Raw genomic sequence first — 57671 nt, forward strand, 5'->3', positions numbered from 1 at the left:
GTGACATCCTTAACTATACGCGCAATAACGCTATCTCATATTATTATGTTCAAAGGAAGTTAGGGGCATGGATTTTTCAGGCAGAGTATTTTTTCTTCTATCGCAACGATGCATTGTGAATAATTAGGTGTAAATATGACTATCACTATTACCAGTTCTGTAGGTATAAATGGTGCCAATAGGAGAAATGACGTCGCTATCATCCAAGCACTGATTAATGCCTTTGACGCCTGGAAAACTGAGATTAAACCATTAACGGTAGACGGGAAAATTGGAAACAAATCCATTCACGCCATAAAAGAATTTCAAAAACAAGCAATTGGAATAAGACACCCCGATGGCAGGGTAGATCCCAATGGAAAGACTTTTCGATATTTAACCATGTATTTAAGCAATGATGAGCTATCTCTCCTGGAAACCTCACTGTTTAAGGGAAAAGAAGCAACTCTCATAGTTTCTACTAAAAAAATACAGTCATTCTCTGGCCTAAGTGGTCAAACTGTCACCTACAAAAGCACCCTTCCGAAGGATCAGCAACTTGTATCAAATTATGCTATTTCTGTTATAAAGATAGCGCTTAAAGAAGCAGGAATGTCCCACGCAGTTATTACCTCAACCCTTCGAACGCCGAGTGAGCAGGCGAAACTAATGTATAAAAATGCAAAGCTCAATCTGAAGAAACAGTATGCTTTATACGGTCGAAATGGTGACAAAGTCCTAGATATATATGATAGTAACAAGGAAAAATCAGAGAGTGATATTATTAGCTTAATGGAGGACGAGATAGTAAATCTTGAGAAGGCCGGAAAAAGGGTGTCAAAGCATTGTGTTTCCGAGAGCTCATACAAAACCTTAAACGTCTTCGATATTGGCTACAATTCAACAAAGTCCGCGAGCAAAAATTTCAATAAAGAAAAATTTCACAACGCATTAAGTCAACTCAATAAAGATGGGTACATAAGCCAGTTAATTGATGAGACAAACAAATCAAATAAGTGCTGGCATATAGAAATCATCCCAAATAATAAGGCACTCCCTATATATGACAAGGGATCTATCTTAAACCCCATAAAATACATAAATGGACTTTGCTAATTGGAGCCTGAAGTGAAAAAAATCATATTCTCCTCATTTTTACTTATTGCAACCGCTAGTTGTAGTGCTGAAGAAGCTCAGTGTGGCTATAAAGCGACATTTGTTAAGGAGGCGGCCGTAACAGATAGCAGTGTGGCGCTTTCACACTGGAGCACAGAACGAGACAGAAAAAGTGATGAATATATAAAAAAGCTTTATCTTGTGTATAAAAATGGCGATATCGCCGTTATAGAACACAAATACTGTGACATGTATAACTTTGAGGTCAGTTATTCTTTCTCCGGTCAGAATCCAGCCCCCACAAGCCAGTCCATTGGGCAAATCATCGAAAAGCATGCTCAATACGCTCAGCTCACGCCAACCTATTCACCCTCGCTGAGCAGCATAGTGACATCGGAGTTGGAGAAAAACGCTTTTGATGGTCAAAAGCCTCTTTCACTTGGGTTGCCTCAAGAGCCACTCACCTTCGACGACTTTGTCGAATACAGCGTTTCCTTTTTGCCGAATAAAGAAAGCAATATCCTGCAATCAAGCCTGAGCTTTTATATGGGCATTGGCGGAGCTGATTAAGCCCGATTCCTGGGGTATGAAGTGGCGGCTCTGGGGCGCCGTTGGATGGCGCTTTGCTTATCCAACCTACGGTGATTGAGAGTCAGAGACTACGTAGTCTCGTCAGCGGATTGGATAAGCCCAAATAAAGAAAAACGCCCTGCCTATCGTAGAGGTTCAGGGCGTTTTCAGGATCGAGCAATGTCAGGGGCTTAGTAGTTAAATCCCACTTGGCAGTGGGGCGCCAATGGGTTGCATGTCGAGGAGGATATTTTTTGTTTCTTCTTTCCACTGCAGAGGCAACGAGTAGTTGGGGAATCTGAGCGCTAGCACCGCCCCCTCATTGAGTAGAGCGCGCACGTTTTCCGGCATTTCCTGGTCCAGTTCCGCGCAGCCTTCGGTGTTTACTAAACCACTGAAAGCAAGCGATTCAACTTCGCCCAGTGCTTTGTGCGCTTCCAAACGCCAGCTCGAATTTTCTCCGATGTTGAATTGCTCTCCATGAGGCTGACTGAATCCCAATCCGCAGGCCTTTAGAACGATCGGCAGCGCGGGGAGAGGCTGAGCTGTTCGTTTTTGATCACGCAAGAATTTCCCCCACATCAAGCGGGCTTCAGGCGAGTTCAGCGATATGTAGTTATAATCATCCGGCTTGCGTAGGGCCTCCAGCCGTTTGAGGCCTTGTTCCAGCTTATCTATGTCGGTTTCGTATCTGAGTTCCTCTTCCAACAGACTTCTGGCGGGCTGGCGGGCCGCTTCCAGCCCTAGCAGGGCGGCTTTCTCGTAGTGAATCAACGCCTGTTCTCTATCGCGCTCTTCCTGACCCCATCCCATTTCCGCGATGCGAGCCAAATGATAGTGGGCCACCGGCTCATCCTGCGCCGCGCTTTTGCTGAAGGCGGATTGGGCTTCCGCGTAGTTTTTCTCATCAAGCATTAGCACCCCGTAGTTGGTCCATGCCTGCCTGAGGTCTCTGTCCATCCCCTTCTGCAGCCACTCCACCGCCTGCTTTCTCAAGGCGGACGAGTCAAAACCCTCACGCTCTCCCGGCAATAGATGCCTGGACATCTGGTAAGCGCGCACATATTGCCGGGAAGCTTCGAAGTCATATCCTGCGTCCGGCGCCGATTCATGCGCCTTGGCGTAGTAATCGCCAGACTTGAGAATATTGGGAAGCACGCCCGCCACGGCGTACACAGAGGTAGGATCGGGCTCGTTATACGCAGCCGCGAGGTTAATATACGTAGGCATCTTCAACCCCCGCTCCAATGCTTCCTGCAAAAGCGGAATAGCGGCCTTGGGCCGCTTGGCGTCAATCTCCATCACGCCCAGGTTATGGCTGGCTCGCGCAGAGCCTTTCTCCCGAGCCTGTTGATAATAAACACGAGCCTGTTCGCGGTCCTCCTTAACGCCTTTTCCCAAGTCGTAAGCTTTACCAAGCAAAAACAGAGCGTCTGCGTCGCCCTTGGCCGCCGCCTCATGAGCCTGAGAAAAGAATTCTTCATACTGCCCGCTCTTGAACAACTCTTCCGACGTTGCAGCGAGGGCGGAGCGCCCGCCGGCGCCACTAATCAGTAATCCACACAGCAGTCCGGCCAAATAGTGTTTTTTCATATGAGGTTGTAAAAGTATTACTCGTTGAGTGAAGGGAGATCAGGTTGCAGAAAACGGAGAAACGCTGTGATGTTATCCGAGCGCCTTCCCGAAAGAAATATAGCGGTAACAACGCCTAAAGTCCGTCGTGGAGAGAAACAAACAGGCATCACCGGAAGGCGAAAAGTGTATCGCGACATGTGAGAAAAACTGTTGGATGGCGCTTCGCTTATCCAACCTACGGTGACTGGGGGTTCAGAGCATCAATGCTTTACGCCGTAGCTCTCGCCAAGCGGATTGGATAAGTCCGAATGGAGAAAAATGCCGGTTAGTTCTGACTGCCTGTATGCTTCGGCGAAGGCTTCATTACAAAATATGCCCTGGAAGGTATCCAGTTCAGTTCGGAATATAGGAAAGCCGCCAACCTTGGACTCGTCGAAGGCGATGTTTACCAAGTTTTGATTTGCATCGTACGCCGTCAAACGCCGATCCACGCCATCCACTTCTTCCGCTGTTCGCAAAGGGTTGAACAGGTAACCGTGGGATTCATCGAAGTTAACCGGTAAAAACTCCCCTGCTTGGGCCAAAAGGCCGCTCAATGTGTTGTACGCCTTTTCGTTAAAGAAAAGTCGACCGTTTCTGGCTGCTATATCTGGGATAGTTTCAACGCCGCTGTCTGTCGCTTTGAATCGGATACTTAACGGTTTCCAAATAGCGCTGTAAGGCACAGGAAAACGCTTGATATGAAACGGGTATTCACGACCCAGCTTTTTCAGGACTTCGCCCGTGGGAATCTCGAAAGTTAAATAGGATTCCTCATGGATAATACGATATATAGCCACATTTATGCCTTCCATCTAAAATTTCACAGAATTATATGCCTACCATCAAAGTTAATCATTTTTAACATTAAACCAAGCCAGCTTTCTATACATCATCCGACACACACAAGATAATCAAAAGTCGTTGTCAAAATAGATACGAATTTCGAAGTTCAAAATCATCTTATACACGCTTAAAGGATTAGTCACTATGACCGACAAGACAAAAAACGAAACCCCAAACAAGCCAGCTTACGTACCTCGTTTTAAGCCAACCCCTGAAAATATAAAGAAAGTCGCTGATGCATTCGAAAGAGCAAGAAAGGATGCAGAGAAAAATGGACACAAGTGGACCATGATTGTTTACTAAACACAGGGAAGTAATTGATGAGCAAGGCTAAAAAGGTTTGGCTTAGTCCACAGATAAAGAGCCAGTTCCAAGCAATTCCAGAGCTTCAAGACTTAATAAGGGATTTTATCGAGTACAAGAAAGAAAACTTAAAATTCAATGACACAAATAACTATATAAACATTAGATATCTTATCGGGAGGGATGTCCCTTATGACAAAGACCCTCTTAAGCTAGAAGATACATACCACGCACATATTCTAGAAAAAGGCTCTCCCTCGCATCTGAAGGCGACAAGAAGATACAACGTTAACAAACAAGTAGACTGGACAAGCAATTACGCCCTAGTATACTGCACGCTTTGGTCAGAAGATAAACTTCCACATAAAGAAAGAAGCGCATTTGGAATACTGGATTTCTGGCTTGATGCGCATGGCCAGCTCAATACAAATTCTAAATTTAGACTTCAAGAAATGGTTGATGAGTTTGAAAGAGCGGTAAATAAAGGAGAGACAATGCTATGGTAGCTTCAAATAGTGAAGTCAATTGGCGCCAGGGCGCTCCAGAAAAAGGCGGTATTTATTATGTCTCCGCCATCCAGTACCCAGCAGGCACTGTTTACGATGTTCTCTTTTGGCAGGTTGATCCAAGTGGAGATAGTTACTGGGTGCCCTTCGACTCCAAAATCGCCAAGGTAGTCGGCTTCATACCCGTTTCTGAAGTCATAGGCGCCTTCACTGGTGTTCTAGATCCTTCTGATGGTTCTAAAGTTCCAGACGCCATTATCCAATGGCAATATGGCGAGCCAGATCGCACAAAACCTTGTCTTGCCGCCCTTCGCTATATGTACGACGTGATGACCTGGGATGAGGAGTTTGGATGGAGCGTTCCTTTGGAGCACTGCGACGCTTATATTCCCTTGGATGAGTTTTTAACGAAAGTCGCCGATCTCCTGCCTTTTGAAGATAAGAACCAGTAACATACGCACAATGTTGGATGGCGCTTCGCTTATCCAACCTACAGTTATTGCCATACGCCCAGTTGCTTCCCTGGGCGCACGCCACGCATTCTTAACAGAACATCTCTATCACTGACGCCGCCGAATTTTCGTAGGTTGGAAAAGCGCAGCGCCTTCCAACATTCGGAGTAGCTCAAATCCCCCTCCCCTACAAAATCCCATTCTCCACAAAACTAAACTCCTCCATCCCTCCAATAATCACATGGTCCAGCACTCGTACTTCCAATAGGTCGAGGGTGCGTTTCACTTCTCGGGTGAGGCGGATGTCTCTTTGGCTTGGGCGGGCGTTTTGTGAGGGGTGGTTGTGGGCGAAGATGACGGCGGCGGCGTTGAGTGAAAGCGCCTTTTTGGCGATTTCGCGGGTGTGGACGGTGGATTCGTTGTAGGTGCCCCGGAACATCAGATCGAATTCGATAACGCGGTGCTGGTTATCCAGAAACAACACGCCGAAGGCTTCGTGTTGGAGTTCAGCCAGATTCAGTTTCAGGTAGTCGTAGGCGAAGCGGGGGCTGGCGATCACTGCGCCGGGCTCGCGCAGGCGGGCGGCCAGGATGGTCAGTGCTTGTTTGATAATGCGATTGCCCTTCATTTGATTTGCTCCATTGGGGCTGGGAAGTGGTTTGGAGCAAATTTACCTCAAGGCTTTGTTCACATGTGAACACTTTTATAGTTTTCCCATCAAGCAAATATCAATTGGCAGCTCTATGTGTTAGATGGCCTTGATTTTTTTGTAGATATATACTTATCAAGAGACTGAATTATATCTTCTACGCCTCCTTGCTCTTCAAGAGTTTTTATCAAAAGATTTACTATTGGCTTTTCATAACTTTCATCTTCAAATATATCTATAACATCATCAAAACTATAATCCACATCCCTATCTTTATAGTGTTTTCTAATATCCAATAATATATCCGTTAACGGATTAGAAAAATCTCTCTCGTGAGAATGCCGATCTTCTTCTTTATAGTTAAATGTTCTCTCCTTAATCTCAACCAGTTGTCTAGCGATAGGGATCTCTCCAATATCATCCCTATCAAAGTATAGAGAAATAATATCGAAAAAGCTGTTAAACTTGCTTGACGTATTGAAGTCTTCGTCGATCAAAGAAGCAATGTTCATCCCTACATTTTCAGGATCTACTTTAAAATTCATGACATATATATGATCAACAAACTTAGAAGGCACGTAAAGATGCCATGAGGAAAGTTTGTTGCTTTGATAAACTATATCCCTGAGATATTGAAAAGAGGAATCCCATGTTATTAGAAACGGCTCACTATATACACCAGACTCATTTATAAATCTATCTTCTTGGCCAAGCAATACTGCCGTTCTAACATCACTCACTATTGCGTTCATTGTCTTCCTATATCTATTAGATGCCAAGTCAAGTTCATATTCTCTCTTTATTGAAAACAATTCAGGGTATTGAGGATGACTTTCCACCTTCAGGTTGGTCATATCAAGAATTTCCATAAGCCTTCTGCTAGCCTGCGACTCAAACTGGGTCCAACTTAGTCCAGCTATATCGACGCCAACAATGTCATCAATAAAGTCAGCTATAGTTGCAAACTCTCTAAATGCACTATCAGCCAAATGAATATAGAAGTTATAAAATACATTTTTTGACGGGCCCAGCTTTTTAACATACTCAAGCTTTGTAAATCTATCTAGCTTTACAGCGGCCCAAAGATGAGAAACACACTCACCAACGTAGTCTTCAGTAGTAAATATATTTATCTTCCCATTACTATTAGCCACACACTCCATCATATTTTTCGTAGCATTATATGACTTATCCGAATAATCATTAAGAGATCTATACTTAACACATATATATCTCAGCAATATTTGCGTATCAAGACATGCAAATATATCCTTCTCCCCAATATATCTATCAAGCTTATTATTCTGAAACAGACTCGCATACAGAGAAGAAGCAGAGACTTTAGAGAAATAGTCATTCTTTCTTGAGGCATCAATCAAGCTATATATAACTCGATGCTTACTGTCAACACATACACCTTTCTTATCAAAAAATTCCTCTAACTCTTTAAAAAGTCCTTTAATATCTTTTTCATAAGTTGATAGTTTGTGATTAAGCTCATCTGCCTCCGCACCAAACCCAACTTGATAGATCTTTCTTATGAGCATAAAAACATCATCTACAAGCTCAGAACAACCATACTCATTCAATATCACTTCAAACTCTGATATAACTTCATTTTCTTTCACGTTAACAACTGTAAGTATATTATCAAGTCGCTTCCCTTCTTCTTCTGAAGTACAATACTCACCTCTTTCCTTGTTTTTTATAATTCTCTTATTAGTAAGCAAATTTGAAACTTGATTTTCGATTAGCCTCCTTTCCATATCAACGCCAATACCACTAGCAATACCCTTGACTATATCGTCTAATGTTGAGCCAGGGTTGTCTTGAAGAAAAGACAATATATAAAATTGAACAAACCTTTTTTTTACCTCAACAGAATCTTTGCTCAAGGCCAAATAATCAAATATAACCTTCTCTTCTTTAGTAACTCTCGTTGAGTAGCTAACTTTTACATCGTGAAGCTTATACACAAAAGGTTTAAGCCCTTCGAACACAGAGCAATCTTCTGCCATTTTCCAACCATCAATTATACTAAGATTTACCCCATATTTTATTTCAGCTTCAGACTCGAGTTTATTTTGATGCAATTTTGTAACCTTATATGGACAATAAAACTGCATTTCTCTCATATACGAAAAATTATCAATATTTTCAGAAGCCTTACCCAAATCCTTTAATAATTTTGTGTCAAACTGCCTCTCCTGCACTGTTATTTGAACATTCCTTTTTATTTCCTTCTCATTCACTCTTACCACCAAGTCAATCCCACCATCATAAGGCCCATCAACTAAATTCACATCCCATGTAGAATATTTCAGCCTATTATATTCTTTCACCAATTGCTTAAAATTATCTTCGCCTAATGACTTAATTAACTTATATACTTCTTCAGTCATAGCCATTACTCTCTTATATATTTAACTCATCTATTAAGACTACCTTCAGCGCTCTTCAACACCAACTTCCAGTTCTCCATCTGGGTTCCTTCCAGGTTCAGTCTGCTGACCATGTAGTACAGACGCTGTGTGGCCGCGCCGTTGGGGGCGGTGGTGAAGCGTTGTTTTAGCCAGTAGGGGGGGATGGATTGGTAGTAGAGGGTGGCTTTTACGCTGAGGGCGCTGGTGTTGACGCCGGATGGCAGGGTGACTTTGTAGGTGAGTGCGTCCTGGCCTTTGAAGCCGGGGCCCTGGTCCTGGTAGTCCGGGTCGTCGCCGACGCCGTGGGGGTCGGTGGAGGCCATGAATTGCTCCATCACCTGCCCTTCGGGTTTGAACACAGTGGAAACGCGCCAGCCTTTGGGTAGCAGGCGGTTGTCTTTGGGGCTATAGACGCGGTGGACGAAGCTGGTGGTGAATTCGTGTTGCGCGTTCTGGTTCAGCTCTTCGTAGATCTGCACCTGATTCTCACGGGTGATCAGCTGATAGTGCGGCTGATAGGCGTCCGGACTGGGCAGGAACTCGGTTTTCAGGGGGATGCCTTTGCCGTCCACGATCACGCCAACGGAGTTGGTGCGGCCGGAGCCCCACACCACTTTGTCGCCGTCCATCACCAGAAACTCCAGGAAGGCGCGACGGAAGGCCACACCGCTGGGGAAGCGGTGGCCGGTTTTGTTGGTGAGGGTGACGTTGGCGGTGAGTACGCCGTTGCTGACGCCCTCCACTTTCACGTCGATATCCACGGTCTCCTTCTGCGCCTGCAGAATCATATTGTCGATGGCCAGATCCACGCCGTTGTCAGCGCCGGTCATGTAGTCGGTTTTATCCACGCCGAGAATGTCCGGAAACTGGTCAAACATCTCCAGCAGGAACACGTTCAGACCTACATGTTCGTGACGGTTGTAGTCCGGACGCAGGGGGATATCGATGTCTTCCAGCGGCAGGGTGTGCTCTGCGGCTGGATAGTTGGCGTCCTGAATCGTGGCGACCTGGGTGACGAGCTGATCAATATCGATGCTGCCGTCCAGAGTTTCAAATCCGCCGGGCATATGGCAACCCTGACAGCTCTTGAAGTCGGAGTTGGGGTCGTTTTCACCTTGGGCGAAAGCGCTGTTCTGCCATTCCAGGAAGGTAGCCTGCTCGATGGTATGAGAGTAATCCTTAAACGCCGGATTGGTTTCGGCGGCGTCCAGCACCGGGTAGGGATTCTGGGTCATGCCGATATTGGGCAGGTTGATGGTGTGGCAGGTGCCGCACATCTGCGAATCCTTCATGAAGCCATTGTGCACGGGCTTCACGCCCAGCACGTCTTCCATGGGGCGGGTGGACACGTCCTTAAACGGGCCGTAATACTCATCATCCGGCCCGCGTTCAAAGCGCCCGGTGGAATTGTGGAACAGGCCAAACGCCAGTTCTTTCGGGGTCAGGGGCGTCAGCCAGTCGGGATTGGTGGGATTCCAGCTCGACACCTGCTCAGCGGAAGGCTCGTTGATGTGATGACACACCACGCAGCTAATGCCTTCCCGCGCCAGCTCGCCATATTTGTGATAGGCGTAGTCCGCGGGTTTCGGCTCCGCTGCGGAGAGCACCTGAGTGAGATAGAAATAATCCACCTTGAAGTTGGGATCTAGGGCCGGATCAACCGCAGCGTCGATTTCCAACTGACGCTGCCCCATGGCGCCGTGGCAGCTCAGGCAGGTGTTGGTGATGGCGGTTTGCGTATCGGCGACGCTGCCTTTCAAGGGCGTGGGGGTCATCATTCCGTCCGCCGCCACATACGCCATTTCGCTTTCCAACTGCGCATGGAAAATGGGATCGCGTCCGGCCAGCCCCATGGGCGACCAACGCCACTCCCCGTACTCGGAGACATTAAAGCCTTCGCCGTAATTAGGACCGGTCTGCAGAAACATGGTGACGCCATATGGCAATCCGCCCAGGCCGCCATGACAACCCAGGCAGTTACTGGAGGTGATGAACGCTTCCGCGCCATCGGGACCGGGCACCACATGGTCGGCCCACTGCGACGGGAAAGGTCTCACCTTTAGATAGACGCTGCGCGCCAACTCCGGAAACTGCTTCAGGAACGCGCTGTTCGGATTAGGCAGGGCTTCGTTCTTCATCGGCAGCGCGGAGAGCTCCGCCTGCCCCATATGATGGCTGAGGAAGGCCTGCAGACCGGGTACTTCAGAGTCTTCCCAGGGGCGTTGCAATTCAGGAATTTCAAACACCGACTGGGCGTAGGGATCGTCTTTCAACAAAGACAGGGGGTAACTGCTCAGATGATCGGGACTGCGCCAGGACGTATCGACGAAAAAGCGCAGGGGATATTCTTCCGGCAAGAAGCCTTCAACATTGCGCAGCGCGCTGAAGGTGAACATATTTTCCGCCGAACCGTGACAGCGCAGGCAGGGCGCGCCGAAACTGGAGTACGGCGCGTGACTGTAGTTGTCCAATTGGCTGTCCACCGCTTCCGCAATGGTCTGCCCTTCTCCCGCGCCGCTGGGCCCCGCCCAGAACCAGCCATCCTTGGAGCCGGCTTTATCACGGACCATCACCGACCAGGCGGTGAGCAGCTTGCCGAGCATGGCTTCATAGGCGTCGGGGTCGGCCTGATATTTGGGGTCTTTGGCGAGATCCTGATAGAGCACACCGGGCGCGGTGTACATCTCCTTGACGATCATGGCTCCGTCAGGGATATCGCCCTGGCGGCCGCCTTCCAGCCAGCGCATGACCTCCGGCGAGTAGAAGATGCGTACGGCGGGGTGGGTGCCGAAATATTCGTTGCGGATGAAGGGACCGGTGTCGCGCACGCCCTTGTCGTGCTTCCAGCCGAGCTTTTTGTAATCGAATTTCAGTAGCCAGGTGTAGAGGACTTTTTCATAGTCCCGCAGAGGCATGCTGGTGGGTAACGGGAGATCGGCGGGTTGACCGTCGGACTGACTGGCGGATTGCGACCTGGGCGGGGAGCTGGCTCCCGACTCCGGCGTACGACAGCTGGTGAGCAGCAACGACAGGCAAACAGAAACGCCGCCGACGAGGGTCAGAACATCCTTACGCATAGCAACCTCCTCGCTATGTGAGCGCAACGCGACGGTCAACGCCGACGTCACGGCTCCTTTGCACCCATGGCAAACACTTTTTATCCCGACAACGCGCCGTTGCGGGGCCAGTCGCGCTTCATCCGATGCATCCCCCCTCCAGGATGTCGGCGACCTGACATTACAAAAGTTTTAGACCAAGTTTGAGATTACGCAAGGCGGGAGATAACGGGGAAAAGGTGGGGAGGCCCCGCCGCGCAGAGCGATGAAAATGCGCGGCGAACGGCCTGGGGAGGCGTTTACTCGTAGTCGACGGCGGACGGATTTCTTTCGAAATAGCGTTTGTAGAAATTTATGTAGTTGTTGTTGACTTTCATGGCGGTGATTTCGTCATAGCCCAGTTCCGTCGCTTCGTCGTCCCACAGTCCTTCACCGTCGAAGCCGTTGGCGAGCACGTAGTCGTCGCTCACTTCCGCCAGTTTACCCATCAGGAACATGGGGTCCTGGGGATTTTCGTCTTCCAGAATCAGGTAATCATAGCGTTGTCCGAGGGTGGACAAGGTCGTGCGCCAGTTGCTCAGGTCGCATTGGATGTCGAACTCCACCTTCTCGTAGAGCCCCTCTTCCTTCAGCATTTGCGTTTGCAGGATGTTGATTGCGCCCATGTAGACGTCGGTGATGTCGCCCATGCGAATCACCATCAAACCGTCGAGATTGAAGTCATACACGTACTGCAACAGCACCAGCTCATCGGAGTAATCCAGCACGAACGCCTGCAGGCAGTTTTCGTCCACTTCGTCCCGCTCGATGGAGACCAGGGTTCCGTTTTCTTTGGCTTCTTTGATTTCTTCCAGCATAAGTTTTCTCAATGTTAGCGAGGACAGGCGCGTGAGTTATTTCGAGCGCCCGTCGTAGTGATTCACTTTTAACGCGTCCAGATCCACCCCTTCCAGACAGCGGGCGTTAATCGCCGCCATCTTGGCGCCGGAGGGGTCGGTTCCCTCTCCGAAGGGATGAATGCCGCAGGTAGGGCAAAACCGATGCTGGATAACGTGTGTGTTGAAGGTATAGGTGCTCATGGCGTTCTCCCCGGACGTCAGCGTCAACTGCGACCGCGGCACAAACCACAACAACGACCCTTTACGGGAACAAATGGAACAATTACACGCCAAAACTTCCGTCAGTTGGCCTTCGACTTCAAACGCGATATTGCCGCAATGGCAGCTGCCCTTGTAGTTCATAGTGGCTCCTTGGGTTGTGTTGCGATCAATCTCTATTCAGTTATCCAGCCAGACGTTGCGCAACGCCCGGATGTATACGGAATGAGGCTCGTCTTCGTCCACATAAAGAAGGCCATCCTCCTGCAAAACGCCTTCCTGAACAAGTGTTGCGATGACAGCGTCGGTGCGATCGGGATAGGCGAGATAATCTTTACGCTGACCGGAGCGAAACGGCCAGTCGTCATAGGTGTCGGAAACAAACTGAATGTCGTCGCCGATGTTATTCATCAGATACCAGCACACCATGGTCGCCGAGACGGGATGGCCGACGATTTCATTTTGCGTACTGACGGGAAGATGGGCGAACGTGATGCGTTCTTTCTTGGTCTGGTTGATAAGTTCGTAACCGACGGACATAGGCGCTCTCGTAAAGATTGTTCTGGCAGGCGGAGCTTCCCCCACCCCGCTTCCGCAGAAGACGAGGAGGAGGAAAGCTGTTTCAGCGCATCGCGCCGACGCTTAGCCTAACAATCCAGGCGCATGCCGACTACAGCAAGCGCAGGAAGGCGAACACGTCCAGGAAGCTGATGCGGCCGTCTTCGTTCAGATCGTACTGACGGTTGTCGTCATTGACCGGACGGAACAGTTGCTTCAGCAGCATCAACAGGTCGCGGCCGTCTACGTCGCCATCGCCATCGAAGTCGCCTTTCACTTCCTCTTTGACGCCATCGAGACTGATTTCCACGATGACCGGGTCATGGTCGGAAGAGCGATACGCATCCGGGCTGTACAGGTTCAGCACCTGAGCGTCGGTTTTGAACTCCACGTTGTAGTCCAGCACCTTCGGCTCATCGCCGTTGATGTGCCATTCGGAAACGCCAACCACTTGCGGAGCGAGCGAGGCGCTGGCCAAAGCGTGATCCAGATAGCCGGTTTCACCGGAGAAAACATAGGAATACGCTTCGTCGCCGATCAGTTCCGCAGGCATGTTGTGATAGCCCTGCGCCTGCAGCGCCGTGATGGGGTCTTCCTTGGCGTAGGCGTTAAGGTCGCCGATGATCAGCACGTCCGCGTCTTCGGCGCCGGTAGGATCGCTCGCCAGCCAGTCCGCCAGCGCCACCGCGGCTTCGCTACGCTTGGCGTTGTAACAGCCCTGGCCGTCGCCTTGATCCTGGTTGTCGCCTTCCGCGTTGGAGCAGCCTTTGGATTTGAAGTGGTTGACCACCACCGTGATCTTGCCGTCGTTGTCGTTCAGGCTGAACGTCTGCGCCAGAGGCTGACGGTTGAAGTCATCGAACGGATAGCTGCTCAAGGTCTTGGCGGCGCCGGCAGGCGTCACTTTGTCGGCCCTGTAGATCATGCCCACTGCGATTGCGTCGCCGCCCAGGGACGACAGCCCCGGATTGACGATGGCGTAATTGCCGCCCGCCGCATTCAGACGGTTGACCAGATCCTGAATTGCGGAGTCTGCGCCATAGCCGTCGTTTTCAATCTCCATCAGCCCCACAACATCCGCGTCCATGGCCATTAAGGCCGCCACGGTTTTCGCCGCCTGACGCTCCAGCTCTTCCGCTGTGGAAGCGCCGCGAGCCGTCGGGAAGCCACCGCCCTGGCCATCGCCATTGAAGAAGTTGAGCACGTTGAAACTGGCCACTTTCAGGTTGCCAGCGCCCGTGGTCGCAGGCGCCTCAGTGCGGGGATTTTCCGCCACAAACGCTGGCGAAACGGTGGGATACATGCGGTATACGGAGAAGCTGTAACTGATGACGCCGGTGATTTCGTTCACCTTGTCGCCCACACGCAGTGTGTTCAGCGCGCTCAGTTCCGGCGCGGGGAATGGAATCACCGCCGGATTCTGTTTGGTGCTGCCGTCGTCCAACACCAGCTGGTTCAGGGCGTTGGCCGCCGCCACCGCCGCCGCAGCTTCTCCCGGAGTCGCTAAATGCGTAGGGATATAACGACGGCCATTACCCAGCAAGACCTCGCCGTAGCGGCCCAGGTTGTAGACTTCGTTGACAGTCCAGGGCTGCGCGGAAGTCACCAGCATTCCTTCCACTTTCTCCAGCGCGTCGGCGCTGTCCAAAGGCAGGGACACCTGCGCCGGAGTCACCCGGTTGTCGCCGCCACACACTTTGATCGCCTGCACCGCGTTGACTTCCGTCAGGTCATGGTATTCGGTCACCGTGCCCAGCACCCGCACCTTCTGGCCCACGCTCACGTCCAGCACAGAAGCGTCCGCGTACACCAACACGCCTTCAGAGGTCTTGTCGTTGCCGTCCTGATCCGCGTCTTCTTCCTGTACGAAGAAGCCCTTCTGTTCATCCGCGCCTTGCAGGTCCGCGGTCACGACCGCTTCCAGCACTACCTGCTGGCCGTTCAATGGCGAACTGGCGCCGTCGCCCTGAATCGCGCTGATCAAAGTCGCGGGATCGCCGCACTCGCCGATTTCACCTGGCTCGCCGCCCGGATCGGTGGGACCGTCGCCATAAGCGCCCAGGCCGTCAAAGGTGTCGTTGGGATAACCGTCCCATTGCAGGGTGGGATCGTAGGCGTCGTAGGGATCGCTGTCCCCGGCTTCCACGTCGGATTTGCGACGCATCGTGTTGTTGGCGGTGCTGACGTCGCCTGCGCCCCACTCACTGCCGGGGTCCACGCCGATCTGGCCAATAGAGTCCACCGCCGCGCCGCCTTTCAGCAACAGGATGGCGTCATCGCCGTTGAAAAAGCCGCCGCCGCTGGTTAGATCCGCCTGCGCCAGAATCGCCGGATCGGCGCTGCTGTGGGCGATGACGTAGACGTCTCCCGCCGCCAGGGTTCCACTGAGATTCAACGTCACGCCTGCACTGGAGGAGCCGTTAAAATACATCTGCACTTCATAAGCGCTCAGGTCAACGTCGGCGCTGGTTCCGTTATAGATTTCCAATGCTTTGTTGTTGCTGGAGCCTTCCACATACTCAGAGAAAAAGAGGTCCGCCGCTGCGTGGGCCGCGCCGGTATGGAGCATCGCCATACCCAATAACAACGCGGATACCTTGAACCTTGGCTTGGTAGTCATGTTTGTTCCCTTTTTACTTTATTTTTTATCGAGTTATCCCCACCCGTTTTCTCTAACGGGCAGGCTTAGTCTAGCTTATCGGCGGACGGTGATTATGCGATCTGATCCGGATTCCGGATATTTACCTTGAGACGCGGACGCAGATAGTTGCGACCGCCAGGCGCTCCAGCCTGGAAATCATCGAACCGTCGGGGAGGAAGTCGTTTCCGGGAAAACCTGTCTAATGAAACAGGAAACCGGTGACAGGTTTACGCGAAACAGATGACAAAAATGTGACGAACTATCTGCAAAATCAGAGGATTAAGAGAGGTGGGATTAGAGCGGCGGCTGGAAGAAGATAGCGGACGAATAAAACAAAGGACGGCCTGGCCGTCCCCTATAACGCATATTCCTGATAAAGACGGTCCGCCACGCCATGCATGATGCCATGACGGGCGGCCAGACGTTTGCGGTCCTTGTCATAGCCGCCGCCGATCACGCAGGCCACCGGCACATCACGCTCCAGACACTGGCGGATGACATATTCATCCCGCTCCGCGATATCCGCGTCTTTGAGGTGCAAATGTCCCAGCACATCGTCGTAGTGCACATCGACGCCGGCGTCGTACAGCACAAAGTCCGGCTGAGTCAGGTCGAAGATATAAGGCAGCCAATGCTCCATGATCTGCATGTAGGCGCGGCCGTCGGAGCCGCGATCCAGCTCGATATCGAAGTCGCTGTGGGCCTTGCGATAGGGGAAGTTCTGGCGGCAGTGGAACGAGCAGGTAAAGATGTCGGCGTCATCCGTCAGAATGCGCGCGGTGCCGTCGCCCTGATGCACATCGCAGTCGATGATCAGCACCCGCGAGGCTTCCCCCCCGCGCACCAATACCCGCGCCGCCACCGCCAGATCGTTGAACACGCAAAAGCCGCTGCCGTGATCGTAATGCGCATGATGGGTGCCGCCCGCCAGGTGCGCCACCAACCCGTATTTCAGCGCCAGTCGCGCGGTCAGCAAAGTGCCGCCCACCGCCCGGAAAGTCCGCGTGCAGACGCCTTCCGACCAAGGCAAGCCAATCTGGCGCATGTGCTTGGGGGACAATTCTCCGTAACGAAAATCGCGCACGTAATCCGCGCAGTGCGCCAGGGCGATGTCTTCCTGAGTCGCCGCTTCCGGCGCAAACAGATTGGCGTCCGTCAGCACGCCCTCAGCGCGCAGAAACTCCGCCAACAAGCGAAACTTTTCCATGGGAAAACGATGACCGGCGGGAATTTCAGGACTGTATTCAGGGTGATAAACCAGCGGAACCTTTGCCATACAACCAATATCATCTCTTACGGGCGGCGCATGCGCCCAAATCAACTTGAAACACCCTCGTCCTTCCCCCATCTAGCATAGAGTTCAAACATTCAGGGCGATAAAGAAATGAGCGATACATTACAGGTTGTCTGTCCCCATTGCGACACCACCAATCGGGTTCCCGCAGCCAAACTCACCGCCGGCGGCAAATGCGGCCGTTGCAAGCAACCACTGTTCGCTGGACATCCCGTCGCTCTAGGACAGAATAACTTCGGCAAGCACCTGCAGACCAGCGACCTGCCCCTGCTGGTGGACTTCTGGGCGCCCTGGTGCGGCCCCTGCAAAATGTTCGCGCCGATTTTCGAGCAGGCCGCCGCGCAATTGGAGCCTGCAGTACGTTGCGTGAAAGTGGATACGGAGAGCAACTCGCAACTGGCTCAACAATTCCAGATCCGCAGCATCCCCACCCTGGCGATCTTCAAAAAAGGCGTGGAAGTCGCCCGCATTTCCGGCGCACTACAGGGCCCACAACTGGTTCAATGGGTGCGGGAGAATTTGTAAGCCACTCCCTCGCAATTTCACACTTTCCCTTCGCTCCTGTTTTTTGACGGGAGCCTTGTCTCTCCTTTCCAAGCTTAAAAAACCGCCTGTCTAACTATTGATCTAACTGGTCAAAAAATATTTCCTTTTTCATATTTCTGAAAAATCAATCAGTTATATTTTCTCGTAAAAAAATACGGAATATTTTGACGCATTTCATAAAAAGTCAGCGCTTACTATTGCATTGTCCCGCGGGAACGCATATCCAATGTCTGCAGGCTGTTTTATCGCCAGCGCACATTGAGAAACTAAACTAATAAGAAGAACTCAGAGTCGTGACTACCAAAAATATTATCTGGATGGTTGCCGTTCTATCGATATGTCTGTCTAGCAAAGGATGGTCTATGTCTATTTTCGATATCGGAAAGGTCTGTCTCGCTTCGCAAATGTCGGCTGTCGTCACCCTCAACGGCGAACCCATCGCCGGCGCCCAGGTGCAACGTACGCTGACCTGGGGCAATGACGAAAACGCCGTCGAAGAAACTTCCACCGACGCCCAGGGCCGCTTCCAATTTCCCGCATATTATTCCCGCACTGTATCCAAATACTTACCAGGCCAGCCCGTCATTCATCAGAAAATGATCATTCGCCATGACGGTCAGGAATACCTCGCCTGGACGACCAGCAAACTGAATTTCGATGAAGATTCCGAACTCGGCAAGGACGTCAAGATTCGTCTTAAATGCGACCTCGCCGACGAGGAGTCAGTCAAGGAAGGTCGCTCCTATGTAGTCAAGGGCATATGCCAATTGGAATGACCGCATAACCAAAACAAAAGTAGTCATTACAGGGGAAATCAGTCGTGGCAGTTCTAACTCCATCTGAAGCGGCGTACGCTGCAGAGCGTTCGTACCGCATCATTCATGAACGAGACGTCAGTCTTTTCGGTAATAAGCTGGCGGGAAAATTCGCCCTCAACAATGAGTCGCGCTTCGAAGGCGTCGCCGGCGCGTCCATTTTCAAATATCGGTCCGGTTTCGGCCTCGCCGCCCGGGGCGTGAGCGATACCTGTAACGAGTTCCGCGACGACGCATTTATCGTCACCCGCGGCACCGACGCCACCAACTTCCGGGACATACTGACGGACGCGCACACCTCCGTGCAGCGCTCCAGCAGCGGCAACTTCGTACATACCGGATTCAACACCACCTACAAGTCTTTCGAACAGGACATCCGCAAGTTCTTTCAAGGCTACAATCCGCGGCGGGTGCATTGCGTCGGGCACAGCCTGGGCGGCGCATTGGCGTCATTGATTGCGGAGTGGCTGGTGGAAAACAACGTGGCGGAGCCGGTGCTATACACCTTCGGCAGCCCACGGGTAGGCTCATCCGGCTTCGCCTCCAACCTGACCCGCCAGGTGAACGCCGCGAATATTTATCGCGTCGCCCACAGCACCGACCCGGTGCCCTGGGTGCCGACCTGGCCGTTCTATCACGTGCCTAACCCGGGAACGGAATGCTTCATCGATTGCGGGATGAACTTCGCTTCCAAGAACCACCTGATGGACCACTATATTGATTCTGTGGAAGGTAAAACCTGGGAGTCCCTGAAAATCAGACAACCCAGCGCCAGCCTGACGGACGACGTCGAGAAGTGGCTGAAATCAGACGGCCCCATCTCCTTTACCGTGAACTCCTTCAATATGATCAACAAAGCGTTGATCTGGGTATTGAAGAAAGTGCTGCACGGCGTGGGCATTGGCCTCAACGTCGCCCTGGCGGCTGGTCTGACCGTCATGGACCAGTTAGCGATGCTGCTAGATCAGGCGGTGCGCATGGGCAAAGAGATGGCGGGACTAGTGGAGCGTCTGATTCTGAAGATGCTCAATGCGGTGGGTTACGCGATTTCCAAAGTGGAAAGCATCACCGTGAATTTCCTACGCTGGACCCTGAAGGTATTCACCTCCTTCATGTACAACCTGGCCCGCAGAGCGGCGGACGCCGTACGCCTGAGACTCTAGTCCGCCCGCGTCACCGATGCGTCCGTCCCTGTGGACGGGCGCGTTAACGCATACAGGCTGGCGTCCACTTTGCCACTGTTGGCGTAGATGCGCAGGTTACCGCCCATGGCGTTCACTTCCGTATTGGTGGGATTCTGGTACAACGCCGCACGAAACTGAGGGTACTGAATATCTGGGTCGCGCAAGAGCCCGTGACGAAGACAGAACTCGAATAATCCAGGAAGAGAAAACACCAGCTCATCCCCCTCCTCCCGCAGCGCGCCGTCAAACTCCACAATCCAGCCGGACAGGATGGCGTCTCTGTGCAGATATCGGCGAAATACCGCCAAAATGTCAAAAAATAAGGCCATTTTCTCCCCTTTTCTCTCTCATCCTCTCGATGTCCGCTAATGACGCTCAGTTCCTCCCCCGCACTCCTCCGGCGAATCCCTGGCGACGAGGGAGCAGACCTGTCGTTTTTGCGGTTATTCTGCCCAAAACACGGCGGCTATTTTGCCCAAAAGGCGAAGCCTTGTCCGCCAACGAATAATAACTCCATATTCCCTTTTACCTTCAGGCGGTAACCCTATGTCCAAGTCCGTATTGGTCGTCGGCGGCGCATCTTTCAACACTCTGATTCATTTGGATAACTTCCCGCAACCCCAGCCTCAGACCCTGCTCGCCAAAGGCAGCTATCAGGCGGTCGGCGGCACTGGCGCCGGCAAAGCGTTCAACCTTAAACAGTTGGGCATGGATGTGCGTCTGCACATGATTCTCGGCAAAGACGAAGCCGGCCACGCCATTCTGCGGGAATGTCGCCGCCGCGATCTGCCCTGCATCGTCGAACTGATCGATCAACCCACGGAACAGCACACCAACCTGATGGCTGCGGACGGCGGGCGCATTTCCATCTTCACGCATCCTTCCGCGGACGAGGCGCCGCTGCATTGGAGCGATCTGGACCCGGCGCTGAAGCAGTGCGATATCGCCGCCGTCAGCATTCTCAATTACACACGACCGGTTTTGGCGCGAGCGCGGGAGCTGGGCAAACCGCTGTGGATCGATCTGCATGATTACGACGGCGTTAATCCCTATCACGATGAGTTTATTCAAGCGGCGGATGCGTTGTTTCTGTCCAGCGATAATTTTCCGGACTACCGCGTGTTCATGGCGCAACAAGTGGCCGACGGCAAGGACTTTGTCGTCTGCACCCATGGCGCGCGCGGCAGCACGGCGTTGGACGCTGAGGGGAACTGGTATGAGCAGGATATTGCGGAAGGGTTTGAGCTGGTGGACAGCAACGGGGCCGGCGACGCCTTCTTCAGCGGTTTTCTCTACGGCTATTGCCAAGGCTGGGACATGCGCCGCCGTTTGCGGGCGGGAACCCTGGCGGCGGCGTTCTGCATTACGTCCACGCAGTTGGCGTCGGACCTGCTCTCAGCAGCGGCGCTGGAGCAGGACCATCTGTCCGCGCAGGATCAGAACTGAGCTTTCAGTGACAGGTAATAACGGCGGCCGTCTTCATTAATTTCATAGCTCTGCTCGCGATCCACCTGTTTGTCCGCCAGGTTCAGCACGCCGGCGCCGACGGAGAAATAGTCGTTGATCGCGTACAGGGATTGAAGGTCAAAGGTGACGTATTCCTGTAGTTTGATCAGCTCGGAGCCATCCCGGGAAATATAGGCGTACTGCTCGCCCACATAATTGCCGGTCAACCCCAGATCCCACTGGTCATTGACGGACCAACCCAGTTTCACCGTGCCGGAGTGGCGCGGACGATATAGCAGAGGCTTGGCGTCCTGACCGTCGCTGACATCCTTGGCGTCCAGGTAGGTGTAGCTGGCGCGCATATCCAGATCCGTCGTCAGGTTATAGCGGAATGACGCCTCGACGCCTTCCGTCTTTACTTTGCTGACGTTCTGGTAAGCGAATATCGGCCGCCCATCGGGCAGGAAGCCGACAAAGTTGTCGAAGGTCGGGGCCAGGACCGGATCGCGGGTGCGGCTGGAAATGTCGATCATATCCTCGATATCGTTGCGGAAGACAGTAAGCCCGCCGCCCCATTCGGAATAGTCGAAGCGCACGCCGATTTCCTTGCTTTCGCTGGTTTCCGGCTTCAGTTCGTCGGAACCGACGATATAGCATCCCGCCGTGGCGCTGCCACAGGAAGCGGAGCCCCAGTTAGGGCTGTTCTGCAACAGCGTCGGAGCGCGGAACGCCTTGCCCCAGCCGCCTTTCACGCTGATTTCATCGCTCAGCAGATACACCAGATACGCCCGTGGGCTGTTGTGGTTGCCGAAGTTTTCATGGTGATCCAGACGGTTGCCTAAAGTCAGCAACAGATCGTCACGCAGCATGAACTCGTCTTCAATGAACAGCGCCTGTTGTCTGACATCAGTGGAGTCGGATTCGCCGAAGGAATCCGTCCCCGGTCTGCCCGTCAACGTGGAGGGATCTTTCAGTTTTTGATAGCGCGCTTCCGCCCCCAGGGTCAGGGTTTGCGCCCAGGCGTCGATAGGTAACGTCACCCGGCCGTCGATGCTGGCGTTGTGCGCCTTGTTGGGGTTGCTCTGGCCGCCGATGTTGCCAGTGTTGTTCTCGATGCGATCGCCATACAGCTTGATTTCAGTATCGCCGAAGCTCCATTTGCCTTTATGGGTCAGCGCCACGCCGAGGCGGTCGAGATCCTGTTCATCGTGCTCCCGGGAGGAGCTTTCCAGCGCGAGGCTGACACTCTGCGTATCGCTGGCTGCCCAGGTCAGTTCGCCGTTCAGCGCGTGGTTGTCGTTTTTGGCGAAACCATCCAGCGGTTCGCCGCCGCTTTCCGGGTCAGGGTTCACTGCGCCGTCAGCTTCGCGGCGATCCACACTGCCGTAGACCTTCACGCCCAGACTTTTCTCCGCCAACGGGCCGCTGACATAAAAGCCCAGCTTGCGGCTGTCGCCGGCGGCGCTGTCTTCCTGCACAACTGTATCCACCGTAACCGAGCCATGCCACTGCTCGCTCACCGGTTTGGTGATGATGTTAATCACCCCGCCGATAGCGTCGGAGCCATACAGCGAAGACATGGGACCGCGAATCACTTCGACTCTGTCGATGGCTTCGACGGGAATCCAGCCGGTGTCGAAGTCATTGCCGCGAAATACCGCCGAGGTGCTGTCCACGCGACGTCCATCGATCAGCATCAACACATAGGCGCGATCCAGGCCGCGCAGTTGCAGAGTGCGGCGGTTGGCGTTCCCGCTCACAGTGACGCCCTCGATCTCCCCCAATGCATCCACCAGATCATGCACTGGTTTCGCCTGCAGTTCCTCACCACTGATAACACTGACGCTGGCCGGCGCCGTCGCTTCATCCTGGCCTTTACCCGAGGCGGTCACCACCACCGGCTGCAATAACTGGGCGCTCCCCTGCGATTCCGCCGCGGTGGCGGAGGCTGCGGCAAGACCGCAGGTTCCGTACAACGCCAAAGAGCGAACGAGCATACGATGCGAACTGTTTTTCATGACTGCTGTTACCGATAAAAACTGAAATGGAATATTGCGAAGCAAACCGCGCCGGGGCGCGTCTTCGGAGGCGACGTCGGAATGACAGCGGAAATCAGGCGTCCAGAATTGGAAGTGCGTCAGAGTCCGCAAGCGCTGCGGGAAGCGGAGTGACGGCGCGCTGTCCTTACGAGCGGGGCCAGACTATTGCAAATGAGAATCATTGTCAAATGACAATAAATCGTCTTGCAGGTAGACTCTTTTCTCCTGTAGAACAAACGACTAGCTCCAAAGGTATTAGACGACTCGTGACCCCTTACGCCTCCGCACTTCCCGTCCACGAACCCGCAACCCCTGCGTTGGCGGCGTTGTTGAGGCGACACCAGATCGTCGGAATCGGCGACGCCCATGGCGTGGAGGCGATCCTGCAATGGCTTATCGATAGCTTGCTGCGTCCAGATATCGCAACGTGTCTGGACACTATCGTCGTCGAGTTCGCCGCCGCTCGTAGTCAGCCTCTGTTGGACGCTTATATCGCCGGCGAACCTGGACTTGATAACAAGATCGATGCAGTTTGCGACGATACCTTGCACTTTTGCGCCTGGTTCGCCGATGTTTACCGACGCTTTTTCCACGCTGTGCGACAGATTAATCAGCGCCTGCCCACACCCCGTGTGCGCGTACTGGCGGCGGACCCGCCTATCGACTGGCGCGCCGCCAACGCTGGGCGCCAATGGCGAGAGGCCAACCAGCGACGGGAAGCTCACTATCAAGCTTTGATAGAGCGGGAGGTCATTGCGCGCAATCGACGCGCGCTGCTGGTCTTTGGAGCGTTTCATTTGCTGCGAAATTGCCCTGCGGACAGCCTGCTGGCATTGAACGGGCCGCCCCTGGCCAGTCGTCTGCGCGGCGTCGAACCTGCGCAGTGTTTCTATCTCTGGCCGCACTTTGGTCATCGGCCGGAGGTCGATGCGGTAAGGGAACGTGAAGAATGGTCTGCGCCAGCGCTGGTGCGCAACGACCTCAGCGAGCTTGGCGCTTTGCCGTTTGGCGCGCTCAGCAACCGGGCTCCTTCTCTCGTCGAGCGACCTGTGCGGGAACTGTTCGACGGCTACCTGTTTCTCGGCTCGGTCCGTAAGCAGACCCACTTCCCTCGTCAGAAAGACGATCCGGGCTGGCAGGCTGAAATGCGCCGCCGCGCCAACCTGCCGCCAACACCAGATCGCGAGCGCTTTTTAGACGCCATCGCCGCAACCTAGGACGGTCAAAAAACGTTTTTTAACCTGACTCTGTCAAACAATCCCTGCTATCAGTGTTGGCTGATCACGACTAACGATCTATTGCAAATAATAATCAATATCAAATAATATTGATTTTCTTTCGCGAAGGCGGACGATCTGTCCGCACCCCTTGCGAGGCGCGCCGCTCCTGTCTGGCGGTACGTAAATCAGGCCTGAACTTGTCATTTTCCATCCCATGGGACAAGAAAATTTCTCTTCAAATGAGAATTATTTTCATTTAGATTATATTTTACATTTCTTAACGCGGGGCGGCTCACCTGTTCTGAGGAGCAGCCTGTCTGATAACCAGTCACCTAAGGAGCAGGCATGAATGACTTGACGTTGCATCTGGAACCACAGGCGGATGATCAAGCGTTTCTCCAATTGCTGAAAAAACATCTGACGGAAACTCCTTTTTTCTTCTCCTCACCCCGGCAAACCCTGATGACCGCCGGCGTCTTCGCCCGTCTGGGCGCGGGAGACCTGAATGAAGCCATCCCCGCCGCCCTGCGCGAGGCCAGGGAACAGGGAATCGAAGATCCTATGGTGGTCGGCGCTGCTCCTTTCCTGCCTGGGGAAGCGCCCATGTTGACCGTGCCGACCCGATCCTGGCGTCGTCGCGACGTGGTTTCCGGACGCACCGGCGTCATCACCGATTTCGGGACTTATGAGGCGAAAGAAGTACCTTCCGGCGCGGGCTACAAACAAAGCGTGAACAGCGCTTTGGAGCATATCCGCCGCGGCGATATCAGCAAAGTGGTGCTGGCGCGCTCCCTGGAGCTGCGCGCTGAGCGCCCGATCGACATCGTGCAGTTGCTTACCAATCTGCGCCGCGCCAATCCGAAAGGATATAACTTCGCCGCCAATCTGGCGGATGCGGCCCATCCCCGTCGTTTTCTGGTGGGCGCCAGCCCGGAACTGCTGGTGTCGCGCAGCGGCATGCGCGTGTTCGCCAATCCGCTGGCGGGTTCCGTCGCGCGCAGCCCGGATCGCAGGGAAGACGCCCGTCGCGCCGGGGCGCTGCTGCAATCGGAAAAAGACCTGCATGAACATGCCGTGGTGATCGACGCCGTGGCCAAAGCGCTGGCGCCGTTCTGTCGCAACCTGGATGTGCCCAGCACGCCTTCGTTGACGCAAACGCCGACCCTGTGGCACCTGTCCACGGAAATCACCGGCGAGCTGATCGATCCGGCCATTACTTCCTATGCTTTGGCGCAGGCGCTGCATCCTACGCCCGCCGTGTGCGGCTATCCCACAGAGCGCGCTCGGGAATTGATTGGTGAACTGGAGCCCTTTAATCGGGGCTTTTTCACAGGCATGGTCGGCTGGAGCAACGCCTCCGGCGACGGTGAGTGGGCCGTCACCATCCGCTGTGCGGAAGTGGAAGACCGTCTGCTGCGTCTTTACGCAGGCGCAGGCGTAGTCGAAGGCTCCGACCCGCAGAAAGAGCTGGACGAGACCTCCACCAAGTTAAAAACCATGCTGAACGCCATCGGCCTCGACAGCCACGCATCCACACCTGTCCGCGTGGAGATCGCCTGATGTCCGCGAGCATGGAGCAGCCGCAAATCGAACTGACGCCCTGGCCTGCTGCAGAGGCTGAGCTGTATCGCGCCGCCGGCTACTGGACCGGCGACGACCTGGGAAGCATTCTGAGCCGCGGCGCTCAGGCGTTCGGCGACCGCACCGCGGTGATCGCCGGCGAGCGTTCCTGGACTTATGGCGATCTTAACGCCAGGGCGGATCAGTTGGCATCAGGATTAAATACCCTCGGAATTACTCCGGGTTCCAAGGTCGTGGTGCAACTGCCTAACATCGGCGAATTCATAGAAGTGATTTTTGCGCTGTTTCGCCTGGGTGCGGCGCCGATCATGGCCCTGCCCACCCACCGCTACGCCGAGATCAGCTACTTTTGCGAATTCGCCGACGCTGTGGCCTATATCGCCCCAGCCAAAAGCGGCGGATTCGACTATCGCGATATCGGCGGGAAACTGAAAGACGAGCGTCTCGTGCAACAGGTCATCATCGCTGGCGATGCGGGCGACTTCGTCCCTCTCGACGGTTTATATCAAGCGCCCGGCGCGGCGCCGGAGATTGATCCGTCCGCCATCGCGCTGATGCAGTTGTCCGGCGGCACCACCGGCATGTCCAAGCTGATCCCGCGCACCCACGACGACTATCTGTACAGCGTGCGCGCCAGCGCCGAGATCTGCGAATTGTCGCCGCAGACCGTGTATCTCTCTGTGCTGCCCGCCGCGCATAATTTCCCGCTCAGTTCTCCCGGCGTCCTGGGCGTCCTGTATGCGGGAGGAACCGTGGTGCTATCCGAGTCCGGCGCGCCGGATATCGCGTTTCCGTTGATCGCCCGTCACCGAGTCACCATGACCGCGATGGTGCCGCCACTGGCTCTGGCCTGGATGACCGCCTGCGACAATCTGAAGAACGCCGGCTCGCCGCCAGATCTGTCCAGCCTGCAGGTATTGCAGGTGGGCGGCGCCAAGTTTACCGAAGAAGCCGCCCGCCGCGTCACGCCGGTCCTGGGTTGCAAGCTGCAGCAGGTATTCGGCATGGCGGAAGGGTTGGTGAACTACACCCGCCTGGATGACGACATCGACACCGTCGTCACCACCCAGGGTCGCCCCATTTCGCCAGCGGATGAAGTGCGCATCGTGGACGAGGACGACCAGCCGGTAGCGCCCGGCGCCACCGGGTTATTGCTGACCCGCGGCCCCTACACCATTCGCGGCTATTTCAAGGCCGCGGAGCACAACGCCAAATCCTTCACCGCCGACGGTTTCTATCGCACCGGCGATGTGGTGCGCCTGACTGACGCCGGTTATCTGGTGGTGGAAGGTCGCGCCAAAGACCAGATCAACCGGGGCGGCGAAAAAGTCGCCGCGGACGAGCTGGAGAACCATTTGCTGGCGCACCCGCTGGTGCATGACGCCGCCGTGGTGGCGATGCCGGACCCCTACCTTGGCGAGCGCACCTGCGCCTACGTCATTCCGCAGACTCATGCCGCCGCGCCGGGGCAACGCCCGCGCCCGCAGGATCTGCTCAAATTTCTGCGCGAGCGCGATCTCGCCGTGTTCAAGATCCCGGACCGCATCGAGTTCGTCGACGCCTTCCCCAAAACCCGCCTGGGCAAGGTGGACAAGAAGGCGTTGCGGCAGATGATCGCGGATAAGATCGCGCCGCCCACCATGGCTTAAACCAGAACAAGATTTAGGTTGATAAGGACCCCTATGGCTATTCCAAAAATCGCTGACTATTCCCTGGCGAACGCATCCGCCCTGCCAAGCAACAAGACCGACTGGACCATTGATCCGTCGCGGGCGGTGCTGCTGGTGCACGACATGCAGCGTTATTTCGTTAACTTCTACAATCTGGACGGAGAGCCCATGGGCCCTCTGCTCGCCAATATCCAGACGCTGAAGGCGGCCTGCAAAAAAGCCGGCGTGCCCGTGGTGTACACCGCCCAGCCTGGCGACCAGACGCCGGAAGACCGCGCGCTGCTGACGGATTTCTGGGGAACCGGTCTGGCGGCCGATCCCAACCTGACCGATATCGTGGCGGAGCTGGAGCCGGAAGGCGACGACATCGAATACGTGAAATGGCGCTACAGCGCGTTCAAACGCACGCCCCTGCTGGATTACATGCGTGAAAACGGCAAAGACCAGCTGATCATCTGCGGCGTGTACGCTCACATCGGCGTGCTGGCGACCTCACTGGAAGCCTTCATGCTCGACATCAAGCCTTTCGTGGTGGCGGACGCCGTCGCCGACTTTTCCGAGCAGGAACAGAAAATGGCGCTGAACTATGTGGCGCAGCGCTGTGGCCACGTCGACGCGCTGGAAGTGGTGCTGGCGGCGCTGAACGGCGCAACCGCCAACGCCGCACCCTCGACCGCCGAGCCATTGAGCCTGGAAGCCCTGCGTCGCGACGTCGCCGCCATCTTGATGATGAGCCCGGAAGACGTGGACCCGGAAGAGAACCTGATGTACATGGGCCTGGACTCCATCCGCGTCATGTCTCTGCTGGAAAACTGGCGCGCTCGCGGCGCTGACATCACCTTCGTGGATCTGGCGGAGTCGCTGACCATCAATGAATGGTGGCGCACCATCGAGCCGCGCCTGACGACGGAGGCCTGAGATTGATGACCACTCCGGCCGAGACGTCGACCAAAGGATTGTCCGCCGCGCAGAACGGGATATGGCTGGGTCAGCAGATCAACCCCGCCAGCCCCATGTACAACGCGGCTGAATATGTGGAATTACGCGGACAGCTGCACATCGAGCTGTTTGAGCGCGCGTTGCGCCAGGCGCTGATCGAAGCGCCCGCGCTGCACGCCACCTTCCATTCCGGCGCCAGGGAAACGGCGCAACGTCTGCACGCGCCGGAGTTCGTCCTGGTGCAGAAAGATTACAGCCATTTCGAAGCGCCGCTGGAGCAGGCGCGCCTGTGGATGCTGAGCGATCTGGCCGCCACTGTGGACCTATCGCAAGGGCCTCTGTTCACCCAGGCTCTGATCAAACTCGGCGACGACCACTACTGCTGGCATCAACGCATCCATCACATCGCCTGTGACGGTTTCGCCTTCGCCCTGTTGTCGCAACGGGTGGCGGAAATCTACAACGCCCTGGCGGCCAACCCGGAAACAGACCCCGCCACAGTGGGACGCGCCTTTGGCGACTACGATAAAGTGCTGGAGGAAGACCTGCGCTATCGCCAATCGCCGGCGTTCGCCAAGGACCGGGATTTCTGGGCAGGCTATCTGGAAGGCCAGACGCCCCCCGTCAGCCTCAGCCGCTCCAATGCGCCCATCGCCGACATGGCGACAAGGATGGAACGCAGTCTGCCGGTGGAGCTGATTAAGCGGCTGCAAACCGCGGCCAGCGCAATCGGAGCCACTTGGTCGGATGCGCTCACCGCCGCCACCGCCTATCTGATCCATCGCCGCACCGGCGCTCGCGAAGTCACGCTGGGCGCGCCGGTCATGGGACGCATGGGCTCCGCATCCCTGCGCGTGCCCGCCATGGTGATGAATATTATTCCGCTGCGTCTGCAGATCGCTGGCGTGGAGTCCTTTAAAGATCTGGTGCAACTCGCTGCGCAGCAAACCCGCATGACGCGCCTGCATCAGCGCTACCGCTATGAACAGCTGCGTCGCGACCTCAATCGCGTGGGCGGCGATCAACGCCTGTTCGGCCCGGTAGTGAACATCATGCCGTTTGACCGTCATGTGGAGTTTCAGGGTTGCGTTTCCCGCACCCATAACCTCTGCGCCGGTCCGGTGGAAGACCTGTCCTTCGCCTTCATTCTGAACAAGGACGGCGGCTTGCGTTTCGATCTGGACGCCAACCCGAACCGTTACAGTCAAACCGATCTGCAGGACATTCAGCAGCAAATGCTGACATTGCTGGAGCAGGCAGCGGCCGATATGGAGCAGCCCATTCAGGTTGATCGCGCCGCCCTATCCTGGCTGCAAGGCCCCGCCACCAGCCAGTCGCCGCAGCCTGTTCTCAACGCCCTGCGCCAACGCATTCTGACGACGCCACAAGCCATCGCCCTGCAGGCGAACGGACGCTGCCTCAGCTATGAAGAGCTGGGCCAGCGCGTCGCCGGACTCGCTGAACGCCTGCGACAATCTGGGGTGAATCCGGGAGATATCGTCGCCCTGGCGCTGCCTCGCAGCGAAGGCGCTATCGTAACGGCGCTGGCGACCTGGGCCGCCAAAGCCGCGTTCGTTTTTCTGGACCCGACTGCGCCCATCGCCCGCAATCGTTTGATCATTGAAGACGCCCGCCCCGCGTTGGTGGTGACGGAGGACGCGGACTCCGAGCTAAACGTCGACGCCAACTCGCCGGTAGTGAGCCTGGCGGCGTTATCTCAAGTCGCGGTCAGCAACGCAGCGCTATGGTCTGAGTCGACAACACAAGCGGGGCCCGCTTACCTGATCTACACCTCCGGCTCCACCGGCGCGCCGAAAGGCGTGGTTATCGGACATCAGGCTCTGGCGGAGTTCGTCGCCGGCGCCATCGACGCTTACGCCGTCACAGCCTCGGATCGGGTGCTGCAGTTTGCGCCGCTGCACTTTGACGCCTGCATCGAAGAGATTTTCGTCACCTTGGCGCAGGGAGCGCGCCTTATTCTGCGCAATGACGCCATGTTGGAATCCGCTCCGCGCTTTCTGGAGCAATGCCGTCAATGGGGTGTGACCCTGTTGGATCTGCCCACCGCATACTGGCATGAGCTGGCGTTCGGCTGCGCAACGGCGTCGCTAGAGCTTCCGCCCAGTCTGCGCGCCGTCATTATTGGCGGCGAAGCGGTATTACCGGAGCGGGTGGCGCAATGGCGCGGCTGTTTCGGCGATCGCATCGCCCTGTACAACACTTACGGTCCCAGTGAAGCCACGGTAGTCGCCACCAGCGCGGACCTCAGCGCTGACGCCGGCGTCATCAGCATCGGCCAGCCTCTGGGCGGACGCGCTGTCGCTGTAGTCAATCCACAGATGGAGCTACTGCCGCGGGGCGAAGAAGGCGAGCTGTTGTTGCTCGGCGGCGGATTGGCCGACGGCTACCTCAACCTGCCGGAAAAAACCGCGGAATGCTTTATCCAGATGCATTTCCCCTGGGCCAAACAGCCGCAGCGCGCTTATCGCAGCGGCGATCGCGCGCGCATCAATACACAGGGCAATGTCGAGTTTCTGGGACGTTTGGATGATCAAATCAAGATTAGCGGCCATCGCATCGACCCACTGGAAATCGAGTCTGCGCTCAGCGCCCTGCCCGGCGTGCAGGAAGCCGCCGTCACCCTGAGCCAGCAAGGCAATGGCGTAAAGTGTCTGGTGGCGCATCTGGCGGGACAGTCCTACGCCATCGCCGAATTACGTGAAGCGCTTAAATCCAGGCTGCCGGCGGCGATGACGCCATCCGCGCTGGTCATGCATGAGCGCCTGCCCAAAAACGCCGCCGGCAAGGTGGACCGCAAACAGCTCAACGCTATCGAAACAGCCTCCGCAGGCGACTTGCCTCAAGCTGAAGTCAGCGCGGAACAGCAGCTCATCATTGAGGTCTGGCGCGACGTACTGGGCCAAAGCGCCATCAAGCCGGAAGACGACTTCTTTCTGCTGGGCGGACAATCCCTGCAGTCCATTCAGGTGGCCAACCGCCTGAGCGCCCGCATTGGGCGGGAAGTACCGGTCACTTTGATTTTTCAAAGCCCGACTGTCGCCGCGCTGGCTCAGGCGTTGTTTGCGACAGATGACGAGCAACCACAATCACGGGACCTGCGGGAACAGATCCTGGCGGACTGCGACGCTTTCGCGCAATCCCTGCCGCCGGCGCCGACTGTTGCATTCGGCCTGAGCGCAGCGCCCAGACAGATATTGCTCACCGGGGCCACGGGATTCGTCGGCGCGCAACTGCTGCATCAACTGCTCTATCAAACCGACGCCGATATCCTGTGCGCCGTGCGTGGCGCCACCGACGCCGAAGCCTTCTATCGTCTGGAGCAGGCGATGTCGGAACAGGGCCTGCCCTGCAGCGCGTTTCGGCGGGTGCGGGTACTGCTGGCGGATATGGAAAAGCCGCGCCTGGGACTGTCCGTGGCGGACTTCGAACAGCTCGCCCAGCACATAGACGCGGTCATCCATAACGCCGCCGTCACCAGCGTCATGCGCGATTACCAATCCCTGCGCGCCGCCAATGCATTGAGCACCGGCGAATTATTGAAGCTGGCCGCCGTGCGGGGCGTTCCCCTGCATCTGGTGTCCACCATCGCCGTGGCGCCGCCGGCGTCCGCCGCCCCCAGCCTGCGCGAGGACTTCACGCCCATTCATGACGGGCTGGGCGATGGCTATCAACAGAGCAAGTGGGCCTCCGAACGCATGGCGGAAATCGCCCGCGACAAAGGCTATCCCGTCAATCTGTATCGACTCGCCCGGGTCACCGGCGCGTCCGATTTTGGCTATATCAACGCCAAAGACCTGGTGTGGAGCATCATTCAGGCGGGGATGCGCAGCGACGCATTGCCGGATCTGCCCATCAGCGAGCCCTGGACGCCAGTGGACGCGGTGGCGCAATTCATCGTCGCCGACGCCATGTCCCGCCCGGGCGGCGGCGTGTACAACGTCACCCCGCCCCAGGACGTCAGTCTGACGCGCATTTTCGGCTGGCTGCGGGAATACGGTTTCGACTTCGACACCCTGCCGCTGCCCCAGTGGAGCCAGCGCGTCAAAGAAAGAGGCGCGGAAGAGGATCAGGCGATCCTGGGCTTTTTTGAACAACGCAGTCATGACGCCGGCGCGCCCAGTTTCGAGCCCGGCGGCATCGACAACGGCAAATTTCGACAACGTATGGAGGAGCTGGGCCTGGCGATGCCTGTCATCGATCAGCCCCTGTTCCACCGCTATCTGCAGTACGCCATTGAATCGGGCCTGTTGCGCACCGCAAACCGGACCGCTGTGAATAAACCCTAATTGATCTCATCACGAGGATAACTATGACATTGCCGGTAACTCCCAACGGGGAAACGCTGAACCTGACCAAGTCCTTCGAACTCGCCAAAGAGAGCGAGAAGCTGGTGGCGGGATTCACCCAGTCCATGATGAAAAAGCCGGAGCAGTTCGCTCCCGGTCATTTCCCGGTTTACATCGCCAGCGGCCAGGGCGCCATCGTCACTGACGTCGACGGCAATGAATACATCGATTTTATCTGCGGTCTCGCCGCCAACACGCTGGGACACAATCATCCCACTGTCGTCAGCGCCATCAGCGAAAACCTGTCCAAGGGCTTGATTCACTCCCTGCCGACCCCGGTGGAAGTCAAAGCGGCGCAAACCCTGACCGACATCATTCCCGGCGCGGAAATGGCGCGCTTCTTCAAGACCGGCGCTGACGCCAACTCCGCCGCCGTGCGTCTGGCCCGCCACATCACCGGTAAAGAAGAAATCATCACCGTGGGCTACAACGGCTGGCACGATCAGTACATGTTCGACACCCCCGGCGTGCCGGAAGTCATTCGTCAGTACACCCACCGCATGCCGCTGTTCACGCCCATGGACGAACAACCAGTGCTGGATCTGATCGCCGAGCGCGGCGACAAACTGGCGGCGGTATTGCTGTCGGTTCCTTACAACCGCGTACTGACTGGCGAGTTCCTGCGTCAGGTGCGCAAAGCCTGTAATGACAAAGGCGTGTTGCTGGTGATGGACGAAGTGGTCACCGGTTTCCGTCTCGCTCTGGGCGGCGCGCAGGAATACTTCGACGTCTCCGCCGATCTGGTCACCCTGTCGAAAGGCATCGCCGCCGGCATGCCGCTGTCCGCGGTGGTCGGCTCCGCCAGGCACATGAAGCGCATGGAAGAGCTGCAGGTTTCCACTACCTTCGGTGGTGAAATGCTGTCCCTGGAAGTGTGCGACGCTGTGTTGAACGAGTATCGCCGTTCGGATTTCGTCGGCCGTATCGCCGCACTGGGCGTACGCCTGAAGGAAGGCGTCAATAAAGTCTCCGCTGCACTGGGAACGCCATTGCAGGTGGTGGGCTATGACCCTATCCCCATGTTCCTGTTCTCCAAAAATCCAGTGGAGCATGTGAAGCTCGCCGAGCCTTTCCTGGCGGAAATGGCGAAGCGCGGCGTCCTGCTGCGTCGTGAAGTCAACTTCATCTGCGGCGTGCATACGGAAGAGCAGATCGACTTCACCATCAACGCGGTGGAAGCCTCATTGCAAGCCATGCTGGACGCCGGCCTGTTCGCCAAAGCGAATGAAGGGGCGGCGGCTCAATGATCTGCTGCATGAAACATGCGGGGGCGGCGTCCTGGCTGCATAAGCTGATGCTGTCCCAAGCCTCCCGTCCTGCGCCGCTCGCCGCCCAAGCGGCGGGTCCGGCGCAAGGCGAAGCGTTCAACGGGCTGGCGGCGGAACCCCGCGCCCGTGACGGCGGTCCGCAATCCGGCGAGGGCGTGCGCACTCTGATCAAAGGCGGCTTTCTGTACGCTGGCGATGACGCCAATACGGTAATCGAAAACAGCTGGGTGCTGGTGGTGGGCGATCGCATCTCCGCCATCGGTTCCGCCGAGCAGCCGGCGCCGGAGTGCGATCAGGTCATCGACGCCGCCGGCAAGCTGGTGCTGCCGGGACTGATCAATCCGCACTGGCATGAAAGTTTCGTAGCGCCTAACTTCGAGCGCCCGGATGATGCCGGTCTGGAGCCGACCCCCTACTCTAATGGCGGCGATATTGAAGCCCTGGGCTCCATGTTCGCCTTCATCTCCACCGTGGGACAGAAGCTGACCCATGCGGAAGGCGTCGCCATCGCGCGCTGGAGCATGTGGACGCAGTTGCGCTCTGGAACCACGGCGCTGGGCGATGTGGGTTCCGCCAACACCGCCGACGCCATGGCGCAGGCGGCGCTCGATCTGGGCATGCGCATCCGCGTCAGTCGCTGGGGATCGGACATCATGATTCCCAACGGCGCCAAAGAATTTCGCCGCATCGCCGACACCCAGGCGCAGGCGGACGACTGGGCGGCGTTGATGGAAACCTGGAACGACCACGCTTCAGGCCTGATCGGCGGCATGCCTTCCGTCATGGGCGCTTTCGGCAGTTCCGACGAACAGTTGATCGCCCTGCGCGACATCGCCGACCGTTATCAGGCGCCCTACGCCACCCACCTGGCGCCGCTGCGTAATGAAACCGCCGCCGTGCAGGCGGTGTTCGGCCGCACGCCTGTGGGCCGCTTCGACGCTTTGGGCATGCTCACCGATCGTCTGCTGGCGGTGCACACCGCTTACGCCAGTGAAGACGAATATCGTCGTCTGCTGGAAACCGGCGTCAATATCTGCCACTCCCCCGCCCACTACGGCATGTTGGGCGAAGCCACCGTCAGCGAAACCGGCCAGATCGGACGCTTCATCAGGGACGGCGGACATGTGTCCTGCAGCACGGACGGCGATATCTCCTATATCGGCGGCATGCCGGAGGCCATGCGCGCCGCGCATCTGGGCCACAACGAAGCGCAGAACTGCAATACCGCCTGTCCGCCGACCCTGGCGCTGCGCATGGCCACCCTGAACGGCGCCCGCGCTTTGGGCTGGCGCGACCGCATCGGCTCCATCGAAGTCGGCAAGCAGGCGGATCTGGTGGTCATCGGTATCGACGACTGGCGCTATCGCCTCGGCAATCATCCGCTGCGCACCTTCCTGGTGGCGGGCGGCAGCCGGGACGTGGAGGCCGTCATGGTGGCCGGCCGCATTGTGGTGCGGGAAGGCCGCAGCGCCCTGTTCGACGAAGCCGAACTGCTGACGGATTACCGTCTGGCGGTGGCGTCGGCGCGTGCGCGCATACAACGCAAATAAACAGGATGTTTAACGCAACATGTCAGAGAAGGAAACCGCTATGACCACGTCCCCAACGGCAGCGCCGACAATGAACGGCCGAAGTCTTTTTCTACTCCTGGCCAGCACCATGACGGTGATGGCCGGCGCCACCCTGGCCCCGGCGCTGCCGGGTATGGAGGCCGCCTTTGCGCAAGAGGAAAGCGCGGAATTCTGGGTCAAAATGATCCTGTCCGCGCCCGGCCTGTTGATCGCCTGCTGCGCTCCTATGGTGGGCTGGCTGCTGGATCACTGGAAGAAAAAGCAGGTACTGATTCTGGCGCTCTGTCTGTATGGCGTTTCCGGCATGTCCGGTTACTTCCTGCATGACTCGCTGATCGCCATTTTGCTGGGACGCATCGCTCTGGGCGTGGCGGTGGCGGGCGTCATGGTCGCCTGCACCACGCTGGCCGGAGATTATTTCGCCGGTCCTCATCTGGCGCGATATATGGGCGTGCAAGCGGCGTTCGGCGGTTTCGGCGGCGTACTGTTTCTGGGCATGGCCGGCCTGTTGGCGGATATCGACTGGACAGCGCCGTTCCTGATCTACCTGTTCGCATTCATCGTGCTGCCGGGCGCCATGTTGTTCCTGGACGAGCCTGAGCGCAAAGCGATTCCCGGCGGCGACCTGGGCGGCGCGGCGCCAGCGCCTCCCGGCGGCCCCCTCGCTCTGTGCTACGCCCTGGCGGCGTTCGAAGTATTAGCGCTGTATATGGCGCCGCTGCATTACCCGTTCTATGTAGCCCAGTTCGGCGTGACGGACGGCTCAGAAATCGGCTTCGCCATCGCCGGGATGCTGCTGCTCACAGCGACGGTGTCCATGTACTACCGCAAATTCGGCGGCCTGTTCCCGTTCCCGGTATTGCATGGCGCCGGCTGGTTATTGATCGCCATAGGATGGGGACTGCTGGGCTTTGCTCCCAGTTACGGCGTCGCCCTCGCGGGCATGGCGGCGGCGGGCGTCGGCTTCGGGATGATTCGTCCGAATCTGATCGTCTGGCTGTTTTCTTATACTCCGCCGATGCTGCGCGGCCGCATTATCGGCGGCGTCACCACCTGTTTCTTTATCGGTCAGTTCCTGTGCCCGCTGTTAACCCAGCCGTTGATCGACCATTACGGTATTTCCGCCACTTTCGCCGTCGCCGGAGGCGTATCGCTGATTTTGGCGGCGCTGTTGCTGGCGGCGAGTCTGAAAGCGGCGCCGGCGCCTTCTGCAGCTAAACCCTGATCACTCGCGGAGAGACAGACGGTTCGCCGCACTCTCCGTTACAAGTCAACCATTTCTATTTGCTAAGAGTTCCACCAAAGCGGAGAGTCATCTCCGCTAAGGAGGTGGAATGCCTCTTCACCCTACACCCCTAACACCTCGCCCCCACCACCTGTCTCCCGCCATCACGCTTTCAATTTGATCCGCCTGCTCATGCGTATAGGCGTGCAAATAAGAAAGGTGTTGATTATTTGAACACAAACGATAATGATTATCATTTTACAAGCATTTCAATCTATCGTAGAGTGTGCTCCGATAACGGCAAGAGTCCGGTTAAATTTTCGCCGGAGATGATAAACCCCCTTTCGTTTCCCAGGCCGCGCCACAGTTGCGTAGACCGTCCTTATTCTTGCCGAAGGAATCCACCCTGATTGCGACAGCATGCTGGAAGCAGGTGACTATGGCAGATAACAACTCCTCCCCGACCAAGAAATTCGCACTACTGGCTATCAGCGCCGCACTGGCCCTGGGCTTCACTGCGCTGGCCATGCAGAAACCGGATGCAACGCCGGAGACGGCGCAAACGGCGTCCGCAGCGCCCGCGGAACAACCCATCTCCGCAGCCGCTACCGCCACCAAAGACATTACCGACGCCGCCGGCCGCCGCGTCAGCGTGCCGGTGGAGCCCAAGCGCGTACTTGCCCTGGGCGAGTTTGATATGGACGCCATGCTGGCGTTGGGCATGAAGCCGGTGGGAGTGACTGACGGCCGCGGCCAGCAGACGCCGCCCAACTACTTGAAGGATCTCAGCGTCGACATCGAGTCCATTGGACGCTTGGCGCAGCCCAGCATCGACAAAGTGATCGCCGCGCAGCCGGATCTGATTCTGACCGGCACCATCCAGGACGAGAAGCTGATTTCCCAGCTCCAGCAGATTGCTCCCACCGTGATCACCTCCGCGTCTTCGGAAAACTGGCGCGATATGTTCAAACGCATCGCCGTCGCCCTGAGCAAAGAGAGCGAAGCAGAGAATTTCCTGGCTAAATACGATGAAAAAGCGGCGAAAATCCGCGAAAACCTGGGAAATCCGGAAAACGTGTCCGTCAGTGTAGTGCGCTGGAGCCCCAAAGGCCCCACTTATATGCTGCGTGACGTATTCATCAGCCAGGTCATTGCGGATGTCGGCCTGTCCCGGCCTTCCGCGCAACAGGAAAGCGGCATTCACTCCGCGCCCTTGAGCCTGGAAGCCCTGCATGAAATCGACGGCGACTGGATCTTTGTCGGCACCCTCAGCCCGGTGGGCGACGCGGCGGATACCTTTGCGGAAATTCGCGACAACGCCGCCTTCAAACAATTGTCCGGCGTCAACAAAGGACATCTGGTGTTGATCGACGGCTCCTTGTGGACCAGCGTCGGCGGGCCTTTGGCCGCCATGGCGGCGCTGGACGACATTGAACAGGCCATGCTGGGCAAACAAGGGTAGTCGAGGTTAAAGGAGCATTAATGTCGCAGGCGCATCGCCCGGTTGTCAGCCGTCGTAACTGGGCGTCCGTCGCCATGTTGATGCTGGCGCTGTTCGGCGTCGTATTAACTTCCATGCTGGTGGGGTCCGGGCAACTGGACGCCGCCCACAGTCTCTCCTATCTGCTGTCTCCAGCGGACAACGCCGACGCCTACGTCAACATGGTGATGACGGAATTGCGTCTGCCCCGCACCCTCGCCGGCGTCATCATCGGCGTGGCGCTGGGCGTCGCCGGCAGCCTGCTGCAGAACGTCACCCGCAATCCTCTGGCCGAACCTGGCCTGCTGGGCATCAACGCCGGCGCCGCGCTGGGCGTGGTGATCGGCATCAGTTTCTTTCACGCCAGCAGTTCCTATTCCATGCTGATCTGGGCCATTTCCGGCGCCTTGGTCGGCAATGGCGCCGTCATGCTGGCGGCTCAAGTGGGAGCGGCCAGCATGACGCCATTACGTCTGGTGCTGGCGGGCGTGGCCATCAACGCCGCGTTCCAGGGATTTACTTCCCTGCTGTTGCATGACCACATCGCCGCCTTTGATCAATACCGTTACTGGATTCTGGGCTCCTTGTCCGGCATCACCATGGAGGCGGTCAGCCAGATCGCTCCAGCGGTGCTGGCGGCGCTGGCCTTGGCGGCGGCGCTCACGCGGCCGCTTTCCGCACTGACGTTGGGGGATGACTCCGCCAAAGCGCTGGGGCACAACCCGAATCTGATTCGCGCACTGTTGTCCCTCAGCATCACACTGCTGAGCGCCGCAGCGGTGGCCCTGGCCGGCCCAATCGTTCTGCTGGGACTGATCGCCGCTTACATCGCCCGGGCGCTGGCCGGACACCATCTGCGCAACCAGTTGCTGTATTCCGCCGTCGCCGGCGCGTTTCTGCTGCTGTCCACGGACATTCTGGCGCGGGTGATCAATCGTCCTTTCGAAGCGCCGGTCAGCGCCGTGGTCGCCTTTATCGGCGTCCCGATCATTATTCGCATCGTCCATTCCAATCGCATGTTCAGTTAGGCCTGGAGGTATCCGCGATGAGCCGTATGTCGCCCTCTGTCGAGCAGGCCGCCCCATCTCTCGGGCTTCCTGACGCCGTATCCTTCCTCCCGGCCGGTAGCCGGGTGGTCCGAATCGGCTCCCTTTCCATGACCTTCAACCTGCATGACTTGATAAGCGCTCTGCTTATCCTGCTGGTGATACTGTTGGCGGTTTGCGCGTCCCTGATGCTGGGCTCCACGCACCTGTCCCTGTCTCAGGTGTGGCAGGCCATATTGGGAGAAGGCAGTCCCGCCCACCAGCTGCTGACCATGCAGATCCGTCTGCCCCGCATCGCCGCCGGGCTGGTGGTTGGCGCTTGTCTGGGCGCCGCCGGCTGTCTGTTGCAGGGACTCGCCCGCAACCGCCTGGCCACGCCGGATATTCTCGGCGTACACCAAGGCGCTACTTTGGCTGTGGTGATCGCCATGCTGGCGGGCGCTGGCGGCGTGCTGGACTCCTGGTGGGCGGCGATTATCGGCGCCTCCGCCACGCTGTTGGGCGTGTTGGCCTTCAGCGGCCGCTTCGGCTCCAACGGTTACCGTATTCTGGTGATTGGTCTGGGACTGACCTACCTGCTGCGCGCCATGACGGAAGTGCTGGTGACCTACCTGCCTCTGCATGAAGCCAGCGCCATGTACACCTGGAGCATCGGCACGCTGCTGGGCCGAGATTACGCCATCGCCGCTCCCGCGTTTTTCGGTCTCTGCCTGTTGCTGCCGGTTGCGGTAGTGCTGGCGCGACAACTGACCTTATTGCAGTTCGGCGAAGACACCGCGGCTTCCCTGGGTTTGAGTCCCGAGCGCCTGAAGATAGCCGTCGTATTGACCGTGGCGGTGCTGACCGCACTGTCAGTGACTGTATCCGGCCCTATCAACTTCATAGCGCTGATGGCGCCGGTGACCGCCAGCTTTCTGGCGCGCCCGGATCAAACGCCAGTGTTGCGCTCCACCTTGCTGGGGGCCCTGTTCGTGATCGTGGCGGACACCATTGGGCGCATTTACAGCGACGTGGAGACGCCCATGGGCGTCATCGCCACCATGATGGGCGGGCCGTTCCTGCTGGCTGTCATCCTGTTTCAACCCCAATCCAGGCAAGGTAATTGATTGATGTCCGAGCCAAGACTCGCTATTCAGAACGTTTCCCTCAGTTACGCGCACGGGCGCGGCGGTAAAACCGACGCTGCGCCAACGGTGAAAGAGGTCAGCCTGCAAGCCCGGCCGGGAGAATTGATGATCATCGTCGGCCCCAACGGGTGCGGCAAATCCACCCTGCTGCGCGCCGTGGCGCGTCTGCACCGACCGGATTCCGGCCGCATTCTTCTGGAAGGCGAAGACGTTTGGTCGCTCAGCAGAAAACAGGCGGCGACCCGATTGGCCCTGTTGCCGCAAACGCCCACCGCGCCGGAAGGCATCCGCGTCGCTGATCTGGTGCGACATGGTCGCCATCCCCATCAGGGCTTGTTCCGCCAGTGGACCAGCGCCGACGAAGACGCCGTGCGCCGCGCCCTGCTCGCCACCGACACCGCTGATCTTATGGACGCGCCTCTGGATCACCTTTCCGGCGGTCAGCGCCAACGTTGCTGGCTGGCCATGGCGCTGGCTCAGGAAACCAACCTTTTACTGCTGGACGAGCCCATCAGCATGCTCGATCTGGGGCATCAGGTTGAAGTGCTGAATCTGGTGCGCGACCTTTCCGCCAAAGGCATCACCATCATGATGGTGCTACATGACCTCATCGCCGCCGCTCGTTACGCCGACACCCTCACCGCCATGCGCGAGGGCCGAGTGGTGGCGAGCGGTCCGCCCCGTGAGATTCTGACCCGGGATATGGTGCGCGAACTCTACAACGTCGACGCGCACATTCTGAGCGATCCTGACGGCAATCCGGTGGTTACTCCGGCGGTGGGCGGCGCGCTTTCTTCTCTGTCCCCCTCCAACAGCAAGGAGCAATCTTATGTCTGATTCCACTACACAGAGCGCCGGCGCGGATTTCGCCGGTAAAGTCGCCATCGTCACCGGCGCCGCGCAAGGCATTGGCGCCGCCGTCGTGGCGACACTGGCTGAACGCGGCGCCAAAGTCGCCGCTCTCGACGTGCAGGAAAAAGCCCTGCGCGACACCACTTCCACTCTCACCGCGAGGGGTTTGCAAGTGCGTCCTTTTGTCGTGGACATCAGCGACGCGGCGGCTATCGAAGCGGTGGTCGGCGATATCGAAGCCGGCCTGGGCGAAGTGGAAGTGCTGGTCAATGTGGCCGGTATTCTGCGCCTGGCGTCCGCCACGGAACTGACGTCCGACGACTGGCTGGACACCTTCGCCGTCAACACCCATGGCGTATTTTTCCTGAGCCGGGCTGTCGGCCGCCTGATGAAAGAGCGCCGACGCGGCGCCATCGTCACGGTCGGCTCCAACGCCGCCGCCATACCCCGCACCAAAATGGCGGCCTACGCGGCGTCCAAAGCGGCGTCGACCCATTTCACCAAATGTCTGGGACTGGAGCTGGCGGAATACGGCGTGCGCTGCAACATTGTCTCGCCCGGCTCCACCGACACCGCCATGCAGCGCCAGTTCTGGACAGACGACCAGGCGCTGGAGGCGGTATTGAACGGTTCTTTGGACTCCTATCGCACCGGCATTCCTCTCAAACGCATCGCCACCCCGGAAGACATCGCGGAAGCGGTGGCCTTCCTCGCCTCGGACAAAGCCTGTCACATCACCATGCACAATCTGTGCATCGACGGCGGCGCGACGCTGGGCGTCTGAAATAGCCATCGATAATCACAAGGCGCACTGAAGCGCCTTGTTTCTATTCCCCGCCTCCCCGCCTGATCTTTAACTGTCTTCTAACTCTACGCCTTATTCCACATGGCCTAACTCAATCCGCCAATCCCACTCCTGGACAGAGGCGGCTACAATGAAAGCGCTTTCAAAATTTATCGGAAAGACGCCGGATCGGTCGCTCATTCACGCGCACTGGCTCCGCCGCAAAGCAACTCAGGAGGATGGCCTTGAAGACACGCACACTGACTATCGGGGCGCTGGCCCTGGGCGCGAGCGCCCTGCTTGCGCCCACCACGTTCGCCGCGGCCTACAACGCCGGCGTCGCCGCTGCAGGATTCGATGCGGAACAGGCGCAAACCGGCGTGAATCTGCATCCTTACGCAGAGCTGCGCAACTTACGCGATACTGGAATCTTCACCCTGTATGTGGACGTCATGAAACAGGGACAGGAAAGCCCGGCACATAGCTTTCAATGCCGTACGCCGGAACTCGCCACCCGCGCTCAGTTCCGCTGCGACGGCGACTTTCAGACTGATGAGCCAGGCGCTTATTTCGTTCGCGCCAGAGCGGGCAGCATTCAGGCCGGGGATTATTTCAACGGCAATAGCCGCTATCCCGGTCAGCAGGATTCAGCGACGTTGACCCTGGCGGAGCCTGAGGCTCCAGTGGATGACCTGATCATCGACGCCTTCGGCGGCGCGTCCCGCTACGAAGGCTTACACCAGAATCTGCTCGGCGGCTGGACCGACGACGACGGCAGTCTGCAAAGCGATCAGGTCAGCAACGGCGCACTCAGGTTAATATCCGGAGGCGGCGGCTACTGGTACAGCGTGCTCGCCACGGACACCTGCTTCGACGCTTCGCCCTATACACACCTCAAGCTCTCCCTGAGCGCCTCTCAGCGCGCCGATCTCTCACTCAGCCTGCATACCCGCGACGATAGCTGCGCAACCCGCCAGGGAGCCTCACAGACCGTTAACCTAACGGTGGAGCCCGGCGCTCAAGAGGTGTTAATTCCTCTGCAGGACTTCCAGCTCGCCGATCTCAGCAAAGTCCATGCGCTGGTGGCCGATCATCTGCAAAGCGGTGTGGAATACGACATCGCGAACATCAGTCTGGTATCCCGTGACGATAACGGTGATGGCGACGGCGATGACAATGGCGATCCGGGCGATCCGCAGATCAACGATGAATTCACCGCCAACCAGGGCCAATGGTATTCACGCCGGCAGCCCAACGGCGCCGTGGATTTTGGCGCCGCCGACGCTGCGGCGGGGGATAATGCCGCGCTGTCATTGCTGTTCCCAGGCAATCCTGATCTGAACAGTGGCGACAATGCATCGCCGTACTACGCATCCGAAGTGGGCTACAACCAGAAAACCCATTACGGCCGCTACGAGACCCGAGTGAGATTCGCCTCCTGCAGCCCAGGCGAAGAGGCCGTCAACGGCATTTTCATCTACGACAATGACGGCACGGATAAGAACGGCAATGGACTGGCGGACAATACGGAAATCGACATCGAGCTGTTGTGCGGCGAGCCTAACATACTGTGGCTGACCACCTGGACCGACTACGGCGGCGATAGTGAAAACCAGTTCCGCAAGAAGAGCCGCGCCATCGACATGGCCACTGGCGCATATCGCGAAACGCCGGCAGGCATGGAGGGCACGTATGAAACAGTTCCCGCAGGCGCTCTGCCCAATATCGGACTGGCGGACTTTCCCCGCGCCGACACCTATTACACTGTCGGTTTCGACTGGCATACCGATCGCATCCGCTGGTACATCAAGCTGGACGGCAAAGAGGTGACATTGTGGGATATGCGCGACGCGGCGATGGTTCCACAGCGTCCGGCCATCTTCATGCTAAACCTGTGGCATTCGCCCTGGCACTGGTTTGACTATGGTCCGGCGGACTATCCGGCCGCCAATGCGGAGATGAAAGTGGACTACTACCGCTTCACTCCCTTCTGAGCCAAAAAGCGACGCCCCGGGGAGCTATCCGCTCCGCGGGGCGTCTTGGTTGAGGTTGTAGTTATTATTTCTGTCGTACAAACACGATTAAAAGGGTTGGCGGTGAATACCCTGACTTACAAGTTTTCCCAATCAAATATATGCGGGGAGTTATTACTGCTGTCGGAACCGGCGTTACGACCCAGCCAGTTCAGCTCCGTCGCACAGTCCGCATCGCTGGCGCGCACGGGACCATACCACAGACTGGAAATACAGGATTTATCGGCCAGCGCAGATAAAGCGCCGCGCCAATCGGACAACTGCTGAAAACCAACAAAATCACCGGAGCCGGCGAAAGGATCAGACTGACTCCAAGCCGTTCCCACTACACCGGCGCTGGAACTGGATACAAAAGCGGAACTACGCGCTGAATCCGAAGGCGCAATGGAATAGGCAGTGAGGGACAGGCCGGCGGCGAATACCGACGCCAAAAACGCCGGAATGTGAGCGGATGTTTTCTTTACAAGCGCACGTCTTTTTAGAATTCTAGAGCACTTCACTGTGTTCGCCCCCTACGCGGGATGAAAAAGAGAGAGATGAAAAAACTATCTCACCGCCTTCGCCACCAGGAACGCGACTGGCTATGAGATAGTTTCTACGTGGCGTTGATCCACGGAGCTACCATAGCGATTGTCTTTAGGGAAAACACTCGGTTAAAGGGTGTAGAGCAATGCGCCTAGCGAGAGAGAGAAAAGGCTTAACACTTGGATAATCCGCCCGCTGAAAATCGTGCAGAAGCGCCCTTCGGCACAGTAAAGTCAACGCTTGCGCGGGCGCTCTTGTTTTAGTGCATCCCGTTGATTATATTTGCTTTTCGCGACCGACCAGGACAAGTCGGATCGTTATGGCCGTTATGCCTAGGCGTACGCTGGAGATCACCGGCGCCGTCGCCCTCAACGGCCTGGATGACGCGTAGTCAGGATAGTGCGTCACGTCAAAAAAATGAAAAAAGACTACTCGATAGGATAAAGGGAACTTAGATGGAACGATCCTATGACTATGCGGATATTGGTGACGTCAGCCTGCGTTATCTGGCGGAGGGTTCGGGCAACGCCACAGTTATTTTCGAATCTGACCTGGGCGGAGGCATCGATGATTGGGAACGCGTGCAGCCCCTGATCAGTCTCTTTACCCGCACACTTTCCTACGACCGCGCCGACCTGCAGGACAACAACCCCAGCCTCTCTCCCAAAAGCGCCGAAAATATGGTCGCCGACCTGCGTAAACTGCTGCAGGTCGCCGATATCAAACCTCCCTACATCCTGGTCGGTCATTGCGCCGGCGCCGCCCATATCCGTTACTTCGCGCATAAGTATCCCAATGAAGTCGTCGGACAGGTGTTCGTGGACGGTTACGACGACGCAAAAGCCGCAGACAAAACAGAAAGCCATGACATTCAGGGCGCAACGAAAAGGGGGCAATCCATCCCCTTTCTCAATAACGCGCCAACCAGTATCCTTGTGGGCGACAATCCGCCAGAGACTTCGGCGCAAACGCCGGAACCGACTCGCCGCGACCGCAGGCAATGGATTGAAAGCCACCGCGAGTGGCTGCGGCATATGCCGCAAGCGCGATTCAGGGTGATCGCCAACGCCCGCCGTTATCTTCCGCTATCCCACCCGGACTTTGTGGTGGAGGAGATCAATCGGGTGTTGGCGGACGCTCGACGGGCGCTTTAAAACGGTTGCGGAGATTGCAATGGTTCCCAATGGATAATTTCTCACGCTGCTGTGCGAAACTTTCACGGACGCCGGGGGCCATCTGGAGAGACAATTCGCAGAACGCGTTCTCGCGAACGCCCCGATATCAAACAATAAACAGGAATGGAGTTTGTCATATGGAACAAGACACTATTGTACTGCTGAAAAAAGATTTACTGCGTATGCGTTGTCTGGCCGCCGCCAGATCGCTGGGCCTGAAGGACTGGTATCTTGCAGCAGGATTTCTGCGCAACGCCATCTGGGACCACCTGCACAAGCTCGCCCAGGCCACCCCGCTGAATGATGTTGATCTGGTGTATTTCGACTCCGACGACACCTCCGAAGAACGCGATAAGGAAATCGAAGCCAAGCTGAGAAAAATGGTCCCCGGCGTGAAATGGGAAGTGAAAAACCAGGCCAGGATGCACCTGCATCACCAACATGAACCCTATCAGGACACCGCCGACGCCATCTCTCACTGGGTTGAAGTGCCGACCTGCGTGGGCGTAAGACTGGAGCATCTGGACAAGTTCAAGTTCACCGCCAAGTTCGGCCTGTTGGAGAACTGGTCCATGCAAGTGCGACCGAATCCTGACGTGCGTTACGCGGAAGATATCTTCGTCTCCCGCGTATACGGCAAGCGTTGGCACCGCATCTGGCCGATGCTGCAAATTTCCGCCCTGCAATAGCCCCATCCTGCGCAGCGCCCTGGCCTAATTCCGCCAGGGCCCGCTATACTGAAGCGTCGCCCGGACACAACTCTTTTTCACGGCGCCGACCCGAGGTAAGCTCCATGCGCAAAATTCTTTTGTTGATTTCCATTTTCACACTTTCTCTCAACTTCAACGCATACGCCAAGGATGACAAAAAGCACGATCTGCCGCCGGGATTACAGAAAAAAGTCGACCGGGGCGGCCAGCTGCCTCCGGGCTGGCAAAAGAAGCTGCATAAGGGCGATATTCTGGATCAGACTGTTTACGACCACGGCGTGATTTACCCCGACGACGATGGCGTCGAAACGGTCTACGTAGAGGACAAGATCATCAAAATTATCAAGTCCACCCGGGAAATCATCGATATTCTGAATCATTGATCAGGCGAGCATGACCAGCGCCTGCATGATCGCGGCGCACAAGGTCAGGTGACAGCGCATCTGCTGATAATCCGCGCGCCAGTAGTCTTCCAGAACGAATCGATCCAGTCCGTAAAAGAACAGGAACGCCGCCGCCAGCGTCAATGAGCGCAGGCCGGGCGGCAGACCCGGCGCCATCCAGGCCAGAATCAGACAGACAATACTGGCCCACAATAACCGCGATGGCGTAGCCGGCCCTTCTCCCCGCAATCCGATCAACCAGACGCCGCCGGCCATGAACGCCAACAACGCCATGCTGTAGTAGTCGAACATAGACCGCAGCAGCGGGCCCTCCTCGCCGCCGAGAATGCAAGCCACGCCCAGAACCAGCAGCGGCGCGGCGCCCAGAATGGCGCTTATGCGCACGTATTTTTCACTTTCCCCGGCGATCATGCCTCCCCCCGTAGCCTCCAGATAGGCGAAACGTCGCCCTCCGCATCAGCTTTTACGCTCAAAAATCGGGGAAAGATCAGGGATTATTTTGCATGAAACGGAAGATATGCATTATGTTCATTAGTGCAGGGCTGTAAGCACTCATCGCCACAAAGGAAAGACCTATGTCCGCCAGTGATCCGCTGCAACTCGCCCGGGCCGGCAAACAAGGCAGTTACGCTGTGCGCACCCGTTACCGGCGTCGAGACGGAATTCCCGTCTATACCAATCACCTGATACTGGAAGGCTCGCCCTACCTGCTGCAGCACGCCCATAACCCCGTGAACTGGCGCGCCTGGAACGACGATACCTTCGCCCTGGCCAAAGCGGAGAACAAACCGATTTTTCTCTCTATCGGTTACAGCACTTGCCACTGGTGCCATGTCATGGAGGAAGAGAGCTTCGATAATGAAGAGGTAGCGCAAACGCTCAACCGCTACTTCATCCCTATCAAAGTGGACCGGGAACAGCGGCCCGATCTGGATGAGATTTATATGACCGCCGTGCAAATCATCACCGGGCATGGCGGTTGGCCCATGTCGAGCTTTCTCACCCCGGAAGGAAAGCCTTTCTTCGGCGGAACCTATTTCCCCCGCCCTCGTTTTATCAGCCTCCTGCAAAGAGTGCATGAATTGTGGGTGGAACAGCAGGAGAACTTGCTGGAACAGGGGCGTCGACTGTCGGACGCCGTCAGCGTTTACCTCAGGCCAAAGCCAATCTCGGAAGCTCTGGCGGAAAATCTGATCGAAACGGCGGTGGAGAAGCTGATTGGCTATAGCGATCGCGAATGGGGCGGCTTCGGCAGCGAACCCAAATTTCCCCAGGAACCCAACCTTCTATTTCTGCTCGACATCATTGAGCGCGATTCCCGACCGCTAGACCGACAGCCCGCCTGGAGCGTAGTAAAAAGCACACTGGACGCGCTGTTCGCCGGCGGCGTTTACGATCAGGCAGGCGGCGGCTTTCATCGTTACGCGGTGGATCAACGCTGGCAGGTTCCTCACTTTGAAAAAATGCTCTACAACCAGGCGCAGTTAGCGCGCTGCTACGCCCGCGCCTATAACTTGAGTCAAAATCCTGAGTATTTGAGGGTATGCCGGGAAACCCTGGATTACGCTCTCAGAGAAATGCGTTCTCCCGAAGGCGTATTTTATTCCGCCACGGATGCAGACAGCGAAGGCGAAGAAGGCAAATATTTCGTATGGAGCTATCAGGAACTGAGCCAGCTTCTCGACACACCGGGCCTCGCTCTGGCGGAACAGGTCTATGGCGTCACCCGTAAAGGCAATTTTGAAGGCGCCAATATTCTGCATCTGCACTGCTCTTTACAGGAAAGCGCTGCGGCGCTGAACCTGACTTACGAAGAGTTAGTGCAGCAACTGGCGGAACTGAAAGCCACCCTGCTACAGGCCAGAAGCCAGCGCATTCCACCTTTACGTGATGACAAAGTGATAACGGAATGGAACGGCATGATGATCGCCGCACTGGCTGAAACCGCCGCCATCACCGGCATCAGCGCTTACGGAGACGCCGCTGTCGCCGCAGCAAACCAATTATGGCGCAGCCAGCGTGGGGAAGACGGCCTGTTTCATCGCATCAGCCTGGACAATCTGCCCAGCGACGACGCTCTGCTGGAAGACTACGTGCATTACATGGAAGGACTGCTGCAGTTGTACGACTACACCCATGACCACCTTTGGCTGGAGCGAATGGAAGCCTTGGCGACCACATTGGAAGAGCAGTTTCTGGACGCAGAACAGGGTGGATTTTTCATCACCCCCAAGAATGCGCAAGGTCCACTGCTGGTGCGCAGCAAGCATTGCGGCGACAACGCCACGGTCAGCGGTAATTCGCAGTTGGCGTCAGTGCTGGCGGCGCTGCGTCTGCGCACTGGCGACCTTAACGTACAACGCATGGCGGAAAACCAGATCGCCGCTTTCACCGGGCAAATCAACCGTCATCCTTTGTCTGCGCCGGTGTTTCTGAAAGGCCTGAACGAATGGCTGACGCCGAACCCGGTCAATCTGCAATACGCCGCATCCGGCCAAATGTGGGCCGCCGTGGCGGTGAAGGAATACAAGGAGGATCACTTGCTGGAAGTACAACTGGATATACACATGAGCGAAGGCTGGCGCATTCAAAGCCACAATTGTCCCGCTCCCGATGGTCGCCGCACACAAGTAGAGTTGCTGTCGCACACTGATCACGACCTGCTGGACATACGTTACCCTCCTGCCAGCGTATGGACAGACCCCAATGAAAGCAACGCCTTAGAGGTCTATGACGATCACTGTCGCATCGAACTGACTTTACGTCGCTCCACACGGTCGCCAGTGCGACTGGCTCTGCATTTTCAGACGTGCAACGAGCAGGTTTGTCATCGCCCGCACACGCTCAACTTCAGCTTTTGGTGAACCGCCCGGTGAAAAGACGCAGGCATCTTGGCCGATTGCGCCTGCTGGCGACTGCATCTAGTCTTAGCCAAAAGCGTTCCCGGCTCTAGGCGCCCGCTAAAAGTTGATGTTTAATCCGGCGACTTGCTTAATCCGATCAACGTATTCCCGATCAACCTTAACGGAAGGAAGAGACGGTGACTGACTCCCAGCCTATTATTCACGCGTTTCAACTGGACGGCGGCGGCAGCGCAACGCCCATCCCCGTAGAAGAAGCCGCCCAGGCGGCGCAGGACAAATCCCGCCTGACCTGGTTGCACATCAATGTGCTGCATCCCGGTGCGCTTAATCTGTTGGAAAATGAACTCGGCCTGGACTGGCTCATCGCCGAAGCGCTGATGGCCGACGAAACCCGACCTCGTATGATGGAGCTGAATGAAGGAGTGTTGATCATTCTTCGCGGCGTCAACATGAACCAGGGGGCGGAACCGGAAGACATGGTGTCGCTACGGGCCTGGATCACCGAATACGGCGTCATCAGCGCCGGACGGCGACAGCTGAAGGCGACGGCGGACATTATCGAAAAGCTGGAGCAGAACATGGGTCCCTGCGGCGCCGGCGAGTGGCTCACTGAGATGTGCGTAGAGCTTTATGATCATATGCAAAGCGCCGTCACCACACTGAACGAAACCACCGACGATCTGGAAGACCGGGTGTTGGTGTCTCAGGACGAGTCCATTCGCGAGTCCATCATTTCGACCCGCAAACGGGCGATTGTATTCCGGCGCTATATCTCGCCGCAGCGGGATGTGATCGCCCGACTGCAAACCTCGGAACTGCACTGGATTAGCGCCAACGACAAGCGCAGGCTGACGGAGGTGATGGACTGGCTGACCCGCTACGTGGAGGATCTAGACGCCATCCGCGAGCGCTCCCAGGTCATCAAAGACGAACTGGCGGCGGCCATGAACGACCGCCTGAACCGCCACCTTTATCTGCTCTCCATTGTCGCCGCAGTGTCACTGCCTCTGGGCTTGCTGACCGGCTTGTTCGGCATCAATATCGGCGGCATGCCGGGCGTGGAGGATGGCAATGCGTTCTGGATGTTCTCCGCCCTGCTGGGACTCCTGCTGGTGCTGGAAATCGTCTATCTGCGCAAGAAAGGCTGGATTTAACCGACAGATCGCGCATGTTCGATGACTTTTTGCGCCAGTTTCGGCAATAAAGGCAGCGGCAGATCATGCCCCCAACCGGGAATCATCTCTAACCTGGCGTGGGCGATGCTTTGCTTCAGCATCTGCCCATTCTTGGGTTTCATCAAGGGGTCCGCTGAACCATGTAAAATCAGCGTAGGCATGGTGATGCTTCGCGCCAGCTTTTCCAGGCTGCCGGTGGCGAGTATCGCCCGCATCTGCCGAACAATGCCCTTGGGGCGATAGCTACGCTGATAATCCCTGGCGATGCGCTGCAGAATGCGTTCTTTAGGCGTTGGGAAGGACGGACTTTGCACCGTTTCCCAGAACGCGACGCCTCGTCTCAGCGCGGCTTCCTGGTGGTGTCCGCGCACGCCGCCGCCGTTGATGCGCCATAGCGTGCCGAGATCAGGCATGGGTTGTTTGGGGCTATTGTTGGAAGTCATCATCAAGGTCAGAGACTTGATCCGCTGCGGCTGCCGCGCCGCGACAATCTGCGAAATCATTCCTCCCATGGAGACGCCCACCAGGTGGGCGCGCTCAATCTTCAATGCATCGAGCAACGCAATGGCGTCATCCGCCATGTCGTAAAGGGTATAGGACGCCGTGACCGGCAGCCCCAGCTTGGAGCGCACAAAGTCCACCGGCACAGGAACCCGATGGGGACACTCGATTTCTGAGGAATGGCCGATATCCCGGTTATCGAGCCGGATCAGACGATAGCCCGCTTCAACCAGGGGCTCCAGAAACTCGGGCGGCCAAGCCGTCATCTGACAGGCGAGTCCCATGATGAGCAACATCGGCTCGCCATCAGGATCGCCCAGTTCTTCGTAACAAATCTGAATGGAGTTTACCTTGAGGTACTGCTCCCGGGGGTGGTAATACGCGTGGGTCATGGTCCGTACAATCGTAAAGCCGCTGTCTCAGCCTTCATTAAAGGTCAGGCAATCATATACGGGAAATTAAGGGCAATTGATTAACTTTCCAAGTTTTAACGCAAAAAACCGCGCAAATGCGCGGTTCATTAGGGTTTATGTAGCGAACTGTCAGGCTGATTTTTTACGAATGCGATCCAGCACGGCGTCCGCCTCAGTTCTCGGGCCAATACCCGCTTTCCGCAACTTATCCTCCAGACCATCGTCATTCAGCCCTTCATCCAGCTGCTCCATGGCGCGTTTCATATCATCGAAACGCTCCTGACGATCCCGAATGCGCTGCAGGGAATCCTGCATATCACTGATGCGCGATCCCATGGAATTGGCGCGAACGGTCAAGGAAGCCGTCGCCTGTTGCGTGCTTTGCGTGGCCTGCACCATGCGCAGCTCACGTCGATAATTCTGAATGCTCTGGGCTGCGGATTGCAGACTCAGGCGCAACTTTCTCTCATGCTCTCCCAGCTTTTCCGCCGCTTTGCGCTCATCCGCAAGCGTTTTTTCCTGATCCGCGATCACGGTGGCGAGATCATGAGCCAATTCCTCCAACCCCTTTTCCAGCGCCTGACCAGCTTGCGTTTCCTTTTCCGCCAGATATCTGGCGCGACGGGCGATGCCGCGCTCCAGTCGCATTTTTTCCGCCATGACCCGGGCCAGATCGTGTTTGGCCTGTCCCATAGCGCACTCGCATTCATAGATTTCCTGTTCGAAGATGCGGATAGCGTTGGCGTCCACCACCCGCTCGGCGCTCTCACGCGTGGCGCCGCGTACGGCGGTCATCATTTTTTGCATGTAAAACATATAAAGCACCTCGTGATTCATAAGTCGTCCCTGGCGGACGGGTTGCGGTCTGCTTGCATCCGGTTACTCGGCGTAGTCCCGCAGCATTTGGTTGGTTCTGGCTTCATTGATCTTGTGGATAAGGCGATGGGATTCATGTTCATCGCGCATGGTTTTAGACAGCGTGATAGTCGAGCTGATGAGAAACAGCGTACTGATGCTGAAATAACCTTTGATAAGCAAATCCACCGGCATGAAAAAGATGCCGGCGGCCACTGCAGCCAGCGCGATAACGAAAGAAGACTTCACGTAAAACAACCAACCTTTGGAGTTACTCTGTATTTGTTCAACTGTCATGAGTTGTCTCTCTGTGTTCCGATGTCCCGCTCACTCTGCTGTCGCCTCCGCTATTTTTGAATCTATATCTGAATGGGTGCTGAATGGCCGCCTCCAAGTATCGCTATTCGATACCTTCGTTAATAAACAGCACTCCTGATTCAGATATCACTCCTTCATCCATTCAAATGTTGACACTGAATATTTTGCAAACCTAAAATGTTTACACATAAAACATAAACAAGGATCACCTCCATGCGCCCCCTTTACCATGCCGTGACCTTCTCTCTGGCGACGCTAATCTATGGCGTTGCGCCTGTGGCCGCCGCAGACGAGCCTGTTGTTCATACGGAAACCGTTCGCCTGGAAACCTATACCCTCCCCATAGAAACCAGCGGCGTCCTCGCCAATCAATCGGAACAAACGCTGTCCTTTAAAACGCCAGGGATCGTGGCGAGAATCACCGTGAAAGAGGGTCAGAGAGTGCGCGCCGGGGAGCTAATCGCCATCCTCGACAGAGAGGAAATCGCCGCGGAAGTGGCGCAGGCGGAGGCTTACCGTGACGACGCCCGCCGCAATCTGGAGCGATTCAATAAGCTTTACGGCAGCAAGGTCGCCCCGCTGGAGCAGGTGCAATCTGCCGAAACCGCCTTACGGGTGGCGAGCGCCCGTCTCAAAGTCGCCCAATTCAATTTCAAGCATTCTGAAATCCTCGCCCCCAGCGATGGCGTCGTGCTGCGTCGCCTGATTGAGCCCAACGAACTGGTGAGCGCGCAGCGCCCCGCATTCGTTTTCGCCCAGGAAAATGCGGGCTGGGTTATTCGCGTTGGCGTCAGCGACAAAGAAATCGTTCGTCTAAGAGAGGGAGATAACGCGGAGGTTCGCTTGGATGCTTACCCGGGTCAGGCCCTGACTGGGGACGTTTACGAAACCGCAGCGAAAGCCAGTCCTGGCAGCGGCGTTTTCGAAGTGGAAGTGCGTCTGCATCCCCATGAGGCGCGCCTGTTATCAGGTATGGTCGCGCGCGTGACGCTGACGCCCAAAGCGGAGGAGCAATTGGTGATGATACCGCTCAGCGCCATCATCAGCGCCGGCGGTAAAAATGCGGAGGTTTTCGTACTGGACGCCAATAATCGCGCTCACCGCCGCCGCATCGTATTGCGTGACTTTTCCGCGTCCCAGGTCGCTGTGGCTCATGGTTTGAAGGCGGGAGAAACGCTGGTGACTCGCGGCTCCACCGGTCTGGTGGAAGGCATGCTGGCGACGCCTGTCGCGCTGGCTTCCAATCCCTGACTTATCTAACCGGAGTATCCCGCCATGCGCCTGCCGGAATTAGCCATTCGCAATCACGCCTTCGCCTGGGTCGCCGTATTACTTTTGCTCGGCCTAGGCCTGGTTTCCTTTCTCACCATGCCGCGTTCTGAAGATCCACAATTCGACTTCCCCACCACTCTCACCACCGTTCTGTATCCTGGCGCGACGCCCGTGGACATGGAGCGCCTGGTGGTCGATCCCATTGAAGACGCCATCAACGAACTGGAGGATCTGAAGTCGGTTTACACGGAGATCGAAGACGGTCTGGTGCTGGTGCGCACGGAGTTTCTGTATGGCAGCGACCCGGAAGATAAGTTTGAGGATGTCGTCGGCGCCATCCAAAGCATTCGCAGCGAGCTGCCCCCGGATCTTGCTCGCCTGAACACGGAGAAATTGTCGCCGGCGGATGTCAATATTCTGCAGATCGCTCTGGTTTCCAGCTCCGCGTCCACCAAAGAGTTCAAATACTACGCGGAGCGTTTGGAAACCCGCCTGGAGAGAGTCCCGGGGGTCAAACGCGTTGATGTAAAAGGGCTGGCGAATCTGGAAGTGCAGGTGAAAGCGGACTGGGTATTGCTGCGACGTCATGGCGTATCACTGGACGAACTGGCGGAAGTGGTGCGCAGAGCGGCGCAAAATCTGCCCGGGGGATACGTCAACGGCGACGACCGCCGTTTCAACGTTCGCACCAGCGGCGATTATAAAGACATTGCAACACTCGCCCGCACTGTCGTCCGCACGCGCGACGGTCATGCGGTCTATATCGGCGACTTGGCGGATATCCGCCTGCAAGACGGCACGCCCACCTACAGCGCTCGCTATCAAGGCGAGCCCGCCGTCTTCATCACCGTGGTGCAGCGCAAAGGCAGCAATATCTTCGATGTCATGGCGGGAGTGAAAACCACGCTCGCCGCCTTCTCGGCAGAGCTGCCGGAGACCTTCCAGACGCATCTCGCCCATGATCAGAGCGAGAGCGTCAACGAGCGGGTCGACGGCTTCTTCGAAAACCTTTGGCAGGGCCTGTTGTTGGTCGCCGTCGTAGTACTGACGTCTCTGGGCGCGCGCGCCGCTTTCGTCATCGTACTGGCGATCCCTTTTTCCATCCTCATCGGATTGGGATGGCTGGACCTGACCGGCTTTGGATTACAGCAAATGTCCATAGTCGGGTTGGTGATTGCTCTCGGCTTGCTGGTGGACAACGCCATCGTCGTCACGGAAAACGTCGAACGCTACCTGCGTCAGGGCGACAGTCGAGAAAACGCCGCCATTAAAGGGACTTCACAAGTCGGCTGGGCGGTGGTCAGCGGCACCGTCACCACCGTGCTGGCGTTCCTGCCAATCCTGTTATTGCAGAGCGGTTCCGGCACCTTTATTCGTTCAATGCCGGTCACTGTCATCCTGACCCTGGCCGCCTCCCTGCTGATCGCCCTGACCATCACGCCGCTTCTGGCCAGTCGCTTTCTCAAAAGCGGCGTAACGTCCTCCGCGCCGGGGTGGTTATTGCGTTCACTGACAAACTTCGCAGACGGCCCCTACACTCGCGGTCTGGCATGGAGTCTGCGCCGGCCATGGCTGGTGCTGCTGGTTTCAGTGCTGTTTCTGGCGGGAGCCATGTCTCTGTTCGGTCATGTGGAAGTGAGTCTGTTTCCAAAAGCGGAGAAATCCATGATTCTGGTGAACGTAGAAACGCCTGAAGGTTCCACTTTTGAATCCACCCGCAGAGCGGCGCAGGAAGTGGAGCAAAACCTGATGGCGCAGCCCGGAGTCACCGCAGTCGCGACGAATATCGGCAAGAGCAACCCGCGGGTTTACTACAACACCATGGACAGCAAACAGCAGCCCAATTACGCGCAACTGCTGGTGCAGCTGGCGCCACGTCCTTACCAGGAAATAGAACAATGGGTGAGCGAGCAGCGTGAACACTACAAGACATTCGCTGACGCACAGGTGCGCTTTAAGGAGTTTCATCAAGGTCCGCCCGTGCAGGCGCCGATCACCATCCGCGTCACCGGAGACAATGTAGAGCGTCTACGGCAGGCGGCTCAGGATGTCAGCGATATCATCGCCAACACGGACGGGGCTATTAACGTGGACGCTCCTATCAGTCGCCACAAGGTGGATCTTCGCGTCAACATCAACCGCGACAAAGCGGCGTTTCATCATGTCAGTCTGGACGCCATCGACCGCACCGTGCGTGGCGGTCTGGTGGGGCTGAATGTTGGCTCGTTGCGGGATGACGAAGGGGAAGACTATCCGATTATCGTCACCGCCCGAGAGCGCGCAGAGCCGGAGCTGGACCAGTTTCAGCGCATGATGGTCGCCAATGCGGAAGGCGTGCTGACGCCACTTACTCAGGTCGCAGATGTTGAGCTGGAGACCGCCGTTCCCAAGTTTCAGCACTATAACCTGGAGCGTATGGCGATGGTGACCGCGGACGTCAAACCCGGATATCAGACCGAGGCCGTCACCAACGCGATCGTAGATAAACTGGACGCCTACTCCTGGCCACAAGGCGTGCACTATACCGTGGGCGGAGAGCAGGAAAACCGCAAGGAGTCATTCGGCGGCATGGCGAAGGCTTTGCTGGTGGCGATCATCGGCATCTTCGCCGTATTGGTGATGCAGTTCCGCTCTTTCTCGCAGCCGTTGATCATTTTCGCCGCCCTGCCTTTCGCCATTATCGGGGCGATTCTGGGCCTCTACTTAACGGGCAATACCTTCTCGTTCACCGCCTTTGTAGGACTCACCTCACTGGTAGGCATAGTCGTCAACAATTCTATTATTCTGGTGGATTACGCCAACCAGATTCGCGCGGAAGGCGCGGATGTCAGCGAGGCGATGACGCTATCCGCCCGAACTCGCTTGATTCCAATCTTATTAACGTCGCTGACCACGATTGGAGGATTGCTTCCCCTGACTCTCACCGGATCATCAATGTGGGCGCCCATGGGCTGGACAATTATTGGCGGCCTCACCACCTCAACATTGCTGACGTTATTTGTGGTGCCAGTTCTATATCGCCTGTTTGAAGGTTCCGGTAGACAGGTCAAAACCACGAATGATACGCAGGACAATCAACGGGAAAGCGAAGCAATGACTACTTATTCAGCCACTCAGTGATGGGCATGGGGTAACCGAAGGCGAAGCCCTGGATAAGATCGA

At 56.7% G+C, this 57671-nt stretch carries 48 protein-coding genes (1 of these 48 running past the window's edge); 30 read left to right on the plus strand and 18 right to left on the minus strand.

Going from position 1 to position 57671, the window contains the following annotated elements:
- The first annotated feature begins 135 nt into the window (after positions 1-135).
- On the plus strand, positions 136-1095 hold the full coding sequence (locus tag ACQYWX_RS28620; protein WP_431687169.1) for a peptidoglycan-binding domain-containing protein: 960 nt from the start codon (positions 136-138) through the stop codon (positions 1093-1095).
- Positions 1096-1107: 12 nt separating this feature from the next.
- Positions 1108-1665 (plus strand): hypothetical protein, encoded by a 558-nt coding sequence (locus ACQYWX_RS28625; protein ID WP_431687170.1) that lies wholly within the window; start codon positions 1108-1110, stop codon positions 1663-1665.
- Positions 1666-1863: 198 nt separating this feature from the next.
- Here the strand turns inward: ACQYWX_RS28625 and ACQYWX_RS28630 are convergent, their stop codons facing one another.
- Positions 1864-3258, minus strand: a complete 1395-nt coding sequence (locus tag ACQYWX_RS28630) for a tetratricopeptide repeat protein (RefSeq protein WP_431687171.1) — start codon at positions 3256-3258, stop codon at positions 1864-1866.
- 242 nt (positions 3259-3500) lie between these two features.
- Positions 3501-4079: a hypothetical protein gene (locus ACQYWX_RS28635; RefSeq protein ID WP_431687172.1), complete on the minus strand. Its 579-nt coding sequence runs from the start codon at positions 4077-4079 to the stop codon at positions 3501-3503.
- Positions 4080-4269: 190 nt separating this feature from the next.
- Between ACQYWX_RS28635 and ACQYWX_RS28640 the strand changes: the two genes are divergently transcribed.
- Genes ACQYWX_RS28640 through ACQYWX_RS28650 form a run of 3 tightly spaced genes read left to right on the plus strand, consistent with a single transcriptional unit; the run spans position 4270 to position 5386 of the window.
- Positions 4270-4428: a hypothetical protein gene (locus tag ACQYWX_RS28640; RefSeq protein ID WP_279501360.1), complete on the plus strand. Its 159-nt coding sequence runs from the start codon at positions 4270-4272 to the stop codon at positions 4426-4428.
- Positions 4429-4445: 17 nt separating this feature from the next.
- A complete protein-coding gene (locus ACQYWX_RS28645; protein ID WP_279501359.1) occupies positions 4446-4934 on the plus strand; it encodes a type II toxin-antitoxin system YafO family toxin in 489 nt (162 codons plus the stop codon).
- A complete protein-coding gene (locus tag ACQYWX_RS28650) occupies positions 4928-5386 on the plus strand; it encodes a hypothetical protein (RefSeq protein ID WP_011400235.1) in 459 nt (152 codons plus the stop codon). The genes ACQYWX_RS28645 and ACQYWX_RS28650 overlap by 7 nt, the downstream gene beginning before the upstream one ends.
- A gap of 187 nt (positions 5387-5573) precedes the next feature.
- Here ACQYWX_RS28650 and ACQYWX_RS28655 read toward each other — a convergent pair whose 3' ends face one another.
- The 8 genes from ACQYWX_RS28655 to ACQYWX_RS28690 all read right to left on the minus strand — a co-directional run bounded on the left by ACQYWX_RS28655 (position 5574) and on the right by ACQYWX_RS28690 (position 17086).
- Positions 5574-6014: a JAB domain-containing protein gene (locus ACQYWX_RS28655; protein ID WP_431687173.1), complete on the minus strand. Its 441-nt coding sequence runs from the start codon at positions 6012-6014 to the stop codon at positions 5574-5576.
- Between the two features lie 113 nt (positions 6015-6127).
- A complete protein-coding gene (locus ACQYWX_RS28660) occupies positions 6128-8437 on the minus strand; it encodes a hypothetical protein (RefSeq protein WP_431687174.1) in 2310 nt (769 codons plus the stop codon).
- 26 nt (positions 8438-8463) lie between these two features.
- The gene (locus tag ACQYWX_RS28665; protein WP_431687175.1) at positions 8464-11535 is read right to left on the minus strand and encodes a hypothetical protein; all 3072 of its coding nucleotides are present in this window, start codon (positions 11533-11535) and stop codon (positions 8464-8466) included.
- Between the two features lie 278 nt (positions 11536-11813).
- Positions 11814-12371, minus strand: a complete 558-nt coding sequence (locus ACQYWX_RS28670) for a hypothetical protein (RefSeq protein WP_279501353.1) — start codon at positions 12369-12371, stop codon at positions 11814-11816.
- 36 nt (positions 12372-12407) lie between these two features.
- Positions 12408-12755, minus strand: coding sequence for a GFA family protein (locus ACQYWX_RS28675; protein ID WP_279501351.1), 348 nt, complete (start codon positions 12753-12755; stop codon positions 12408-12410).
- 36 nt (positions 12756-12791) lie between these two features.
- A complete protein-coding gene (locus tag ACQYWX_RS28680) occupies positions 12792-13151 on the minus strand; it encodes a hypothetical protein (RefSeq protein ID WP_279501349.1) in 360 nt (119 codons plus the stop codon).
- A 130-nt stretch (positions 13152-13281) separates the two neighbouring features.
- Positions 13282-15789 carry an ExeM/NucH family extracellular endonuclease gene (locus ACQYWX_RS28685; protein WP_431687176.1) on the minus strand — a complete coding sequence of 836 codons (2508 nt, stop codon included), beginning with the start codon at positions 15787-15789 and terminating at the stop codon, positions 13282-13284.
- Between the two features lie 376 nt (positions 15790-16165).
- The gene (locus ACQYWX_RS28690; RefSeq protein WP_431687177.1) at positions 16166-17086 is read right to left on the minus strand and encodes a histone deacetylase family protein; all 921 of its coding nucleotides are present in this window, start codon (positions 17084-17086) and stop codon (positions 16166-16168) included.
- A gap of 108 nt (positions 17087-17194) precedes the next feature.
- Between ACQYWX_RS28690 and trxC the strand changes: the two genes are divergently transcribed.
- The 3 genes from trxC to ACQYWX_RS28705 all read left to right on the plus strand — a co-directional run bounded on the left by trxC (position 17195) and on the right by ACQYWX_RS28705 (position 19628).
- The gene (gene trxC, locus ACQYWX_RS28695) at positions 17195-17629 is read left to right on the plus strand and encodes a thioredoxin TrxC (protein WP_431687178.1); all 435 of its coding nucleotides are present in this window, start codon (positions 17195-17197) and stop codon (positions 17627-17629) included.
- A gap of 383 nt (positions 17630-18012) precedes the next feature.
- Positions 18013-18426, plus strand: coding sequence for a carboxypeptidase-like regulatory domain-containing protein (locus tag ACQYWX_RS28700; RefSeq protein WP_216739296.1), 414 nt, complete (start codon positions 18013-18015; stop codon positions 18424-18426).
- 44 nt (positions 18427-18470) lie between these two features.
- Positions 18471-19628 carry a lipase family protein gene (locus ACQYWX_RS28705; protein WP_431687179.1) on the plus strand — a complete coding sequence of 386 codons (1158 nt, stop codon included), beginning with the start codon at positions 18471-18473 and terminating at the stop codon, positions 19626-19628.
- Here the strand turns inward: ACQYWX_RS28705 and ACQYWX_RS28710 are convergent.
- On the minus strand, positions 19625-19978 hold the full coding sequence (locus ACQYWX_RS28710; protein ID WP_431687180.1) for a hypothetical protein: 354 nt from the start codon (positions 19976-19978) through the stop codon (positions 19625-19627). The two genes, ACQYWX_RS28705 and ACQYWX_RS28710, sit on opposite strands and share 4 nt — an antisense overlap.
- A 217-nt stretch (positions 19979-20195) precedes the next feature.
- On the opposite strand from ACQYWX_RS28710, the gene ACQYWX_RS28715 reads away from it, so the two are divergent.
- Positions 20196-21095 carry a carbohydrate kinase family protein gene (locus tag ACQYWX_RS28715; RefSeq protein ID WP_431687181.1) on the plus strand — a complete coding sequence of 300 codons (900 nt, stop codon included), beginning with the start codon at positions 20196-20198 and terminating at the stop codon, positions 21093-21095.
- Here ACQYWX_RS28715 and ACQYWX_RS28720 read toward each other — a convergent pair.
- Complete coding sequence (locus ACQYWX_RS28720; RefSeq protein WP_431687182.1) at positions 21086-23113, minus strand: TonB-dependent receptor domain-containing protein; 2028 nt, start codon at positions 23111-23113, stop codon at positions 21086-21088. The genes ACQYWX_RS28715 and ACQYWX_RS28720 overlap by 10 nt on opposite strands.
- 287 nt (positions 23114-23400) lie before the next feature.
- On the opposite strand from ACQYWX_RS28720, the gene ACQYWX_RS28725 reads away from it, so the two are divergent.
- The 14 genes from ACQYWX_RS28725 to ACQYWX_RS28790 all read left to right on the plus strand — a co-directional run bounded on the left by ACQYWX_RS28725 (position 23401) and on the right by ACQYWX_RS28790 (position 44258).
- Positions 23401-24351 carry a hypothetical protein gene (locus ACQYWX_RS28725; RefSeq protein ID WP_431687183.1) on the plus strand — a complete coding sequence of 317 codons (951 nt, stop codon included), beginning with the start codon at positions 23401-23403 and terminating at the stop codon, positions 24349-24351.
- Positions 24352-24699: 348 nt separating this feature from the next.
- Positions 24700-25914 carry an isochorismate synthase DhbC gene (gene dhbC / locus ACQYWX_RS28730; protein WP_431687184.1) on the plus strand — a complete coding sequence of 405 codons (1215 nt, stop codon included), beginning with the start codon at positions 24700-24702 and terminating at the stop codon, positions 25912-25914.
- Positions 25914-27584 (plus strand): (2,3-dihydroxybenzoyl)adenylate synthase, encoded by a 1671-nt coding sequence (locus tag ACQYWX_RS28735; RefSeq protein WP_431687185.1) that lies wholly within the window; start codon positions 25914-25916, stop codon positions 27582-27584. The genes dhbC and ACQYWX_RS28735 overlap by 1 nt, the downstream gene beginning before the upstream one ends.
- Before the next feature lie 33 nt (positions 27585-27617).
- Entirely contained in the window at positions 27618-28523 is a 906-nt protein-coding gene (locus ACQYWX_RS28740; RefSeq protein ID WP_431687186.1) for an isochorismatase family protein, read from the plus strand.
- 5 nt (positions 28524-28528) lie between these two features.
- Positions 28529-32851: an amino acid adenylation domain-containing protein gene (locus ACQYWX_RS28745; RefSeq protein WP_431687187.1), complete on the plus strand. Its 4323-nt coding sequence runs from the start codon at positions 28529-28531 to the stop codon at positions 32849-32851.
- A gap of 23 nt (positions 32852-32874) precedes the next feature.
- Positions 32875-34158, plus strand: coding sequence for an aminotransferase class III-fold pyridoxal phosphate-dependent enzyme (locus tag ACQYWX_RS28750; protein WP_431687188.1), 1284 nt, complete (start codon positions 32875-32877; stop codon positions 34156-34158).
- Between the two features lie 8 nt (positions 34159-34166).
- Positions 34167-35729: an amidohydrolase family protein gene (locus ACQYWX_RS28755; RefSeq protein ID WP_431687189.1), complete on the plus strand. Its 1563-nt coding sequence runs from the start codon at positions 34167-34169 to the stop codon at positions 35727-35729.
- A 40-nt stretch (positions 35730-35769) separates the two neighbouring features.
- Positions 35770-36975: an MFS transporter gene (locus tag ACQYWX_RS28760; protein ID WP_431687190.1), complete on the plus strand. Its 1206-nt coding sequence runs from the start codon at positions 35770-35772 to the stop codon at positions 36973-36975.
- Between the two features lie 439 nt (positions 36976-37414).
- Positions 37415-38437, plus strand: coding sequence for an iron-siderophore ABC transporter substrate-binding protein (locus ACQYWX_RS28765; RefSeq protein ID WP_279501324.1), 1023 nt, complete (start codon positions 37415-37417; stop codon positions 38435-38437).
- A 20-nt stretch (positions 38438-38457) separates the two neighbouring features.
- The gene (locus ACQYWX_RS28770) at positions 38458-39483 is read left to right on the plus strand and encodes a FecCD family ABC transporter permease (RefSeq protein WP_431687191.1); all 1026 of its coding nucleotides are present in this window, start codon (positions 38458-38460) and stop codon (positions 39481-39483) included.
- Between the two features lie 17 nt (positions 39484-39500).
- Complete coding sequence (locus tag ACQYWX_RS28775; protein ID WP_431687192.1) at positions 39501-40607, plus strand: FecCD family ABC transporter permease; 1107 nt, start codon at positions 39501-39503, stop codon at positions 40605-40607.
- Positions 40608-40610: 3 nt separating this feature from the next.
- A complete protein-coding gene (locus ACQYWX_RS28780; RefSeq protein WP_431687193.1) occupies positions 40611-41465 on the plus strand; it encodes an ABC transporter ATP-binding protein in 855 nt (284 codons plus the stop codon).
- Complete coding sequence (locus tag ACQYWX_RS28785; protein ID WP_431687194.1) at positions 41458-42264, plus strand: 2,3-dihydro-2,3-dihydroxybenzoate dehydrogenase; 807 nt, start codon at positions 41458-41460, stop codon at positions 42262-42264. The genes ACQYWX_RS28780 and ACQYWX_RS28785 overlap by 8 nt, the downstream gene beginning before the upstream one ends.
- 245 nt (positions 42265-42509) lie before the next feature.
- Positions 42510-44258, plus strand: coding sequence for a glycoside hydrolase family 16 protein (locus tag ACQYWX_RS28790; RefSeq protein ID WP_431687195.1), 1749 nt, complete (start codon positions 42510-42512; stop codon positions 44256-44258).
- A 116-nt stretch (positions 44259-44374) separates the two neighbouring features.
- On the opposite strand, the gene ACQYWX_RS28795 is transcribed toward ACQYWX_RS28790, so the two are convergent.
- On the minus strand, positions 44375-44797 hold the full coding sequence (locus tag ACQYWX_RS28795) for a hypothetical protein (protein ID WP_216736139.1): 423 nt from the start codon (positions 44795-44797) through the stop codon (positions 44375-44377).
- Positions 44798-45277: 480 nt separating this feature from the next.
- Between ACQYWX_RS28795 and ACQYWX_RS28800 the strand changes: the two genes are divergently transcribed.
- From ACQYWX_RS28800 to ACQYWX_RS28810, 3 genes are all read left to right on the plus strand, one after another.
- Entirely contained in the window at positions 45278-45976 is a 699-nt protein-coding gene (locus tag ACQYWX_RS28800) for an alpha/beta fold hydrolase (RefSeq protein WP_431687196.1), read from the plus strand.
- A gap of 158 nt (positions 45977-46134) precedes the next feature.
- Positions 46135-46686 carry a nucleotidyltransferase family protein gene (locus tag ACQYWX_RS28805; RefSeq protein ID WP_279501314.1) on the plus strand — a complete coding sequence of 184 codons (552 nt, stop codon included), beginning with the start codon at positions 46135-46137 and terminating at the stop codon, positions 46684-46686.
- A gap of 104 nt (positions 46687-46790) precedes the next feature.
- The gene (locus tag ACQYWX_RS28810; protein WP_279501313.1) at positions 46791-47090 is read left to right on the plus strand and encodes a hypothetical protein; all 300 of its coding nucleotides are present in this window, start codon (positions 46791-46793) and stop codon (positions 47088-47090) included.
- Here ACQYWX_RS28810 and ACQYWX_RS28815 read toward each other — a convergent pair whose 3' ends face one another.
- Complete coding sequence (locus tag ACQYWX_RS28815) at positions 47091-47522, minus strand: DUF3429 domain-containing protein (protein WP_216736135.1); 432 nt, start codon at positions 47520-47522, stop codon at positions 47091-47093.
- Positions 47523-47686: 164 nt separating this feature from the next.
- Between ACQYWX_RS28815 and ACQYWX_RS28820 the strand changes: the two genes are divergently transcribed.
- Entirely contained in the window at positions 47687-49975 is a 2289-nt protein-coding gene (locus ACQYWX_RS28820; protein WP_431687197.1) for a DUF255 domain-containing protein, read from the plus strand.
- A 176-nt stretch (positions 49976-50151) separates the two neighbouring features.
- On the plus strand, positions 50152-51129 hold the full coding sequence (locus tag ACQYWX_RS28825) for a zinc transporter ZntB (RefSeq protein ID WP_216736133.1): 978 nt from the start codon (positions 50152-50154) through the stop codon (positions 51127-51129).
- Here ACQYWX_RS28825 and ACQYWX_RS28830 read toward each other — a convergent pair.
- From ACQYWX_RS28830 to ACQYWX_RS28840, 3 genes are all read right to left on the minus strand, one after another.
- Positions 51126-52043, minus strand: a complete 918-nt coding sequence (locus ACQYWX_RS28830) for an alpha/beta fold hydrolase (protein WP_431687198.1) — start codon at positions 52041-52043, stop codon at positions 51126-51128. The genes ACQYWX_RS28825 and ACQYWX_RS28830 overlap by 4 nt on opposite strands.
- A gap of 150 nt (positions 52044-52193) precedes the next feature.
- The gene (locus tag ACQYWX_RS28835; RefSeq protein WP_253938222.1) at positions 52194-52880 is read right to left on the minus strand and encodes a PspA/IM30 family protein; all 687 of its coding nucleotides are present in this window, start codon (positions 52878-52880) and stop codon (positions 52194-52196) included.
- Between the two features lie 63 nt (positions 52881-52943).
- Positions 52944-53216, minus strand: a complete 273-nt coding sequence (locus ACQYWX_RS28840) for a YiaA/YiaB family inner membrane protein (protein ID WP_216736130.1) — start codon at positions 53214-53216, stop codon at positions 52944-52946.
- A 234-nt stretch (positions 53217-53450) separates the two neighbouring features.
- Between ACQYWX_RS28840 and ACQYWX_RS28845 the strand changes: the two genes are divergently transcribed.
- Both ACQYWX_RS28845 and ACQYWX_RS28850 read left to right on the plus strand, forming a co-directional pair.
- Positions 53451-54488, plus strand: a complete 1038-nt coding sequence (locus tag ACQYWX_RS28845) for an efflux RND transporter periplasmic adaptor subunit (RefSeq protein WP_431687199.1) — start codon at positions 53451-53453, stop codon at positions 54486-54488.
- A gap of 24 nt (positions 54489-54512) precedes the next feature.
- A complete protein-coding gene (locus ACQYWX_RS28850; protein ID WP_431687200.1) occupies positions 54513-57629 on the plus strand; it encodes an efflux RND transporter permease subunit in 3117 nt (1038 codons plus the stop codon).
- Here ACQYWX_RS28850 and ACQYWX_RS28855 read toward each other — a convergent pair.
- Positions 57607-57671, minus strand: the 3' portion of a protein-coding gene (locus tag ACQYWX_RS28855; protein ID WP_431687201.1) for an EAL domain-containing protein. It continues 1033 nt past the right edge of the window; 65 of the gene's 1098 nt are visible here — the last part of the coding sequence; its start codon lies off the right edge, out of view — the gene reads right to left on this strand; the stop codon is at positions 57607-57609. The genes ACQYWX_RS28850 and ACQYWX_RS28855 overlap by 23 nt on opposite strands.

The sequence above is a fragment of the Hahella sp. NBU794 genome, from assembly GCF_050749805.1.
Classification (GTDB): domain Bacteria; phylum Pseudomonadota; class Gammaproteobacteria; order Pseudomonadales; family Oleiphilaceae; genus Hahella.

Bases quoted from the DNA above. Each gene is read 5' to 3' on its own strand.
- ACQYWX_RS28845 (WP_431687199.1), top strand. From the start codon at position 53,451: ATGCGCCCCCTTTACCATGCCGTGACCTTCTCTCTGGCGACGCTAATC.
- ACQYWX_RS28630 (WP_431687171.1), bottom strand. From the start codon at position 3,258: ATGAAAAAACACTATTTGGCCGGACTGCTGTGTGGATTACTGATTAGT.
- ACQYWX_RS28800 (WP_431687196.1), top strand. From the start codon at position 45,278: ATGGAACGATCCTATGACTATGCGGATATTGGTGACGTCAGCCTGCGT.
- ACQYWX_RS28750 (WP_431687188.1), top strand. From the start codon at position 32,875: ATGACATTGCCGGTAACTCCCAACGGGGAAACGCTGAACCTGACCAAG.
- ACQYWX_RS28840 (WP_216736130.1), bottom strand. From the start codon at position 53,216: ATGACAGTTGAACAAATACAGAGTAACTCCAAAGGTTGGTTGTTTTAC.
- ACQYWX_RS28710 (WP_431687180.1), bottom strand. From the start codon at position 19,978: ATGGCCTTATTTTTTGACATTTTGGCGGTATTTCGCCGATATCTGCAC.
- ACQYWX_RS28675 (WP_279501351.1), bottom strand. From the start codon at position 12,755: ATGAACTACAAGGGCAGCTGCCATTGCGGCAATATCGCGTTTGAAGTC.
- ACQYWX_RS28850 (WP_431687200.1), top strand. From the start codon at position 54,513: ATGCGCCTGCCGGAATTAGCCATTCGCAATCACGCCTTCGCCTGGGTC.
- ACQYWX_RS28715 (WP_431687181.1), top strand. From the start codon at position 20,196: ATGTCCAAGTCCGTATTGGTCGTCGGCGGCGCATCTTTCAACACTCTG.
- ACQYWX_RS28660 (WP_431687174.1), bottom strand. From the start codon at position 8,437: ATGACTGAAGAAGTATATAAGTTAATTAAGTCATTAGGCGAAGATAAT.
- ACQYWX_RS28680 (WP_279501349.1), bottom strand. From the start codon at position 13,151: ATGTCCGTCGGTTACGAACTTATCAACCAGACCAAGAAAGAACGCATC.
- ACQYWX_RS28830 (WP_431687198.1), bottom strand. From the start codon at position 52,043: ATGACCCACGCGTATTACCACCCCCGGGAGCAGTACCTCAAGGTAAAC.
- ACQYWX_RS28755 (WP_431687189.1), top strand. From the start codon at position 34,167: ATGAAACATGCGGGGGCGGCGTCCTGGCTGCATAAGCTGATGCTGTCC.
- ACQYWX_RS28655 (WP_431687173.1), bottom strand. From the start codon at position 6,014: ATGAAGGGCAATCGCATTATCAAACAAGCACTGACCATCCTGGCCGCC.
- trxC (WP_431687178.1), top strand. From the start codon at position 17,195: ATGAGCGATACATTACAGGTTGTCTGTCCCCATTGCGACACCACCAAT.
- ACQYWX_RS28700 (WP_216739296.1), top strand. From the start codon at position 18,013: ATGTCTATTTTCGATATCGGAAAGGTCTGTCTCGCTTCGCAAATGTCG.
- ACQYWX_RS28745 (WP_431687187.1), top strand. From the start codon at position 28,529: ATGACCACTCCGGCCGAGACGTCGACCAAAGGATTGTCCGCCGCGCAG.
- ACQYWX_RS28810 (WP_279501313.1), top strand. From the start codon at position 46,791: ATGCGCAAAATTCTTTTGTTGATTTCCATTTTCACACTTTCTCTCAAC.
- ACQYWX_RS28765 (WP_279501324.1), top strand. From the start codon at position 37,415: ATGGCAGATAACAACTCCTCCCCGACCAAGAAATTCGCACTACTGGCT.
- ACQYWX_RS28775 (WP_431687192.1), top strand. From the start codon at position 39,501: ATGAGCCGTATGTCGCCCTCTGTCGAGCAGGCCGCCCCATCTCTCGGG.
- ACQYWX_RS28805 (WP_279501314.1), top strand. From the start codon at position 46,135: ATGGAACAAGACACTATTGTACTGCTGAAAAAAGATTTACTGCGTATG.
- ACQYWX_RS28740 (WP_431687186.1), top strand. From the start codon at position 27,618: ATGGCTATTCCAAAAATCGCTGACTATTCCCTGGCGAACGCATCCGCC.
- ACQYWX_RS28620 (WP_431687169.1), top strand. From the start codon at position 136: ATGACTATCACTATTACCAGTTCTGTAGGTATAAATGGTGCCAATAGG.
- ACQYWX_RS28820 (WP_431687197.1), top strand. From the start codon at position 47,687: ATGTCCGCCAGTGATCCGCTGCAACTCGCCCGGGCCGGCAAACAAGGC.
- ACQYWX_RS28650 (WP_011400235.1), top strand. From the start codon at position 4,928: ATGGTAGCTTCAAATAGTGAAGTCAATTGGCGCCAGGGCGCTCCAGAA.
- ACQYWX_RS28785 (WP_431687194.1), top strand. From the start codon at position 41,458: ATGTCTGATTCCACTACACAGAGCGCCGGCGCGGATTTCGCCGGTAAA.
- ACQYWX_RS28780 (WP_431687193.1), top strand. From the start codon at position 40,611: ATGTCCGAGCCAAGACTCGCTATTCAGAACGTTTCCCTCAGTTACGCG.
- ACQYWX_RS28760 (WP_431687190.1), top strand. From the start codon at position 35,770: ATGACCACGTCCCCAACGGCAGCGCCGACAATGAACGGCCGAAGTCTT.
- ACQYWX_RS28815 (WP_216736135.1), bottom strand. From the start codon at position 47,522: ATGATCGCCGGGGAAAGTGAAAAATACGTGCGCATAAGCGCCATTCTG.
- ACQYWX_RS28735 (WP_431687185.1), top strand. From the start codon at position 25,914: ATGTCCGCGAGCATGGAGCAGCCGCAAATCGAACTGACGCCCTGGCCT.
- ACQYWX_RS28685 (WP_431687176.1), bottom strand. From the start codon at position 15,789: ATGACTACCAAGCCAAGGTTCAAGGTATCCGCGTTGTTATTGGGTATG.
- ACQYWX_RS28665 (WP_431687175.1), bottom strand. From the start codon at position 11,535: ATGCGTAAGGATGTTCTGACCCTCGTCGGCGGCGTTTCTGTTTGCCTG.
- ACQYWX_RS28670 (WP_279501353.1), bottom strand. From the start codon at position 12,371: ATGCTGGAAGAAATCAAAGAAGCCAAAGAAAACGGAACCCTGGTCTCC.
- ACQYWX_RS28770 (WP_431687191.1), top strand. From the start codon at position 38,458: ATGTCGCAGGCGCATCGCCCGGTTGTCAGCCGTCGTAACTGGGCGTCC.
- ACQYWX_RS28835 (WP_253938222.1), bottom strand. From the start codon at position 52,880: ATGTTTTACATGCAAAAAATGATGACCGCCGTACGCGGCGCCACGCGT.
- dhbC (WP_431687184.1), top strand. From the start codon at position 24,700: ATGAATGACTTGACGTTGCATCTGGAACCACAGGCGGATGATCAAGCG.
- ACQYWX_RS28640 (WP_279501360.1), top strand. From the start codon at position 4,270: ATGACCGACAAGACAAAAAACGAAACCCCAAACAAGCCAGCTTACGTA.
- ACQYWX_RS28720 (WP_431687182.1), bottom strand. From the start codon at position 23,113: ATGAAAAACAGTTCGCATCGTATGCTCGTTCGCTCTTTGGCGTTGTAC.
- ACQYWX_RS28690 (WP_431687177.1), bottom strand. From the start codon at position 17,086: ATGGCAAAGGTTCCGCTGGTTTATCACCCTGAATACAGTCCTGAAATT.
- ACQYWX_RS28645 (WP_279501359.1), top strand. From the start codon at position 4,446: ATGAGCAAGGCTAAAAAGGTTTGGCTTAGTCCACAGATAAAGAGCCAG.